General features: G+C 68.2%; 61 protein-coding genes and 1 tRNA gene. 16 read left to right on the plus strand and 46 right to left on the minus strand.

Features of this window, described 5'->3' with window-relative positions:
* The 20 genes from QM597_RS07505 to QM597_RS07600 form a co-directional block, all read right to left on the minus strand.
* Positions 1-327 (minus strand): site-specific integrase (locus QM597_RS07505; RefSeq protein WP_415004250.1); only part of this gene is annotated, 327 nt, incomplete at its 3' end.
* A gap of 95 nt (positions 328-422) precedes the next feature.
* A complete protein-coding gene (dprA, locus tag QM597_RS07510; RefSeq protein WP_415004251.1) occupies positions 423-1,508 on the minus strand; it encodes a DNA-processing protein DprA in 1,086 nt (361 codons plus the stop codon).
* Positions 1,505-3,082, minus strand: a complete 1,578-nt coding sequence (locus QM597_RS07515; protein ID WP_415004252.1) for a YifB family Mg chelatase-like AAA ATPase — start codon at positions 3,080-3,082, stop codon at positions 1,505-1,507. Before QM597_RS07515 ends, dprA begins: the two co-directional genes overlap by 4 nt.
* A complete protein-coding gene (locus QM597_RS07520) occupies positions 3,082-3,444 on the minus strand; it encodes a YraN family protein (protein ID WP_415004253.1) in 363 nt (120 codons plus the stop codon). Before QM597_RS07520 ends, QM597_RS07515 begins: the two co-directional genes overlap by 1 nt.
* Positions 3,445-3,534: 90 nt before the next feature.
* Entirely contained in the window at positions 3,535-3,849 is a 315-nt protein-coding gene (locus tag QM597_RS07525; RefSeq protein ID WP_415004254.1) for a DUF2469 domain-containing protein, read from the minus strand.
* The gene (locus QM597_RS07530; protein WP_415004255.1) at positions 3,846-4,523 is read right to left on the minus strand and encodes a ribonuclease HII; all 678 of its coding nucleotides are present in this window, start codon (positions 4,521-4,523) and stop codon (positions 3,846-3,848) included. The genes QM597_RS07525 and QM597_RS07530 overlap by 4 nt, the downstream gene beginning before the upstream one ends.
* A 10-nt stretch (positions 4,524-4,533) precedes the next feature.
* Positions 4,534-5,217 carry a signal peptidase I gene (gene lepB / locus QM597_RS07535; RefSeq protein ID WP_415004256.1) on the minus strand — a complete coding sequence of 228 codons (684 nt, stop codon included), beginning with the start codon at positions 5,215-5,217 and terminating at the stop codon, positions 4,534-4,536.
* Between the two features lie 67 nt (positions 5,218-5,284).
* Complete coding sequence (gene rplS, locus QM597_RS07540) at positions 5,285-5,635, minus strand: 50S ribosomal protein L19 (protein ID WP_415004257.1); 351 nt, start codon at positions 5,633-5,635, stop codon at positions 5,285-5,287.
* A 247-nt stretch (positions 5,636-5,882) separates the two neighbouring features.
* Positions 5,883-7,133: an ammonium transporter gene (locus QM597_RS07545; RefSeq protein ID WP_415004258.1), complete on the minus strand. Its 1,251-nt coding sequence runs from the start codon at positions 7,131-7,133 to the stop codon at positions 5,883-5,885.
* Positions 7,134-7,312: 179 nt separating this feature from the next.
* Positions 7,313-7,996, minus strand: a complete 684-nt coding sequence (trmD, locus tag QM597_RS07550; RefSeq protein ID WP_415004259.1) for a tRNA (guanosine(37)-N1)-methyltransferase TrmD — start codon at positions 7,994-7,996, stop codon at positions 7,313-7,315.
* Positions 7,993-8,535, minus strand: coding sequence for a ribosome maturation factor RimM (rimM, locus tag QM597_RS07555; RefSeq protein WP_415004260.1), 543 nt, complete (start codon positions 8,533-8,535; stop codon positions 7,993-7,995). The genes trmD and rimM overlap by 4 nt, the downstream gene beginning before the upstream one ends.
* Before the next feature lie 12 nt (positions 8,536-8,547).
* The gene (locus tag QM597_RS07560) at positions 8,548-8,796 is read right to left on the minus strand and encodes an RNA-binding protein (protein WP_415004261.1); all 249 of its coding nucleotides are present in this window, start codon (positions 8,794-8,796) and stop codon (positions 8,548-8,550) included.
* Between the two features lie 2 nt (positions 8,797-8,798).
* Complete coding sequence (rpsP, locus tag QM597_RS07565; RefSeq protein WP_415004262.1) at positions 8,799-9,251, minus strand: 30S ribosomal protein S16; 453 nt, start codon at positions 9,249-9,251, stop codon at positions 8,799-8,801.
* A 145-nt stretch (positions 9,252-9,396) separates the two neighbouring features.
* The gene (locus tag QM597_RS07570) at positions 9,397-9,756 is read right to left on the minus strand and encodes an ArsC/Spx/MgsR family protein (RefSeq protein WP_415004263.1); all 360 of its coding nucleotides are present in this window, start codon (positions 9,754-9,756) and stop codon (positions 9,397-9,399) included.
* Between the two features lie 236 nt (positions 9,757-9,992).
* Positions 9,993-11,369: a GntP family permease gene (locus QM597_RS07575; RefSeq protein ID WP_415004264.1), complete on the minus strand. Its 1,377-nt coding sequence runs from the start codon at positions 11,367-11,369 to the stop codon at positions 9,993-9,995.
* On the minus strand, positions 11,366-11,884 hold the full coding sequence (locus tag QM597_RS07580) for a gluconokinase (RefSeq protein ID WP_415004265.1): 519 nt from the start codon (positions 11,882-11,884) through the stop codon (positions 11,366-11,368). The genes QM597_RS07575 and QM597_RS07580 overlap by 4 nt, the downstream gene beginning before the upstream one ends.
* 44 nt (positions 11,885-11,928) lie before the next feature.
* The gene (gene ffh, locus QM597_RS07585) at positions 11,929-13,479 is read right to left on the minus strand and encodes a signal recognition particle protein (protein WP_415004266.1); all 1,551 of its coding nucleotides are present in this window, start codon (positions 13,477-13,479) and stop codon (positions 11,929-11,931) included.
* A 44-nt stretch (positions 13,480-13,523) separates the two neighbouring features.
* The gene (locus QM597_RS07590) at positions 13,524-15,722 is read right to left on the minus strand and encodes a [protein-PII] uridylyltransferase (RefSeq protein WP_415004267.1); all 2,199 of its coding nucleotides are present in this window, start codon (positions 15,720-15,722) and stop codon (positions 13,524-13,526) included.
* A gap of 65 nt (positions 15,723-15,787) precedes the next feature.
* Positions 15,788-16,126, minus strand: a complete 339-nt coding sequence (locus QM597_RS07595) for a P-II family nitrogen regulator (RefSeq protein WP_415004268.1) — start codon at positions 16,124-16,126, stop codon at positions 15,788-15,790.
* 13 nt (positions 16,127-16,139) lie between these two features.
* Entirely contained in the window at positions 16,140-17,402 is a 1,263-nt protein-coding gene (locus QM597_RS07600; RefSeq protein ID WP_415004269.1) for an ammonium transporter, read from the minus strand.
* Between the two features lie 198 nt (positions 17,403-17,600).
* On the opposite strand from QM597_RS07600, the gene QM597_RS07605 reads away from it, so the two are divergent.
* A complete protein-coding gene (locus QM597_RS07605) occupies positions 17,601-18,503 on the plus strand; it encodes an AAA family ATPase (RefSeq protein WP_415004270.1) in 903 nt (300 codons plus the stop codon).
* Between the two features lie 4 nt (positions 18,504-18,507).
* Positions 18,508-19,929 (plus strand): VWA domain-containing protein, encoded by a 1,422-nt coding sequence (locus QM597_RS07610; RefSeq protein WP_415004271.1) that lies wholly within the window; start codon positions 18,508-18,510, stop codon positions 19,927-19,929.
* A gap of 92 nt (positions 19,930-20,021) precedes the next feature.
* Here QM597_RS07610 and QM597_RS07615 read toward each other — a convergent pair whose 3' ends face one another.
* From QM597_RS07615 to pdxS, 18 genes are all read right to left on the minus strand, one after another.
* Positions 20,022-22,343, minus strand: coding sequence for a RelA/SpoT family protein (locus QM597_RS07615; protein ID WP_415004272.1), 2,322 nt, complete (start codon positions 22,341-22,343; stop codon positions 20,022-20,024).
* Positions 22,344-22,478: 135 nt separating this feature from the next.
* Positions 22,479-23,057: an adenine phosphoribosyltransferase gene (locus QM597_RS07620; protein WP_415004273.1), complete on the minus strand. Its 579-nt coding sequence runs from the start codon at positions 23,055-23,057 to the stop codon at positions 22,479-22,481.
* On the minus strand, positions 23,036-23,524 hold the full coding sequence (locus QM597_RS07625) for a lipoprotein (protein WP_415004274.1): 489 nt from the start codon (positions 23,522-23,524) through the stop codon (positions 23,036-23,038). Before QM597_RS07625 ends, QM597_RS07620 begins: the two co-directional genes overlap by 22 nt.
* Before the next feature lie 54 nt (positions 23,525-23,578).
* On the minus strand, positions 23,579-24,139 hold the full coding sequence (locus QM597_RS07630) for a hypothetical protein (RefSeq protein ID WP_415004275.1): 561 nt from the start codon (positions 24,137-24,139) through the stop codon (positions 23,579-23,581).
* 69 nt (positions 24,140-24,208) lie between these two features.
* Positions 24,209-25,297 (minus strand): protein translocase subunit SecF, encoded by a 1,089-nt coding sequence (gene secF / locus QM597_RS07635; protein WP_415004276.1) that lies wholly within the window; start codon positions 25,295-25,297, stop codon positions 24,209-24,211.
* Positions 25,297-26,922 (minus strand): protein translocase subunit SecD, encoded by a 1,626-nt coding sequence (secD, locus tag QM597_RS07640; protein ID WP_415004277.1) that lies wholly within the window; start codon positions 26,920-26,922, stop codon positions 25,297-25,299. Before secD ends, secF begins: the two co-directional genes overlap by 1 nt.
* Positions 26,922-27,236, minus strand: coding sequence for a preprotein translocase subunit YajC (yajC, locus tag QM597_RS07645; protein ID WP_415004278.1), 315 nt, complete (start codon positions 27,234-27,236; stop codon positions 26,922-26,924). Before yajC ends, secD begins: the two co-directional genes overlap by 1 nt.
* A 322-nt stretch (positions 27,237-27,558) precedes the next feature.
* A complete protein-coding gene (ruvB, locus tag QM597_RS07650; protein ID WP_415004279.1) occupies positions 27,559-28,599 on the minus strand; it encodes a Holliday junction branch migration DNA helicase RuvB in 1,041 nt (346 codons plus the stop codon).
* Positions 28,596-29,189 (minus strand): Holliday junction branch migration protein RuvA, encoded by a 594-nt coding sequence (gene ruvA / locus QM597_RS07655; protein WP_415004280.1) that lies wholly within the window; start codon positions 29,187-29,189, stop codon positions 28,596-28,598. Before ruvA ends, ruvB begins: the two co-directional genes overlap by 4 nt.
* Positions 29,186-29,716, minus strand: a complete 531-nt coding sequence (ruvC, locus tag QM597_RS07660) for a crossover junction endodeoxyribonuclease RuvC (RefSeq protein ID WP_415004281.1) — start codon at positions 29,714-29,716, stop codon at positions 29,186-29,188. The genes ruvA and ruvC overlap by 4 nt, the downstream gene beginning before the upstream one ends.
* Before the next feature lie 63 nt (positions 29,717-29,779).
* Positions 29,780-30,544: a YebC/PmpR family DNA-binding transcriptional regulator gene (locus QM597_RS07665; RefSeq protein WP_415004282.1), complete on the minus strand. Its 765-nt coding sequence runs from the start codon at positions 30,542-30,544 to the stop codon at positions 29,780-29,782.
* 18 nt (positions 30,545-30,562) lie between these two features.
* On the minus strand, positions 30,563-31,156 hold the full coding sequence (gene pdxT / locus QM597_RS07670) for a pyridoxal 5'-phosphate synthase glutaminase subunit PdxT (protein WP_415004283.1): 594 nt from the start codon (positions 31,154-31,156) through the stop codon (positions 30,563-30,565).
* A gap of 33 nt (positions 31,157-31,189) precedes the next feature.
* On the minus strand, positions 31,190-32,179 hold the full coding sequence (locus tag QM597_RS07675; protein WP_415004284.1) for a signal peptidase I: 990 nt from the start codon (positions 32,177-32,179) through the stop codon (positions 31,190-31,192).
* Positions 32,176-32,805: a SipW-dependent-type signal peptide-containing protein gene (locus QM597_RS07680; RefSeq protein WP_415004285.1), complete on the minus strand. Its 630-nt coding sequence runs from the start codon at positions 32,803-32,805 to the stop codon at positions 32,176-32,178. The genes QM597_RS07675 and QM597_RS07680 overlap by 4 nt, the downstream gene beginning before the upstream one ends.
* Positions 32,798-33,445: an LPXTG cell wall anchor domain-containing protein gene (locus tag QM597_RS07685; RefSeq protein WP_415004286.1), complete on the minus strand. Its 648-nt coding sequence runs from the start codon at positions 33,443-33,445 to the stop codon at positions 32,798-32,800. The genes QM597_RS07680 and QM597_RS07685 overlap by 8 nt, the downstream gene beginning before the upstream one ends.
* Before the next feature lie 4 nt (positions 33,446-33,449).
* Positions 33,450-33,998 (minus strand): signal peptidase I, encoded by a 549-nt coding sequence (locus tag QM597_RS07690; protein ID WP_415004287.1) that lies wholly within the window; start codon positions 33,996-33,998, stop codon positions 33,450-33,452.
* Positions 33,999-34,012: 14 nt separating this feature from the next.
* Positions 34,013-34,555 carry an alternate-type signal peptide domain-containing protein gene (locus QM597_RS07695; RefSeq protein WP_415004288.1) on the minus strand — a complete coding sequence of 181 codons (543 nt, stop codon included), beginning with the start codon at positions 34,553-34,555 and terminating at the stop codon, positions 34,013-34,015.
* Positions 34,556-34,698: 143 nt separating this feature from the next.
* Positions 34,699-35,610, minus strand: a complete 912-nt coding sequence (gene pdxS / locus QM597_RS07700; RefSeq protein ID WP_415004289.1) for a pyridoxal 5'-phosphate synthase lyase subunit PdxS — start codon at positions 35,608-35,610, stop codon at positions 34,699-34,701.
* A gap of 270 nt (positions 35,611-35,880) precedes the next feature.
* On the opposite strand from pdxS, the gene QM597_RS07705 reads away from it, so the two are divergent.
* Positions 35,881-36,258: a YchJ family protein gene (locus tag QM597_RS07705; RefSeq protein WP_415004290.1), complete on the plus strand. Its 378-nt coding sequence runs from the start codon at positions 35,881-35,883 to the stop codon at positions 36,256-36,258.
* Here the strand turns inward: QM597_RS07705 and QM597_RS07710 are convergent.
* Positions 36,231-37,154, minus strand: a complete 924-nt coding sequence (locus tag QM597_RS07710; RefSeq protein WP_415004291.1) for a YihY/virulence factor BrkB family protein — start codon at positions 37,152-37,154, stop codon at positions 36,231-36,233. The genes QM597_RS07705 and QM597_RS07710 overlap by 28 nt on opposite strands.
* Positions 37,155-37,171: 17 nt before the next feature.
* On the opposite strand from QM597_RS07710, the gene QM597_RS07715 reads away from it, so the two are divergent.
* The 5 genes from QM597_RS07715 (at position 37,172) to msrB (ending at position 42,993) form a co-directional block, all read left to right on the plus strand.
* The gene (locus QM597_RS07715) at positions 37,172-38,830 is read left to right on the plus strand and encodes an acyl-CoA dehydrogenase family protein (RefSeq protein ID WP_415004292.1); all 1,659 of its coding nucleotides are present in this window, start codon (positions 37,172-37,174) and stop codon (positions 38,828-38,830) included.
* Position 38,831: 1 nt separating this feature from the next.
* Positions 38,832-39,467, plus strand: coding sequence for a hypothetical protein (locus QM597_RS07720; protein ID WP_415004293.1), 636 nt, complete (start codon positions 38,832-38,834; stop codon positions 39,465-39,467).
* 338 nt (positions 39,468-39,805) lie between these two features.
* Positions 39,806-41,485 carry a nitrite/sulfite reductase gene (locus QM597_RS07725; RefSeq protein ID WP_415004294.1) on the plus strand — a complete coding sequence of 560 codons (1,680 nt, stop codon included), beginning with the start codon at positions 39,806-39,808 and terminating at the stop codon, positions 41,483-41,485.
* 187 nt (positions 41,486-41,672) lie between these two features.
* A complete protein-coding gene (locus QM597_RS07730; protein ID WP_415004295.1) occupies positions 41,673-42,437 on the plus strand; it encodes a sirohydrochlorin chelatase in 765 nt (254 codons plus the stop codon).
* A 145-nt stretch (positions 42,438-42,582) separates the two neighbouring features.
* Positions 42,583-42,993: a peptide-methionine (R)-S-oxide reductase MsrB gene (msrB, locus tag QM597_RS07735; protein WP_415004296.1), complete on the plus strand. Its 411-nt coding sequence runs from the start codon at positions 42,583-42,585 to the stop codon at positions 42,991-42,993.
* Between the two features lie 55 nt (positions 42,994-43,048).
* On the opposite strand, the gene QM597_RS07740 is transcribed toward msrB, so the two are convergent.
* Positions 43,049-43,483, minus strand: a complete 435-nt coding sequence (locus QM597_RS07740; protein WP_415004297.1) for an HAD family acid phosphatase — start codon at positions 43,481-43,483, stop codon at positions 43,049-43,051.
* Positions 43,484-43,620: 137 nt separating this feature from the next.
* A tRNA-Met gene (locus QM597_RS07745) sits at positions 43,621-43,694 on the minus strand.
* A gap of 474 nt (positions 43,695-44,168) precedes the next feature.
* On the opposite strand from QM597_RS07745, the gene QM597_RS07750 reads away from it, so the two are divergent.
* From QM597_RS07750 to QM597_RS07770, 5 genes are all read left to right on the plus strand, one after another.
* Entirely contained in the window at positions 44,169-44,429 is a 261-nt protein-coding gene (locus QM597_RS07750) for a type II toxin-antitoxin system RelE family toxin (RefSeq protein ID WP_415004298.1), read from the plus strand.
* Between the two features lie 2 nt (positions 44,430-44,431).
* On the plus strand, positions 44,432-44,671 hold the full coding sequence (locus QM597_RS07755; RefSeq protein ID WP_415004299.1) for a type II toxin-antitoxin system Phd/YefM family antitoxin: 240 nt from the start codon (positions 44,432-44,434) through the stop codon (positions 44,669-44,671).
* A gap of 361 nt (positions 44,672-45,032) precedes the next feature.
* The gene (locus QM597_RS07760) at positions 45,033-45,839 is read left to right on the plus strand and encodes a tyrosine-type recombinase/integrase (protein WP_415004300.1); all 807 of its coding nucleotides are present in this window, start codon (positions 45,033-45,035) and stop codon (positions 45,837-45,839) included.
* A 61-nt stretch (positions 45,840-45,900) separates the two neighbouring features.
* Positions 45,901-46,266 (plus strand): type II toxin-antitoxin system RelE/ParE family toxin, encoded by a 366-nt coding sequence (locus tag QM597_RS07765; RefSeq protein WP_415004301.1) that lies wholly within the window; start codon positions 45,901-45,903, stop codon positions 46,264-46,266.
* Position 46,267: 1 nt separating this feature from the next.
* Positions 46,268-46,588 (plus strand): helix-turn-helix domain-containing protein, encoded by a 321-nt coding sequence (locus tag QM597_RS07770; RefSeq protein WP_415004302.1) that lies wholly within the window; start codon positions 46,268-46,270, stop codon positions 46,586-46,588.
* A 160-nt stretch (positions 46,589-46,748) separates the two neighbouring features.
* Here QM597_RS07770 and QM597_RS07775 read toward each other — a convergent pair whose 3' ends face one another.
* On the minus strand, positions 46,749-46,970 hold the full coding sequence (locus QM597_RS07775; RefSeq protein ID WP_415004303.1) for a hypothetical protein: 222 nt from the start codon (positions 46,968-46,970) through the stop codon (positions 46,749-46,751).
* 10 nt (positions 46,971-46,980) lie between these two features.
* Here QM597_RS07775 and QM597_RS07780 point away from each other — a divergent pair, with 10 nt between their 5' ends.
* From QM597_RS07780 to QM597_RS07790, 3 genes are all read left to right on the plus strand, one after another.
* Positions 46,981-47,250, plus strand: coding sequence for a hypothetical protein (locus tag QM597_RS07780; protein ID WP_415004304.1), 270 nt, complete (start codon positions 46,981-46,983; stop codon positions 47,248-47,250).
* Positions 47,247-47,618: a hypothetical protein gene (locus QM597_RS07785; protein ID WP_415004305.1), complete on the plus strand. Its 372-nt coding sequence runs from the start codon at positions 47,247-47,249 to the stop codon at positions 47,616-47,618. Before QM597_RS07780 ends, QM597_RS07785 begins: the two co-directional genes overlap by 4 nt.
* Before the next feature lie 163 nt (positions 47,619-47,781).
* Positions 47,782-48,081, plus strand: a complete 300-nt coding sequence (locus QM597_RS07790) for a helix-turn-helix domain-containing protein (protein ID WP_415004306.1) — start codon at positions 47,782-47,784, stop codon at positions 48,079-48,081.
* A 99-nt stretch (positions 48,082-48,180) separates the two neighbouring features.
* Here the strand turns inward: QM597_RS07790 and QM597_RS07795 are convergent, their stop codons facing one another.
* The 4 genes from QM597_RS07795 to QM597_RS07810 form a co-directional block, all read right to left on the minus strand.
* Entirely contained in the window at positions 48,181-49,002 is an 822-nt protein-coding gene (locus tag QM597_RS07795; RefSeq protein ID WP_415004307.1) for a hypothetical protein, read from the minus strand.
* Between the two features lie 96 nt (positions 49,003-49,098).
* Complete coding sequence (locus QM597_RS07800) at positions 49,099-49,467, minus strand: hypothetical protein (protein ID WP_415004308.1); 369 nt, start codon at positions 49,465-49,467, stop codon at positions 49,099-49,101.
* A gap of 90 nt (positions 49,468-49,557) precedes the next feature.
* Entirely contained in the window at positions 49,558-51,402 is a 1,845-nt protein-coding gene (locus QM597_RS07805) for an LPXTG cell wall anchor domain-containing protein (RefSeq protein ID WP_415004309.1), read from the minus strand.
* 121 nt (positions 51,403-51,523) lie between these two features.
* The gene (locus QM597_RS07810; protein ID WP_415004310.1) at positions 51,524-52,327 is read right to left on the minus strand and encodes a DUF2637 domain-containing protein; all 804 of its coding nucleotides are present in this window, start codon (positions 52,325-52,327) and stop codon (positions 51,524-51,526) included.
* Positions 52,328-52,692 lie beyond the last annotated feature (365 nt).

The following is a 52,692-nucleotide window of genomic DNA, read 5'->3' on the forward strand; positions in this document are numbered from 1 at the left end:
CGGCGAGGCCAGGAGCGCGGCGGCATCGGCGTCGGCCCGGCCGCTGCGCCGCAGCCAGGCGGTGAAGGCCCGCAGCGATGTGGCGCGCCGGGCCAGCGTCGAGCGCGCCCGTCCGAGGGTCTTCTGCTGAGCCAGGTGGCTGCGGACGACGCGGATCGTCAGGTCGGCCGGATCGAGCACGCCGAGACGCCGCGCGTGCTCGGCGAGGCCCCGGACGTCGGCCAGGTAGCCGCGCACCGTGTTGCCCGTGAGGTCGCGCTCCAGTCGCAGGTGGCGCTCGTAAGCGTCGACGGCCTCGTCCCACGCCGTCGCCTCGCCGCCCGCCATGCCCCCACTGTGGCCCATCGCCCGCGCCCGGCGCATCCCGACCCCGCGAGGCGATACAGGGGAACGGCAACGACCGTCGGCCACCGCCCGATGTCCTACCGCGTGAGCCAGCCGTCGCCGACACGGCCAGCCCGGCCGCGTCGCTCCAGCAGGATCAGGGCGCTGCGTGCGGTGCGCTGCGATGCCCCGAGCAGGTCGGCCATCGCACCCGCGCTGACGCCAGTACCGGACTGCGGCAACAGCGCGTAGGCGCGCCGCGCGGCCTCGGTCAGGACGTCGCTCGGGTCACAGTCGGCCCAGCCGACCCCGTTCAGCTCCTCGGCGACATCTTTGGCGGAGGTCACCAGCACCGCCTCGCCGGAGCGGACCGCCTGGTGGGTGCCGCCCGATTGCGCCGAGGCCACCGGTCCGGGTACCGCCATCGACAGCCGTCCGAGCCGGTCGGACCAGCGCAGCGTGTTGAGCGAACCGCTGCGCAGGGCCGCCTCGACCACAACCGTCCCGGCACCGAGCGCGGCGATGATCCGGTTGCGGGTCAAGAAACGGTGCCGGAACGGCGTGGAACCCGGCGGGTGTTCGCTGAGAATCCATCCGCCTTCCTCGGCGATGCGCTCCAACAGCGCGGCGTGCGCACGCGGATACGGGACATCGACGCCGCACGCCAGCACCGCGACCGTGCGCCCGGCGACCGCCAGCGCACCCCGATGCGCGCAGGCGTCGATGCCGAAGGCCGCACCGCTGACCACGGTCCACCCCCGGTCGGCCAAGTCGGCACCGAGGTCGCCGGCGACCTGAGCGCCGTAGGTCGTACAGTCGCGAGCACCGACGACCGACACCGCACGGCCGGCCTCCAACGCCCCGCAGCCGCGCACCCACAGGCCCCACGGCCGCTGGCCCGGCTCCGCCACCCCATCCAGGTCGTCGAGCGCGCCCGGCCAGTCGTCGTCACCGGGCACCGTCCACCGTGCACCCGCTGCGTCACCGGCCCGCACGACGTCCTCGACCGGCAGGTCGGCGGCACGGCGCACCCATTCTGCGGGCACCTGCGGCGCACCCGCTTCGCCGCGACAGGCCGCCGCCGTGGCCGACACTCCGTGCGACGCCACGCACTCGCGCAGGCGCGGATCGAGCGGTTCGGCCACCAGGCTGAGCGTCAGCCGATCCCGTGACTCGGCGCTCATGCCGCACTCACCAGCGCCCGCATCGCGGCATCCAGCGGCAGATCGGCCCGCAGACACAGCGCCGTCCGCACGTCCTCGGCACTCGGCTGCCCGTGGCCGTGCAGGTCAGCAATGCTCCACGCCAGCCGCAGCACCCGATCGGCGGTCCGGGGATTCAGCTTGTCGGCCTGCATGTGCCGGTCGAGCAGCAGCCGCGCGTCGTCGCGCACCGGCCATCGCTTGCGCAGCTCCGTCCCCGGCACGTCGGCGTTGAGCCGCCAGGCGGTCCCCGCATACCTCGCATGCTGGCGCTCGCGCGCGAGACGGACCTGCTCGGCCAGTTCGCGCGTCGTGCGCGCTGGTGAAATGGCGGCGGCCAGCTCGGGGCGCGACGGAGACACGAGCGTGCGCCGGATGTCGATGCGGTCGCGGATCGGGCCGGACAGCCGCTCGGCGTACCGGCGTCGCATCGCAGGCGTGCAGCGGCACGACCCGTCCTCGCCGGCTTGACCACACGGACAGGGATTGGCCGCCAACACGAGTTGGAACCGCGCCGGATACACGACGGTCTGCGCCGCCCGCGCCACCACCACCTGCCCCGCTTCCAGCGGCTGACGCAGCGCCTCGAGGACATTGCCGGCGAACTCCGGTGCCTCGTCGAGGAACAGCACGCCCCGATGGGCCAGGCTCATCGCTCCCGGACGCACCTGCCGGCTTCCGCCGCCGACGATGGCCGCCGCGCTCGCGGTGTGATGCGGGTCCAGGAACGGCGGGCGCACCAGCAGCGGCACCTCGGCGGGCAGCACCCCGGCAATCGAATGCACCGCGCTGACCTCGATGGCATCGCGCCGGTCGAGGTCCGGCAGCAGCCCGGGCAACCGCTGGGCCAGCATGGTCTTGCCGACACCGGGCGGCCCGACCATCGACAGATGGTGCCCCCCGACCGCAGCCACCAGCACCGCGAGCCGGACGTCCTCGTGACCGGCCACATCGGCCAGGTCCAGGCCCGCGATCCGCTCGGACGACCCCCACGGCTGCGTCGACGGCGGTCCGAGCGGCGGAACCGGCGGGTCGTCGGGCAGCTCCTGGCCCGTCATCATCGCGACGAGCTGGCGCAGCGAGCGGACCCCGGTGACCGCGATGCCGTCGACCAACTCGGCCTCGGGCACGTTGACCTCCGGCACGACCACGTGCGTACAGCCGGCTTCCGCCGCCGCGATGGTGGCCGGCAGCACGCCCGGCACGGCCCGCAGCCGCCCGTCGAGCGCGAGTTCGCCCACGAAGGCCCCGCCGGCCAGCGCCTCGGCCGGCACCGACTTCTGCGCCGACAGGACCGCCATAGCGATGGCGAGGTCGTAGTGCGATCCAGTCTTCGGCAGGGTCGAGGGGGCCAGATTGATCGTGATGCGCTGATCGGGCCACGGCACCCCGGAGTTGATGACCGCCGACTTGCACCGGTCACGGGCCTCGTTGACGGTCGCGTCGGGCAGCCCGACGATCACCGTGCCCGGCAGCCCGCCCACCACGTCGGCCTCGACCTCGATGGGCCGGCCGGTCAGCCCGTCCAGGGTCACCGACACCACGCGCCCGGACATCAGGCCACTCCGCGGATCGCCGCGACCTCGGCCCTGCCGCGGCACGGCACCACCACCCCGACCACGTCGATGCGCACCGCCGGCGGCTCCACCGCGTGCGCCTCCATCCACGCAGTCGCCAGCCGCCGCAGCCGGATCGCCTTCTGGGTGGTGATCGCCTCGAACGGCCGGCCGTACCTCACGCTGGTGCGCGTTTTGACCTCGCACACCACGAGAGTCGAGCCGTCGCGGGCCACGATGTCGATCTCACCGAAACGGCATGACCAGTTGCGGTCGAGGATCACCATGCCGGTCGCGGCAAGATAGTCCGCAGCGAGCCTTTCTCCGTAGGCGCCGAGCGCCCGATTGCGTGCGTAGGTCATGCCTTCGAGACTCGCGGCGGAGCCTGCCGTAGGCGAGAGCCGATTTCGGCCCTGTGGACAACGCGCGCGACGCCCTGTGGATGACGCCGCTCAGGCGGTCGGCGGGACCTTGAGGTCGGTGTCCTGCTGCAACTCCTCGACGTTGACATCCTTGAAGGTCAGCACCTTGACCTGCTTGGCGAAACGGGCGGGGCGGTAGATGTCCCACACCCATGCGTCGGACAGGGTCACCTCGAAATAGGCGTCGCCGGTCTCCGAACGCACCTTCACGTCGACGGCGTTGCACAGGTAGAAGCGCCGGTCGGTCTCCACGACGTATTTGAAGATCTTCACCACGTCGCGGTACTCGCGGTACAGCGCCAACTCCGCGTCGGCCTCGAAACGCTCCAGGTCTTCGGAACTCATATCGCCTTCTCCTCCTGCAGGACCGACCCTGCCTGGCCACGCAGTGCAGCCTGCACGTTCGCGTAGGACATCCGATGTTCCGAGCACGGCCCGTGCGCCCGCAGCGCGGCGTCGTGGACCGCCGTCGCGTACCCCTTGTGCGTCCGGAAATCGTACTGGGGGTACTGCTCGTGCAGATCGACCATGATCCGGTCGCGCGTCACCTTCGCCACCACCGAGGCCGCCGCGATGGACGCGCTGACCCGGTCGCCCTTCCACATCGCCAGGGCCGGTGCCGCCAACCCGTCGACCCCGAAGCCGTCACTCAAGACGTAGCCGGGACGCACGTCGAGCTGGGCCACCGCCCGGCGCAGGGCCTCGACGTTGGCCCGGTGCAACCCCAACCGGTCGCAGTCGGCCGGGCCGATCACCACGACCGCCACGTCGACTGCGCGCTCCAGCACCAGGTCGAAGCAGCGCTCGCGACGCGCCGGCGTCAGCAGTTTGGAGTCGGCCAGGCCGTCGATGCGGCGATCCAGCACCACAGCAGCCGCCACCAGCGGGCCGGCACAGGCCCCCCGGCCGGCCTCATCGACCCCGGCGACCGGCGTGAGTCCGTGCCGCGCCAGAGCGCGCTCGTAGCCGTACAGGCCGGCATCTCGCCGGATCGCGCGGCCGCGCAGTCGGGTGGTCATCGCGCCGGTTCTACTGCGGATCGTCCGGAACGTCGTCGAAGGCGTCGTTGTCGCCGAGGCCGCCGATGCGGTTCAACGGCCACACGCGCACCCAGGCGATGCCGACGACCTCCTCCAGGCGCACCTGGCCACCACCGGGATCGCCGAGGTGGGCGACGGAGTCGGCGGAGTTGTCCCGGTTGTCGCCCATGACCCACAGGTAACCCTCCTTGACCTCCACGTCGAACTCGCGGTGGCGGATCACGGACTGGTCGAGCACGTACGGCTCGTCGATGGGTTCGCCGTTGACGAGAATGTGCCCGCTGGCGTCGCAGCACTGCACGTGGTCGCCGCCGACGCCGATCACCCGCTTGATGAGGTGCCCGCCGGTCGGCAGCAGCCCGACGGACTCCAAGGTCTTGGAGAAGACGTTGGTGGCCCGCTTCTGCTCGCTCGGACCGAGCCATCCCCCCGGGTCGTCGAAGACGACGATGTCGCCGCGATGCGGCTCCCCGGTCCACAGCGACACCTTCTGCACGAGCAGCTTGTCATCGACGAGCAGGGTCGGCTCCATCGATTCGGAGGGGATATAGAACGCCTGCAGGAAGAACATCTTGACGATGATCGCCATGACCGTCGCCACGACGACCAGAAGAAGGGACTCCTGCCAGATCGGCAGGCTGCGCTTATGCCGATGTTGTCTGCTCGTGGCCACCGGAGAAGGGTAACGGGGCGACCCCACCCATCGGTGGAGCCGCCCCGTCAGAGCCGGTGAGGCGCGTTCAGTCCTCGCGCTTCTCCTTGATCTTGGCCGCCTTGCCGCGCAGATTGCGCAGGTAGTACAGCTTGGCGCGGCGCACGTCGCCGCGCGTGGCGACCTCGATTTTCTCGATGATCGGGGTGTGCAGCGGGAAGGTGCGCTCGACACCGACGCCGAAACTCACCTTGCGGACGGTGAACGTGCGGCCGATGCCCGAACCCTGCACCTTGATGCAGACGCCCTGGAAGACCTGGATGCGGGAGCGGTTGCCCTCGACGACCTTGACGTGAACCTTGAGGGTGTCACCGGCCCGGAACTCCGGGAGGTCGTCGCGGCGCTGCGCGTCGGCGATCTGATCGACGATATTGGTCATGTTCGCTCCTCGCTGGTGCCACAGGTCACCGACGGTGTCAGGGATGGGCCGCACGCCGGAGGTCTGGCGGGGCGATCAGCGTTCCCGGTCGCTTCTCCCCTATGGCAGAGACGACGACCACGCCAGCGAATATTGTGCCACACCGCAGGCCGGTCAACGTCATCGCACCGACGCCCGCCGACGGCGGGACGCCCGCCGGAGCGTATCCGGCGGGCGTCCCTGATCCAGATGGGCGAAGGCGTATCGCTCAGTCGAGCGCGTAACCCTCACCGTGGAGCACCGAGTCGATGCCGGCGATCTCGTCTTCCTCCTTCACGCGGAAGCCGATCGTCTTCTCGATCGCGAGGGCGATGACGAAGCTCGCCACGAAGGAGAACACGATCACCGTCAGCGACGACAGCACCTGCGCACCGAGCAGGCTGAACTTACCGTCGGACAGCACGCTCTCCACGCCGACCGTGCCGAACAGGCCGATGTAGACGCAGCCGATGAAGCCGGCGACGAGGTGGATACCCACGACGTCGAGCGAATCGTCGAAGCCGAACTTGAACTTCAACTCGATGGCCAGCGCCGAGATGGCGCCCGAGACCAGGCCGAGGATGATGGCCCACAGCGGGGTCAGCGCGGCACAGGCCGGGGTGATGGCCACGAGGCCGGCGACGATACCCGAAGCGGCACCCACGGCAGTGGACTTACCGTCCTTGAACTTCTCCACCACGATCCAGCCGAACGCGGCAGCGGCCGGAGCGATCAGGGTGTTGAAGAAGATCAGGCCCGTGGAGTCGACGTCACCGCCGTGAACGCCGGTGTTGAAGCCGAACCAGCCGAACCACAGGATCGCGGCACCGATGAGGACGAGCGGGACGTTGTGGCTGACAGCCTCTTCCTTCGAGAAGCCGATCTTGCGCTTACCGAGGACCAGCGCGAGCGCCAGCGCCGCAGCACCGGCCGACTGGTGGATGACCGTGCCACCGGCCCAGTCGAACGCTGCACCCAAGCCGTAGACGTCGTTCGCGAGCCAGCCATCGAAGCCGGCCTCGGCGTCGAGGCCCCAGAGCCAGCGGAACGTCGGGAACACCACGACGATGGAGAACAGGGCCGCGAAGAGCATCCACGGCCAGAACTTCGCGCGATCGGCGACCGCACCCGAGACGAGGGCGACGGTGATGATGCAGAAGGCCACCAGGAAGGCGTGTCCGGCGAACAGGCCGTACGACTCGGGATCGCTGCTGGCGAGGGCTGTAGCCGTGTCACGCAGGGCGAAGTCCGAGAACGGGTTGCCGAAGAACGGGTTCGAGTCCGAACCGTTCTGCGATGCGATGCCAGCACCGATCAGCGTGTAGAGCAGCGCGACGACGATGATCGAACCGAAGCTCAGCATCATCATGGCGACCACCGACTTGGCCTTGACCAAGCCGCCGTAGAAGAACGCCAAGCCTGGCGTCATGAAGATCACGAGAGCTGCACAGATGAGCAGCCACGCAAGTTCGAGAGACATATCAACCTCGTTGTACTGGTTGTGGTGTTTACTTCGGCATCCCACAGCCACTCTGCTGTCGTTGGAGGAGCCGAGAACATCTTTGGCGACCAACGTTTCGGGCAGGTCAACGAATATGTTTCGGCAAGATTACGCACTTCCTATACCGGTAAAATCCAGTGACACTCAGGTGAACCGGGTCACTCCGGAAGTAGATCGGGGCGCCGCGCGCGGGTGCGCTCCAGCGACTGCTCGCGGCGCCAGGCGGCGATCTTCGCGTGGTGCCCCGACAGCAGGATCTCGGGCACCTCGCGGCCGCGCCAGAGCGCGGGCTTGGTGTAGACGGGATACTCCAGCAGGCCGTCGGCCCCGTGGGACTCCTCCACGATGGACTCCGGGTTGCCCATGAACCCCGGCAGGAGACGCACGACGGCCTCGATGATCGCCAGCGCGGCGACCTCTCCCCCGTTGAGCACGAAGTCGCCCAGCGAGATCTCCTCGACCCTCCAGCGCTCGGCGGCCTCGTCGATGACCCGCTGGTCGATGCCCTCGTAGCGTCCGCAGGCGAACACGAGGTGCGACTCGCCGCTGAGCCGTTCGGCATGCCCCTGGCGAAACGGCAGGCCCGAGGGGGTCGGCACGATCACGACGCTGTCGGGGCTGGTGACGGCGTCGAGCGCCCGGCCCCACGGCTCGGGCTTCATCACCATGCCGGCGCCGCCGCCGTAGGGGGTGTCGTCGACGGTGTGGTGGCGGTCGGTGGTCCACTGGCGCAGGTCGTGGACGGCCAGGTCGATCAAGCCCCCCTGGCGTGCCTTGCCGGGCAGCGACAGGTCCAGCGGAGCGAGGTAGTCGGGGAAGATCGAGACGATGTCGATCCTCACGAGCCGCTCTCCCCGTCGGCGCGCACGGCGAGGGCCGCGTCCGGATCGAGAAGGCCGGGCAGGTCGACGACGGTCAGGGTGCCGACATCGAGGTCGATCTCGGGGACGAGCGCTTCCACGAAGGGCACGAGCACGTCGCGGCCACTGACGTCGATCACGAGAAGGTCCTGGCTCGGCAGGTGGTCGACGCGGCGCACAGTGCCGACGGTGCGGCCTCCGGCGCAAACTTTCAGGCCGATCAGTTGCCGGTCGTAGAAGGCATCGTCTCCGGGGGTTTCGGCGTCGTCGACCTCGGCCTCGACGATCTGCCCGTGCAGAGTCTCGGCCTCGGTGCGGTCGGCGATCTCGGCGAAACGCACGACCAGCCGGGCACCGTGACGGCGGGCCGAAGCGACCGTCAGCGTGCGCCCGGCACAGACGACGGACGAACCCGGCGCGAATCTGCGCTCGGGTTCGTCCGTGCGGATCTCGACGGCCAGTTCACCGCGAATGCCGTGGGCGCGGCCCACACGTCCGACGACGACCTGTGCTGCGGTCATCGAATCGGCTGCCTACCGGTGCCGGTCGACGTCGACGAAGTCGATGCGCGTGGCATCACCGGCAACCGCAGCCGTCACCGTGCGGATCGCCGAGGCCGTGCGGCCTTGGCGGCCGATGACCTTACCCAGGTCCTCGGGGTTGACGCGGACCTCGAACAACTCGCCGCGGCGCGTCTGCTTGGCGCGCACGTCGACCTCGTCGGGGTGGGCGACGATGCCCGAGACGAGGTGTTCGATGATCTCCGCCGTCGGTGCGCCCATGCTCAGGCCTCGGCGGGCGTCTCGTCGGCAGCCGGGGTCTCCTCGGCGGCGGTCTCCTCGGCCGGAGCATCGGCGGCCTTGGCCTTCTTACTGCTCTTCTTGGCCTCGGTGGTGGCGTCGACCTTCGGCTCGGCGTGCAGCTCCTTGAGCGCGGCGTCGAACAGGGCGGCCTTGTCAGCCTTCGGCGCGGGCTGCTTGAGCGAGGCCTCGCCGCCGATGTCACCGGTCAGCTTGAGGATCGCGGCGACCGACTCGGTCGGCTGCGCGCCGACGCCGAGCCAGTACTGCGCACGCTCGGAGTTGACGTTGATCGTCGACGGATCGGTCTTGGGGTTGTAGGTGCCGATCTCCTCGATCACACGACCGTCGCGCTTGGTGCGCGAGTCGGCGACGACGATGCGGTAGAACGGCGCGCGGATCTTGCCCATCCGCTTGAGGCGAATCTTGACGGCCACGGGTGTGGTGTCTCCTTGTAGGTGGATGCTGATGACGTCCGCAGCGCGTGGGGACACGCTCCGGGTGGGTCGGGGGCCGGCGCCGGTGAACTGGATAGAGGGTCCTCACCGCCGGTCGGACACGAAGACCCATTGTGCCAGATGCTCAACCTTCGGCGAGAAACGCCTCCGCGCGCTCCTTGGGACGGCCGATAATCGCCCGGTCACCCCGCACCAACACGGGACGCTGCATGAGGCGGGGATGCTCAACCAGGAGGTCGGCGACCTGCTCGGGTGTGGTGTAGCCGGCGGCGTCCAAGCCCTGTTCGGTGAAGAACGTGTCCTTGCGGACGAGGTCGGCCGGGTCATCCTCAAGCTTGGCGATGAGGTCCAGCAGCGCGGCGCGGTCCAGGGGCTTCTTGAGGTACTGCACCACCTCGATGCCGACCCCGGCGACCGCCGCCACGTCGACGGCGTACCGCGAGGTCGAGCAGGCGGTGTTGTGCAGGACCGTCGTCTCGCTCATGGCGTCACTGTACGTGGAGAGCCGATCAGAACGTGCGCGCATAGATAGGTCCGCCGGCTGAGGTGCGCCCTTCGAGGCCGCTCCTTCCTCGCGGCACCTCAGAACCCGTGAGGAACGAGCGAGCCGAGTCCTGAGGTGTGAGGCCGCCCGCGGCCGAGCCTCGAAGGGCGAAGCCTGCGGTGGTAGGTCCCTTCGAGGCTCGCTTCGCTCGCACCTCAGGGACCGGTGCGGCGGCGTCAGACGGCCAGGCCGAGCAGCAGGACCACGGCGAGTCCGGTGACCGACAGCAGCGTCTCCATGAGCGACCACGACGTGATCGTCTGCCCGACCGTCAAACCGAAGTACTCCTTGACCAGCCAGAAGCCCGCGTCGTTGACGTGCGAGAAGAACACCGAACCCGCACCGATGGCCAACACCAGCAGCGACACCTCCGGCGTCGACAGCTGCTCGGCGAGCGGTGCCATGATGCCCGCCGCCGTCACCGTCGCCACGGTCGCCGAACCGGTCGCCAGGCGGATCAGCACCGCCACGAGCCAGGCCAGTAGCAGCACCGAGAAGCCGCTGTCCTGCACCCAGTCGGCGACCACCTGAGCAATGCCGGTATCGACCAGCGTCTCCTTGAAACCGCCGCCGGCACCGACGATGAACACGATCCCGGCAATCGGCCCCAGGGACGACTCCAGCGTCGCCATCACCTCGTCGCGGCTCATGCCCGCGCCCCGGCCGAGGGTGAACATCGCGACGATCACCGCCAGGAGGAGCGCCACCAGCGGCGTGCCGACGAAGTCCAGCACCCGGCGCAGCGCCGGCTCCTCGTCGCCGTACAGCACGTCGCCGAGAGTCTTAGCGAGCATGAGGACCACCGGCAGCAGCACCGTCGTCATCGTCAGCGCGAACGACGGACGCTGCGGGCGCGCCCGGCGCTCCTGCCCGCCGAACAACTCCGGCGTCGGCACGTCAACCCACCGCGCCGCGACCTTGGCGAACAGCGGCCCGGCCACGATGGCGGTCGGCACCGCCGCCAGGACACCGAGGCCCAGCGTCAGGCCGAGGTCGGCCTTGAGCGCGTCGACGGCGGCGAGTGGTCCGGGATGCGGCGGCACGAAACCGTGCATGACCGACAGCCCCGCGAGCGCCGGGATGCCCAAGGCGATGAGCGACTGGCCCGAACGGCGCGCCACCAGGAAGATCACCGGCATCAGCAGGACCAGGCCGATCTCGAAGAACATCGGCAGGCCGATGATCGCGCCGATGCCCGCCATCGCCCAGGGCAGCGCCACCGGGGAGGCCTTGCCGACGATGGTGTCGACGATCTGGTCGGCACCGCCGGAATCGGCCAGGAGCTTGCCGAACATGGCACCGAGGGCGATGAGCATGCCCACGCCGGCAACGGTCTTGCCGACGCCGTTGGAGAAGCTCGTCACCACGTCGGCCAGCTCACGGTCGGCCACGACGCCGACCACGAGCGAACCCAGCGTGAGGCTCAAGAAGGGGTGCAGCTTGACCACCGTGATGAGCACGACGATCACGGCGATACCGACCAGCGCGGCGGTCACGAGCTGACCGTCACCGGCGGCGGGGACGATGGTGTCAGTGGCACTCAACAGACTCATGCGGGCTGTCCCTTCGGGTCGAGTCCTACGGCGGTGAGGAAGTCGTCGACGATCTGCTCGGGGTCCGCCGCAATGTCGAAGACCCAGCCGCGCTCATCGGGCTGCAGAGGTTCGAGCGTCTGCTCCTGCGAGACCAGCAGCGACGGCGGCATGAAGTGCTCACGGCGGCGCATCCGGTCGAGGATCAGCGCGTGGTCGCCGTGCAGGTGGCAGAACGCCGTGCGCGGTGCCGCCTCGACCAGCAGGTCGCGGTAGACCCGGCGCAGGGCCGAACAACTGATGACCCCGCCGGAGCCGTCGTGGTCGGCCAGCCAGGCCCCGATCAGGGACAGCCAGGGCCACCGGTCCTCGTCACTCAGCGGCGTGCCGGAGGCCATCTTGTCGATGTTGGCCTGGGGATGGAAGTCGTCGCCGTCGGCGTAGTCCAAGCCGAATCGGTCGGCGATCCCGTGCCCGATCAACGACTTGCCGACACCGGAGATGCCCATCACGACCACGAGCGGAGACTGCGTCACACAGCCGACCCTAGACCGTAACGAGGGTCACGGCTAGGGCCTGCTCAGAGCAGGTCCTTGAGCTCCTTCGGCAGCTCGAAGTCGGCCGGCGACTGGGCGGCGTCGCCGAAGCCGAAGGCACCGGCACCACCGGCCGAGGGGGACGCCGACTTCTTCTGCGCCTCCTGCGCCGCGCGCTTGGCCGGATTGCCCGAGCCGCGCTTGGCCTTCTTCTTCTGCGGCTTCTGCCGCGCCGCCGCACGCTTGCCGGGCATGCCCGGCATCCCACCCATACCGGGCATCCCGGGGGCTCCCCCGCCGCGGGCCATCTGCTGCATCATCTTGGCGGCCTCGCTGAAGCGCTGCACCAACTGGTTGACGTCGCTGACCTGACGGCCCGAACCGGCCGCGATGCGCGCGCGGCGCGAGCCGTCGATGATCTTCGGATTGGCCCGCTCGGCGGGGGTCATCGAGCGGATGATCGCCTTGACCTTGTCGAGTTCGCGGTCGTCCAGGCTGGCGAGCTGGTCCTTGAACTGACCCATGCCGGGAAGCATCCCGAGCATCTTGGTCATCGACCCCATCTTCTGCAGGGCTTCGAGCTGGGCCAGGAAGTCGTCGAGGGTGAACGCGCCGCCGGCGAGTTTCTCGGCAGCCTTGGCGGCCTCATCGGCGTCGAAGGCCTTCTCGGCCTGCTCGATCAGCGTGAGCACGTCGCCCATGTCGAGGATGCGCGAGGCCATCCGGTCGGGATGGAAGACCTCGAAGTCGGTCAGCTTCTCGCCGGTAGAGGCGAACATGATCGGCCGGCCGGTGACCTGGCGCACCGACAGGGCCGCGCCGCCACGGGCGTCGCCGTCGAGCTTGGTCAGCACGACGCCGGTGAAGTCCACGCCGTCGGCGAACGCCTGCGCGGTCTGCACGGCGTCCTGGCCGGTCATCGCGTCGATGACGAACAGCACCTCGTCGGGATCGACCGCGTCACGGATGTCGGCGGCCTGCTGCATCAGCTCGGCGTCGATGCCGAGGCGGCCGGCGGTGTCGACGATCACGACGTCATGCAGCGTGCGGCGGGCCTCGGCGATGGACGCCTTCGCCACCTCGACCGGGTTGCCGACGCCGTTGCCCGGCTCCGGGGCGAACACCGTGACACCGGCCTGCTCGCCGACAACCGTCAACTGGGTGACGGCGTTGGGGCGCTGCAAGTCGCAGGCCACGAGCATGGGGCTGTGGCCGTTGTCCTTGAGCCAGCGGCCGAGCTTGCCGGCCAGCGTCGTCTTGCCCGCGCCCTGCAGACCCGCGAGCATGATGACCGTCGGGGCGGTCTTGGCCAGCCGGATGCGCCGGGTCTCGCCGCCGAGGATCGTCACGAGCTCCTCGTTGACGATCTTGATGACCTGCTGCGCCGGGTTGAGCGCCTTGCTGACCTCGACGCCCTGCGCCCGCTCGGCCACGGCGGTCGTGAAGCCGCGCACCACCGGCACGGCGACATCGGCGTCGAGCAGCGCCAGCCGGATCTCGCGGACCGTCGCCTCGATGTCGGCCGCGCTGAGCTTGCCCTTGCCGCGCAGGGACGAGAACGCGGACTGGAGGCGGTCTTGCAGGGAGTCGAACACGAGAGCAGTCTCCGGACGTGGGTCGGGTATCGGCGCGAGCCAGCCTAGCCGAGCGCCTCCGACACCGCCTGCCGCACGACCTCGGCCGCCGCCACGTCGAGCGCGTCGCCGCCCTTGTCGACGACATAGAACACATCGCGCGCCTCCGGGCCGAAGGTGCTGACGTGCGCCGAACGGATCGAGAAACCGCAGCGGCGCACCGCGCGCGCAACGAGGTAAACCAACCCGCGCCGGTCCAGCGCCCGCACCTCGATCATGGTCGCCGAGACATGCGCCCGTGCGAGGATGCGGACCTGGGGATCGTCGTCCCCCTTCGCCGGCCGGTCCAGGCGTACGTCCAGGTCGAGATCCCCGGCCAGCGCACGGCGCACCCGCTCGGTCACCGCCGCAGTATCGAGGTCGGCCCGCGGCGTCTCCCACAGCGACACCGCATATCCGTCGCGTGTCACGGTGCGCAGCGAGTGCAGGTCGACCCCGGCGAGCGCCAGCGCCCCGGCGATATTCGCCAGCACACCGGGGCGGTCCGGCGTCACGATGGTCAGCAGCGATCCGCCCAGGTGCGCCTCGACCTCCAGCCGCAGCGCTCCCACCCCGCGTGTGGACGGGAACGGCACATGCTCGGGCCAGCCCTCGTAGCGGTCTGGATCGTGCTCTCCGGCCAGACCGAGCCGGACCTTCGTCACCAGCGCCTCGATCAGCCTGCGGCGCCACCGCGAACCGGCCTGGCTACTCGTCGCCGCACCGTCAGCGAAGGTCAGCGCGGCGAGCAGGTCGAGGAAGGCCTCGGTCCGCACCAGATGCGCCACGTTCGCGGCCGTTCCCGGGTCCTCGATGTCGCGGCCGGTGGCCACCGTCGGCAACAGCAGATGCCAGCGCACGAGTTCGGCGATGACGTCCGCATCTCCACTGGAAAAGCCCCACCGCATCGCCACGGCGTGCGCCATCGGGGCACCGACCTCGCTGTGGTCGCCGTCGCGGCTCTTGCCGATGTCGTGCAGTAGCGCGGCCACCATGAGCAGGTCGGGACGTTCGACTCGGCGAATGTGGGCGCGGGCCTGGACGCAGGTCTCGATACTGTGCCGGTCGATGGTGAAGCGGTGGACCGGCGAGGACGAACCGCGCAGCCGGATACCGGCCCATTCGGGCAACCAGCGATCCACCAGGCCGGCCACGTCGAGCTGATGCCAGACGTCAACCAGCCCCGGTCCGGAACTCAGCAGGTCGACCATGGCGCGCCGGGCGCGGTCGTCCCATCGGGGACCGAGGCCCACATCGGCTGCGGCCAGAGCCGCGACGGTCGCCGGACTCAGGAGCAGCCGCGACCGAGCTGCCACCGCTGCGGCACGCAAGCCGAGCACCGGATCACGGGTCCGATCGGCCCGCGCCGCCAAGACGATCTCCCCGGTGACGCCGTCGCCGTCACGGGCGATACCGGGTGCCATCGGCACCCGCCCGACCGCCTGCCGCCGCGAGCGCGATGCCGACAGAGCAAGGGCCTGGTCGAGCCGGCGCCAGGTCAGCCGCGCCAGGTGATCGAGCCGGCGGCCGGCATCGCGAACGGCCACCTGAAGCTCACCCGGAGCCATGTCGAACTGGGCAGCGACCTCCGGCACGAACTGCGGGTCGAGTCGCTCCATCGGCCGCCCTGCCACCGTGTGCAACACATCGCGGACGTCCAGCAGGAAGGCGCGCAGCGGCTCGACCTGTGCCATCGGCGCATCCACGAGCCAGGTAGCCATCAGGCCCCGCAGCACCACCGCGTCCCGCATACCTCCGGCGGACGCCTTCAGATCGGGCATCGCCTCGTAGGCCAGCCATCCGGAGCGTTCGTGCCGCCGGTCCCGGTCGCGCCGCAACGACTCGATGGCGCGGCGCGATCCGCCTCGCCAGTCGGCCAGGACGCCCGATCGCAGGCCGAGCACCAGGCCGGTATCCCCCGCGACCGTACGCGCGTCGAGCCAGCCCATCGCCGTCTTGACGTCGGCACGAGCCGCCTCGCGCATCGCCGGGGCCGAGCGCACCGCGTGGTCCAGGCGCAGTCCGGCATCCCAGAGGGGGTACCAGAGAGCCGAGGCGATACGGGCGATCTCGGCCTCCGCGATCCGGTCCTCATGCACCAGCACGACATCGATATCGCCGTACGGTGCCAACTCACGGCGCCCATAACCCCCGACGGCGACGACCGCGATCCCGCTGCCGACCCGCGCGTCCTCACCCGTAGCCGTCGCGTCCCCGTAGGCCACCCGGATGCGCCGGTCAATATCGAGCGTCCGCTGCTCCCGATCGGCGCGCAGCGCCTCGCCCGCGCTCAGACCGCCGCTTCGTCGGTCTCGCCCGTGCGCACCCGCACGACCGATTCGACACCGACAACCCACACCTTGCCGTCACCGATCTTGCCGGTCTGCGCGGCCGAGGCAATAGTGCTCACCACCGTCTCGACGTCGGCGTCGTCCACGACGACCTCCAAGCGGATCTTCGGCACGAGGGACACGTCGTACTCCGCGCCTCGGTAGACCTCCGTGTGACCCTTCTGCTGGCCGTAGCCGCTGGCTTCGGTCACCGTCATGCCGGCGACCCCCGCCGAGGCCAGGGCCTCGCGGACTTCTTCCCATTTGTGCGGCTTGATGACTGCGGTCACGAGTTTCATCCCTGCTCCGTTCTCAGAAGTGTGAACTGCCCGTAGGGGCGGCCATGTCGTAGGCGGACTCTCCATGCTCGGCGAAGTCGATCCCCTCGATCTCTTCGTCCTCGGTAAGGCGCCAGCCCACCGTCACCTTGATCGCCAGCGCCACGACCGTCGTCAGGACGCCGGTCCACACCAACGCGAAGGCTGCCACAGCCGCCTGATTGCCCAGCGACTCCAGACCTCCCCCGTAGAACAGCCCGTCGATGCCGCCGGGGGCGTCGGCGGTGGAGAACAACCCGATGAGGATCGTGCCGACGAGTCCGCCGACCAGGTGGACACCGACAACGTCGAGGGAGTCGTCAAGGCCGAACTTGTACTTCAGGCCGACCGCCCACGAGCAGGCGGCACCGGCGATGGCACCGATAGCGATAGCACCGTCCAGGCTCACCGCACCGCAGGCCGGGGTGATGGCCACGAGACCCGCGACGATGCCCGAGGCGGCACCGAGGGAGGACGCCTTGCCGTGCTGCACCTTTTCGACAGCCAGCCAGGTCAGCAGCGCCGCCATCGTGGCGATGGTCGTGTTGAGGAAGGTCACGCCGGTCTCGGACATGAACTGCGCCGTGTCGGCGTCACCACCGTCACCCGCAGCGAAGACGATCGAGCCGACGTTGAAGCCGTACCAGCCGAACCACAACAGGCCCGCGCCGATCATCGTCAGCGGCAGGCTGTGCGGCTTCATCGGCTCGCGGCCGAAGCCGAGGCGCTTGCCGACGATCAACGCGAGCACACCGCCGGCGACGCCGGCGTTGATGTGGACGACCGTGCCGCCGGCGTAATCCTGCGCCGGAAAGTGCTCGGCGAGAAAGCCGCCGCCCCACACCATGTGCGCCAGCGGGAAGTAGCAGAGCGTGACCCAGATCGGCAGGAACAACACCCAGGCCGACAGCTTGACCCGGTCGGCGACGGCACCGGAAATCAGCGCGGCGGTGATGATGGCGAAGGTCATCTGGAAGCAGACGCCCACGTACGACCCCCACTCGACCCCGTCGAGGCCGAAGAGCGTGAACGGATTGGCGAACAGGCCGCCGGCCAGTTCATCGTCGCTGAAGGACATCGACCAGCCCCACAGCACATACACCAGCCCCACGACCGCCGCAGCGACGTAGGACATCATCATCATGTTCAGCACGGACTTCGAGCGCGTCATCCCGCCGTAGAACAGCGCCAGTCCAGGCACCGTCATCAACAGAACGAACGCGGTCGCTACGAGCATGAAGGCGTAATAGCCGTCCATCGTTCCTCCATCGCATGTGCGTCTGAACGAGACGCCCGCAGACCTCTCGTCCTCGGTGCCGCGACTCTAGGGGCATCAGGTTTCACCAATCGGCGCGAACTGTTACAGCCATGTGACGACCGCTGCGAGATCATCGAGACCGGCCGGTCGGCACGACCCGTCAGCCGCGCCCACCGAAGGCCACGGCACGATGGAGCCATGAGCGAGTCCGTGCCCCCGTCCCCCGCCTTCACGAGTGTCGACGATGTCGTCACGCGGCTCGCCGAGGCCGGCTACCTCGCCTCGGACGCCGTCGCCACGACGGTCTTCCTGGCCGACCGGCTCGGCAAGCCCCTGCTCGTCGAGGGACCCGCCGGCGTCGGCAAGACCGAACTGTCGCGGGCGGTGGCCGCGGCGACCGGGGCCGAGCTGGTCCGCCTGCAGTGCTACGAGGGCGTCGACGAGGCCCGCGCCCTATACGAGTGGAATCACGCCAAGCAGCTGCTGCGCATCACCGCCGGACACGAGGAAACCTGGGACGAGGCCCGCTCGGACATCTTCAGCGAGGAGTTCCTCCTCCCCCGTCCGCTGCTCACCGCGATCCGCCGTGACGAGCCGACCGTACTGCTGATCGACGAGACCGACAAGGCCGACGTCGAGATCGAAGGCCTGCTGTTGGAGGTCCTCGGCGACTTCCAGGTCACGGTGCCCGAGCTGGGTACGATCACCGCGGCGCGACGCCCGTTCGTCGTCCTGACCTCCAACGCCACCCGTGAACTGTCCGAGGCGCTGCGCCGCCGATGCCTGTTCCTGCACGTCGACTTCCCCGACGCCGAGCTGGAGCAGCGCATCGTCCGGCTCAAGGTCCCCGATCTCGATGAAGCCCTGGCCGCCTCGCTGGTGCGCGTGGTCGACGCGCTGCGGCACCTCGGGCTGCGCAAGTCGCCGTCCATCGCCGAGAGCATCGACTGGGCGCGCACCCTGGTCGCCCTGGGCGCGTCGACGCTGGATCCGGAGGTCGTCAACGACAGCCTCGGCGTCATCCTCAAGCACACCGACGACATCGCCAAGGCCCGCGCCAAACTCGATCTGCCGTCGATCCTGACCCCGTCGGCCAACTGAGGCCATGAGCGAGGATCAGGCCGCCCGGCTGGTCGAGTTCGTCGACGCCCTGCGCAGCAAGGGCATCCCGGCCGGGCCGAGCGAGACCGTCGACGCCGCCGAGGTGATGCGCGTCCTCGGCTACGACGACCGGCTCCGGCTGCGCGACGGCCTTGCCAGCGCCCTGGTGCGCCGTGGCGGCCAGCGCGAGGTCTTCGACATGACCTTCGACCTGTTCTTCCCGGCCGGTGTCGGCTTGGGAGCGACCGTCTCTCAGGTCGATGCCGAGTCCGTCGAGGACCTGCGCGATCTGCTTCTGCTGGCCCTCGCCGAGGGCGACCAGCGCACCATGCGTCACGTGGCCGAACTGGCCGTCGACACCCTCGGCAACGTCGCCGCAGCGGGCAGCAGCGAAGGCGGCTGGTCGGCCTACCAGACCCTCGACCGGCTCAACCCGCGCACGCTGACCGCCGCAGCCGAGGCCATGCGGGCCGAGCAGCGCCGCGAGGGGGCCGGCCAGGGGCCGGGGGCCGGAGCGGGCACCGGCGTCGGCGGATCGGGAATCGACCGGCCCGCCGACGTCTCCGATTCGCTCGTGCGCGACGAGGTCCGCCGTATGATCGACCTGTTCCGCACCATGGTCGAGGCCGAGGCGAGGCGGCGCACCGCCGAGGTCCGCGGCCGCGACCTCGTGACGCGCCACGCCGTCCGCCAGGGTTCGGGCCAGATCGACTTCCTTTCGGCCAACGCCCAGCAACTCGAGGAACTGCGCCGCTCGGTCCAGCCGCTGGCCCGCAAGTTGGCGACCCGGCTGTCGGCGCGCCGACGGCGCGCCCAGCGCGGACGCATCGACGTCCGGCGCACCATGCGTCGCGCCATGTCCACCGGCGGTGTGCCGATGCGCCCGGTCTACGCCCCGCCACACCGCACCCGTCCGGAACTGGTCCTGCTGTGCGATGTGTCCGGTTCGGTCGCGGGATTCTCCGGCTTCACGATGATGTTGGTCCAGGCGCTGCGGGAGCAGTTCAGCAAGGTGCGGGTCTTCGCCTTCGTCAACACCGTCGACGAGGTCACCGAGATCGTGCGTGACGGCGACGACCTGCGCCGGCGCATCGCCGAGGAGGCCCGCATCACCAAGTGGCATACCAGCAGCGACTACGGGGAGTCCTTCGCCGACTTCGCCGGCCAGTACCTCGATGCCGTCGGGCCGCGGACGTCGGTACTGATCCTCGGGGACGCCCGCAACAACAATCAGGCGCTGCGGCTCGATGCCCTGCACGAGATCGCCCAGCGTGCCAAACGGTGCTTCTGGCTCAATCCCGAGCACCCCGGCTCCTGGGGGCTGGGCGATTCGGTCGCGCCGGAGTACGCCGAGGTCGTCCAGATGCACGAATGCCGCACGATGACCCAGCTCGAACGCTTCATCGCCCGCCTCCTCCCGGTCTAGGAACGAGCGAACCGAGTCCTGAGGTGTGAGGCCGCCTGCGGCCGAGCCTCGAAGGGTGCATCTCAGGGACCGGCTCCGCCTATCTGCGGCGGCTACTGGGTCAGACGGTAGGCGTCGTAGACGCCCTCGACGGTGTGCACGGCCTTGAGCACGTGACCCAGGTGCTTGGCATCGCCCATCTCAAAGGTGAAACGGCTCCGCGCGACCCGGTCGGCACCGGTCGTCATCACGGCCGACAGGATGTTGACGTGCTGCTCGGACATGACCCGGGTGATGTCGCTCAGCAGCCCGGGGCGGTCTAGCGCCTCCACCTGCACCGCCACCAAGAAGGTGCTCGTCGCACTCGGTGCCCACCGGACCTCGACCAGGCGCGCAGGCTCCTCCTCGCGCAACTGCTCGAGGTTGACACAACTGGAGCGGTGGACCGAAACACCCGAGGTGCGCGTCACGAACCCCTCGATGGCATCGCCGGGAACCGGGGTGCAGCAGCGCGCCAGCTTGACCAGCACACTCCCGTCGAGTCCTTCGACCACCACGCCGGCATCGCCGCCCTCGCGAGTGCGCGAGGAGCGCCGGGCGGTGGGGACAGTCGCCTCGGCGAGGTCCTCCTCGGCCCCCGCACGACCACCGGAGAGCGCCAGCACCCGCTCCACGACGTTCTGGGCGCTGACATTGCCTTCCCCCACAGCCGCGTACAGGGCCGCGATGTCGGTGAGATTGAGGTCGGCCGCGACAGCGTCCAGGGTGCGCTGGCGAAACAGTCGCACCAGCGGCAGGCTCTCCTTGCGCATCTGGCGCGCTATGAGGTCCTTACCGTGCTCGATAGCTTCCTCACGGCGCTCCTTGGTGAACCAATGGCGGATCTTGTTACGCGCCCGCGGACTAGCCACGAACTCCAGCCAGTCGCGACTCGGACCGGCATCGGGCGACTTGGAGGTGAAGATCTCCACGACATCGCCGGTTTCCAACTTTGACTCCAACGATACGAGCCGGCCGTTGACTCGCGCGCCGATGCAGGCGTGCCCCACCTCGGTGTGCACCGCGTAGGCGAAGTCCACCGGTGTCGAACCGTCAGGCAACTGAATGAGATCGCCGCGCGGCGTGTAGGCATAAACTCCGCTCTGCCCCATCTCGTAGCGCAACTGATCGAGGAAAGCGATGGAGTCCTCGGTTTCGGACTGCCAGTCGAGTAGTTCGCGCAGCCACGCCATCTCCGAGGCGATGGAGGATGCCGCCTCCTTCTTGACGGCCCGCTTCGCGGTCGGATCCTCCTTGTACTTCCAATGCGCCGCGACACCGTATTCGGCCCGGCGGTGCATCGCGTGCGTGCGGATCTGCAACTCGACGGCCTTGCCCTGCGGGCCGATCACTGTCGTGTGCAGTGACTGGTACATGTTGAATTTCGGGACACTGATGTAGTCCTTGAAGCGTCCCGGGATCGGATTCCAGCGCGCGTGCAGAACGCCGAGCACCGCATAGCAGTCGGCGACGCTGTCGACGAGGATGCGCACGCCGACCAGGTCGAAGATGTCGGAGAACTCACGCCCACGCACGAGCATCTTCTGGTAGATCGAGTAGTAATGCTTGGGGCGCCCGGTGACCGTCGCCTTGATCTTGGCCAATTTCAGGTCCGATTCGACATCACCGATCACCCGCTCTAGAAAGGTCGAGCGTGACGGTGCCCGGTCGGCGACGAGCCGTACGATCTCGTCGTAGACCTTGGGGTGCAACACCCCGAAGGCGAGGTCCTCCAACTCCCACTTGATCGTGTTCATGCCGAGCCGGTGGGCCAGCGGCGCGAAGATCTCCAGCGTGTCGGTGGCGATGCGCTCCTGCTTGTCCTGACGCAGGTAGCGCAGCGTGCGCATATTGTGTAGCCGGTCGGCGAGTTTGATGACGAGCACCCGGATGTCACGGCTCATCGCGATGACCATCTTGCGGATGGTCTCGGACTGCGCGGTGGCCCCGTAGGTGACTTTGTCGAGTTTGGTGACGCCGTCGACCAGGTGCACGACCTCGTCGCCGAAGTCTGCCCGCAACTCCTCGAGCGTGTACGGGGTGTCTTCGACGGTGTCGTGCAGCAGTGCCGCGCACAGCGTGGGAGGGGTCATGCCCAGCTCGGCCAGGATCGTCGCCACGGCCAGCGGGTGCGTGATGTAGGGGTCCCCGCTCTTGCGGGTCTGCCCCTCGTGCATCCGCTCCGCCACGGCGTAGGCCCGCTGGATCAAGGCGACGTCGCCCTTGGGATGAGTCGTGCGATAAATCTTGAGCAACGGCTCCAGCACAGCCTGATCGTCGGGGGTCCTGCTACCGATCCGCGACAACCTCGAACGCACGCGAGCTGCGGCGGGGGCAGTGTCGACCTCGGTGGGCGCGTGGCCGGCCGGCGGGGCGACCTCACCACGTTCGGCCACGGCGACCTCTTTCCTCGACTCCGGGACGCCCAGTCTACGGACAGGGTCAGGACAGTCCGGACAGCAGGGAGGCTGCGACGCCCATCACCAGCAGTACAACGAGCACCAGGGCCACGACGCGCATCTGCGAGGAGTTCATATCGGTCTCGTCTCTCCATAGGTGCGTAGGGCCAGACAGGGCACGTCGAGCACGCCGCGACCACCCAGGTCCGACAACTCCATGAGCACTGCCACCGCGACCGGATCGGCACCGCAGCGCCGCACGAGGTCACAGGTCGCGCTCATAGTGCCACCGGTGGCGAGAACATCGTCGACGATCACCGCCGTTGTGCCGGGTGCCAGCGCGTCGGTGTGGATCTCCAGCGTCGCCGTGGCGTACTCCAAGTCGTAGGTGACCTCGTGCGTCCGAGCCGGCAACTTACCCTTCTTGCGCACGGGGACGAAGCCGACGCCCAGCCGCAGGGCGAGCGGGGCACCGACGATGAAGCCCCGTGCCTCGACACCGACCACGGCACCAGGCACCGGACCCGCCTCGGTGACCCGCGCCGCGAGGGCGTCGATCACCGAGGCGAAGGCCGACGGATCGCCGAGCAGCGGTGTGATGTCACGAAACGTCACACCGGGACTCGGCCAATCTTCGATGGTGCGCGTCGCCTCGTCGATGAGCGAGGCGACATCAGCGGCGTTCAGGACTAGCTCAACTCCACGCCGCACTCATCAGAGGCGTGCTCCTCGATCGCGTCGCCGGCATCCTCGTACTTGGCGTCGTTGAGTTCTTCGAGATCAGCCATGACCTCGGCGAACTCCGATGCATCGACACCCTCGGGCAGATCACTCTCGCTGGACATGCTCGCGAACTCCTCGACGGTCATACCGAGGTCATCGACGGCGTCCACGAAGATGTCCATGCCCTCCATGACGGTCTCCCAATCGCTCTCGATCTCCGACGGCGCCGCGTCGGCTAGCGACTCGAAGGTGTCGAGGATGTCGGAAAAGTCGGAGAAGTCGCCTTCGTCGAACTCCTCGAACTGCGCCTCGGCGTCCTCAAGGAGATCGCAGTAGGACGGCGCGGCGTCCTTCTTGCTCTCGGAGTCCTTCGAGTCATCCGAATCAGAATCGCCGCACGCCGACAGGATCAGGGCGGTGGCCAGCGCTGCGCTGGTGAAAAGAATCTTCTTCATAAGATCACATCCTGGCATGGAAGCTCGACCAAGACCCGAGCGACCCGGACCAACTCAAGGCGTGGCGGTCGGGGAGAGCTGGAAATCGGCGATCCCACAGTTCTCCTCGGCGTCCTTGGTGATCGCGTCGATGGCTTTGGTCGACTCGTCATCGGCCAGCTTCTCCTGCACTGCGGCAGCCTCGGCCTGCAGGGCCGGGTCGATGTTGTTCAGCGCGCCGGACTGCACATCAGTCGCGAACTTCTCGATGGAAGCCGAGTCGGTGAGGTCATAACCGACCTTCTTGAACACCTCGACAACGTCGACCAGACGCTGGTGGAACAACTTCCAGTCGGCTCGTAGGTCGTCCGGACCCTCCTTGGAGAATTTCTTGGCCCCGTCGATGCGGCGGTCAATGCCTTCGGCGAGTGCCTTGGCCGACGTTGCCAGATCGGCGTCGGGAGCGATGGTCTCCTTGCTCTTGTTGACCCACGACTTGAGGTCGTCGCAGTAGGCGCTGCGCCCGTCGCGCAGGACGAAGAACCACGTGCCGGCAAGCAGCGCGATGACGACGATCCCGGTGATCGCGAGTACCTGAGGGCGGCGCCACGCGGGCGCGGACGAAGCGGACGACATATCTCTCCTTGAATGGGTCACCGACACGGTACTGGGTCGCGGACAAGGCTGCGGCCCCAGCGCCGGTTCCTAGCGACGCTGGCGTTGCTGGCGGGTGGTGCGTTTGGGCTGACGGCGGCCCGCCGCGCCTGAGACGGCGACCGGGCGATGGACGACCGGGGCCGGTTCCTCCGTGGCGGGCTTCTTGGTCCGGCGCTCCAGCACCTTGGCGGTGTGGGCCTTGACCGCAGGGTCGAGGTCCTTGAGCTGGGCGGCCAGCGGCGTGGCGATGAAGATCGACGAGTAGGTGCCGACCGCCATACCGACGAACAGGGCCAAGGCGAGGTCCTTGAGCGGGCCGCTGCCGAGCACGCCGACACCGACGATGAGCAGCGCCGCGACCGGCAGCAACGCCGTGACCGAGGTGTTGATCGATCGGACCAGCGTCTGGTTGACCGCGAGGTTCGCCTGCTCGGAGTAGATGCGCGACGTGGACGACAAGATGCCACGGGTGTTCTCGCGGACCTTGTCGAAGACGACCACAGTGTCGTAGAGCGAGTAGCCGAGGATCGTCAGGAGGCCCGTCACCGTGGCCGGCGTGACCTCGAAGCCCGACCAGGCATAGACGCCGACGGTGATGACGATGTCGTGGGCCAGGGCGACCATCGCGGCCACCGACATGCGCCACTCGCGGAAGTACGCCCAGATGAACAGCACGACGATGACGAGGAAGACCGCCAGGCCGGTCGCGGCCTTCTTGGCGACCTCCTTGCCCCACGACGGGCCGACGAGATTCTGGCTCACCTCCGAGGAACCGGCCGCGACCAGGGCCTCCTTGACCTGGGTGGTCTCGTCCTGCGACAGCGGTCCGGTCTGGATGCGGATCGTGCTGTCGCCGGAGGTGTTGGCGATGGGGGCGGCCGCCGCGTGCAGGCCGGTGTCCACGACGGCCTGGCTCAACTTGTCGACCGAGGAGGCGTTGGCCTTGTCGACGCTGGCGGTGAACTCCACGCCGCCCTTGAACTCTACGCCGCGCTCCAGGCCGTGAACGGCCAGGCCGGCCGCCGAGCCGACCAGCAGCACGAGGCTGATGACGTACCAGATCATGCGGCGACCGACGAAGTCGAAGGAGACCCGCCCGGTGTACAGGTGCTGGCCGAAGGTGCTCAGTCGTCCCATCAGGCTCGACCTCCCGGAGTCGAGGCGATCTCGGTGACTCTTCGATGTCCCTCGATGCCGAGGTGGGCGGCGTCCATGCCGGAGAGTTTGTGCCCCTGCCCGAAGAACTTCGTGCGGGCCAGCATCGACATGAGCGGCTTGGTGAAGAAGAAGACGACCGCGATGTCGACGAGGGTCGTCAGGCCGAGGGCGAACGCGAAGCCGCGCACGACGCCGATGGCGAAGATGAACAGGATCAGGGCGGCCAGGAAGGAAACCGCGTCGGCGGCGAGGATGGTCGACTTCGCGCGCGCCCAGCCGGCCTCGACGGCGAGTCTCAGCGACTTGCCGTCGCGTACCTCGTCACGGATGCGCTCGAACATCACGATGAACGAGTCCGCCGTGATGCCGATGGCCACGATGAGGCCGGCGATACCCGGCAGCGTCAGCGTGAAGCCCATCGACGTGCCGAGCAGCAGGACCAGGACGTAGGTGATCGCTCCGGCCATGCCCAGCGAGGCGAAGACCACCAGCCCGAGGCCGCGGTAGTAGAGCAAGCAGTACAGCAGCACCAACGCCAGGCCGATGCCGCCGGCGATCAGGCCGGCCTCCAACTGCGTCCCGGCAAGCGTCGGCCCCTCGACCGAGACGCCGTTGACCGTGAAGGTCAGCGGCAGGGCACCGTATTTGAGCTGGTTAGCCAGATCGACGGCGCTCTCCTGGGTGAAGCTGCCGCTGATCTGCGCCTGGCCGTTGGTGATGTGCGCATTGGAGCGCGGGGCGGTCAGCACCTCGCCGTCGAGAACCACGGCGAAACGGCTCTGCGCGGGCGTCAGCGCTTCGGTCACCGTGTCGAAGAGTTTCGCACCGTCGTCGGCGAGTTTGATGTCCACGACCCACTGGGCGGTGTTCTGCGGCATGCCCGCACTGGCGTCCTTGACCTGCGACCCCTCGATGACCGCAGGGCTGAGCACCATGACCTCGCCGGTCTTCGGGTCACAGGTGACGATGGGCGCGTCCTTGGGATCTTCGACCGCCAAACCGTCGCTCGTGCAGGCGAAGGCCTGCGCCTGCTGCGTCAGCGCCGCCACGGCGGCCTGAAACTCCTGCGGCAGGCTCGTGGTGCCCTGGGTCTCGGCGGCGATCATCTGCTGCAGCGTCAGCGACGACCACGGCACTGCGTCGATGCTCGCCTGCACCTGCTGAGCCGTGGCCTCGTCGAGCGCCTGCCCGGTCGAGGTCACCTGCTGCTGCCAGACGAGGCGGAACTGCATCTGCGCGGTACGGCCCACCTGGTCGACGATGTCGCCGCGTTCCTTGCCGGGGATCTCGATGACGATCTGGTTACCGCCCTGCGTAGTGACCTCGGCCTCCGAGACACCGGTCGCGTTGACACGCTGGTCGATGATGTCTCGCGCCTGGGCGAGGTTGGCCGACGAGACCTTGCCGTCGCTCGACTCGGCCTGGAGCGTGATGCGGGTGCCACCCTGCAGGTCGAGGCCGAGCCGCGGCTTCCAGGCACCGTGGCCCCCGCCGTCGGTGACGTCGATGACACCCACGAGCACGAATAGCGCGGCCACCCCGGCCAGGAACAGCACCAGGGCACGGCCCGGTCGATGGATATTGCGTCCGCGCGGTGCGGCCATCAGGCTTCGTCCTTCGTCTCGGCGGTGTCGACCTGCGGTTCCTCGCCGGTCTCGACCGGCACGACGCGGGCAATGGCCTGGCGCAGGACGCGGATCTCCACGCCGTCGGCGATCTGCAGGCGGGCCTCGGTGTCCTCCAGCGCGACGACCTCGGCGAAGACGCCGCTGACCGTGACGACCTGGACTCCCGGTTCGAGGTCTTCTTGCAGTTCTCGGTACTGCTGCTGGCTCTTGCGGGCCGGACGGACGATGAACAGCCAGAAGGCCAGCACCATCGCCAGCAGCATCAGCAGAAGGCCGGTTGATTCAGGCACGCGAGAACTCCACGAAGACAGACGACCGCCTCGGCGCGCAGCGCCGAATACGGATTGGCCGGAGGGCCAACGGGAAGTGTAGACGGTACGACCAGCGACGTGACTCACCGCACGGTCGCATCGCGAAATGATTCTGCAGAGAGGTCCCGCCGGCTGAGGTGCGAGCGAGTCCCGAAGCCAGCGATGGCCGGGTCATTTCGCCCTTCGAGGCCACTCGTTCCTCGCGGCACCTCAGGACCCGGCTCCGCTCGTTCCTCGCTACGCACCTCAATGAGCGGCCCCGACCTACAACCAGCGGATCCCTATCTCCCGGCACGGGGTTCTATTCCTCGCCGAGGCGCAACTGTTCCTCGGCGACCGCCGGAGCGCTCAGGCCGAGGTGCCGCCAGGCGGCGGGCGTGGCCACCCGGCCGCGAGGGGTGCGCGCCAGGAATCCGAGCCGCACGAGGTACGGCTCGGCGATCTCCTCGACCGTCTCGCGCTCCTCCCCCACGGCCACCGCGAGGGTCGCCACACCGACCGGACCGCCGCCGAAACTCGAGCAGAGCGCCCGCAGGACCGCGATGTCGAGCCGGTCCAGACCGAGGTCATCGACCTCGTACAACGCGAGCGCCGTGCGGGCGGCTTCGAGATCGAGCACGCCCGCCGTACGAACCTCGGCGTAATCACGCACCCGCCGCAATAGGCGGTTGGCGATCCGGGGCGTCCCACGGGAGCGGCCCGCGATCTCGGCAGCGCCACGGGCGGTCAGTTCGAGGCCGAGCAGGCTCGCCGACCGTGTCACGATGCGCTGGAGTTCGGCCGGGGCGTAGTAGTCCAGTTGCGCGGTGAAGCCGAATCGGTCGCGCAGCGGGCCGGGCAGCAGGCCGGCCCGGGTGGTGGCCCCGACCACCGTGAACGGGGGGATCTCCAGCGGAATCGCGGTCGCCCCCGGCCCCTTGCCCACGACGACGTCGACCCGGAAGTCCTCCATCGCCATATAGAGGAGTTCCTCGGCCGGACGCGACATGCGGTGGATCTCGTCGATGAAGAGGACATCTCCTTCACTGACACCGGACAGGATCGCCGCGAGGTCGCCCGCATGCTGGATCGCCGGTCCGCTGGTCAGCCGCAGCGGCGCCGACAGGTGGTGCGCGACGATCATGGCGAGCGTGGTCTTACCGAGGCCGGGAGGCCCGGACAGCAGCACGTGATCGGGCGTCGATCCGCGGGCGACGGCCGCTTCCAGCACCAGGGCGAGCTGTTCGCGCACCCGCTCCTGACCAACGACCTCATCGAGGGTCTTTGGCCGCAGAGCCGCCTCGTAGGCGCGGTCCTCGGCTCCGGCAGCCGGTGCCACGATCCCGGCGTCCTCCTCGCTCATCGCTTCCTCGCCAGGGTGCGCAGCGCATCGCGCAGCAGCGTGGACACTTCGGCCATCTCCCCCTCGGGCAGGTCGGCGGCCACGGCATCGACGGCCGATTCGGCGTCCCGTGCGCTCCAGCCCAGGCCGAGCAGCGCCTCGTGAACCTGCTCGCGCCAGGCGGGCGCTCCCGTAGCGGCGGTTGCGGTGGCCAGCCCGACACGATCCTTGAGTTCGACCACGATGCGTTCGGCACCCTTGCGACCGATGCCGGGAACCGACGTCAGTGCGGCGTAGTTGGCCTGGGCGATGGCCGAGCGCAGCCGGTCGGGATCGAGCACCGACAGCATCGCCAGCGCGACCTTCGGACCGATGCCGCTGGCGGTCTGCACCAGCTCGAACATCTCACGTTCCTCGACGCTGGCGAAGCCGTAGAGGGTCATCGAGTCCTCGCGCACGACGAGGGTGGTGGCGACCGCACACTCCTGCCCGAGCCGTAGCCCGGCCAGCGTGCCCGGTGTGGTGCGTACGAAGTAGCCGACGCCGCCGACGTCGAGGACGGCCCCGTCGAGGGTCAGCGCGGTGACGGTGCCGCGCAGTGAGGCGATCACCGGCTCACCTTGGCCAGAGCCTCGGCAATGCGCTGCTGGGCACCACCGCGCCAGACGTGGCAGATCGCGATGGCCAGCGCATCAGCGGCATCGGCGGGCTTGGGGGCCTGCGGCAACCGCAGGATGCGGGTCACCATCTGGCCGACCTGGGCCTTGTCGGCGCGACCGCTGCCGGTGACCGCAGCCTTGACCTCGCTGGGCGTGTGCAGATGGACACCGATACCGCAGCGCGCCGCCACCGCCATCGCCACGCCACTGGCCTGCGCCGTGCCCATCACGGTGCGGACGTTGTGCTGACTGAAGACCCGCTCGATGGCGACGGCCTCGGGCCGGTGGCGGGCGATGGCCTCCTCCATGCCCTCGGCCAGCAGCCCGAGGCGCCGGGCCACGTCGAGGTCGGCCGGCGTGCGCAGGACGTCGACATGCACCATCGACAGCGGCCGCCCCACCGCCCCTTCGACGACGCCGACGCCGCAGCGCGTCAGACCGGGGTCGATGCCCATGACTCGCAACTGTCCCGAACTCATGTTCGATACCTTACGCGGACCGGCAGCCACCGCCACCCCGACACGCCCGCCGAGGTCCCTACCTCAGGCGTGGACCTGCTCCATGACCTCGTCGCTGGCGTCGTAGTTGGCGAAGACGTTCTGCACGTCGTCGCAGTCCTCCAGCGCGTCGATGAGCTTGACGACCTTGGTCGCACCCTCGAGATCGACCTCGACGTTGACCGACGGCACGAAGGAGGCATCAGCGGACTCGTAATCCAGGCCGGCCTCCTGTAGGGCCGTACGCACCGCGACCAGGTCGCCGGCCTCGCACAGCACCTCGAAGGAACCGTCGAGATCATTGACCTCCTCGGCTCCCGCGTCCAGCACGGCCATGAGGATGTCGTCCTCGGTCGTCGGGCCGGACTCCTGCGCGGCCGAGACGATGATGACACCCTTACGGCTGAACATGTACGACACCGAACCCGGATCGGCCATCGTGCCGCCGTTGCGGGTCATCGCGGTGCGAACCTCCATCGCGGCGCGGTTCTTGTTGTCGGTCAGGCACTCAATGAGCAGTGCCACACCGTTCGGCCCGTAGCCCTCGTACATGATCGTCGTGTAGTCGACGCCGCCGCCTTCGAGGCCGCCGCCGCGCTTGACCGCCGAATCGATGTTCTTGTTCGGGACCGACTGCTTCTTGGCCTTCTGGATCGCGTCATAGAGCGTGGGATTGCCGTCGGGGTCCGCCCCGCCGACGCGCGCGGCGACCTCGATGTTCTTGATGAGCTTGGCGAACAGCTTGCCGCGCTTGGCGTCGATGACAGCCTTCTTGTGCTTCGTGGTCGCCCACTTGGAGTGCCCGGACATGGGTGGTCCCCTCTCTACTCACCTGACGAGGTCGACGAACAGGCCGTGGACCCGATCGTCGTCGCCGACCTCGGGATGGAAGGCGGTCGCCATCACGCGGCCCTGTCGAACCGCGACGATCCTATCTGCGCCCGCTACCTCGACCGACGCCAACACCTCCACGGCCGGCCCGGCGCGTTCGATCCAGGGTGCCCGGATGAACACCGCGTGGACCGGATCGGCCAGCCCGGCGACGTCGAGGTCGCCCTCGAAGGAGTCGACCTGGCGGCCGAAGGCATTGCGCCGGACGGTGACGTCGAGGCCGCCGAAGGTCTCCTGACCGCGTATGCCCCCTTCGATCCGGTCGGCGAGCAGGATCAGTCCCGCGCAGGTGCCGAAGGCCGGCATGCCGGCTGCGATCCGCTCGCGGATCGGCTCGAACAGCTCGAAGGTGCGGGCGAGCTTGGCCATCGTCGTCGACTCCCCGCCGGGGAGCACCAGCGCGTCACAGCGGTCGAGTTCGACGCCCCGGCGCACCGCAACAGCGCTGGCACCACACCGTTCCAGGGCGGCGAGATGCTCGCGGACGTCCCCTTGCACGGCAAAGACACCAATGATCGGGCGGGAAGTCACCGGCCCACCTTACGAGATTCCAGCGGCGGCAAGTCAGGACCAGGCACCGCAGGTGAAGTTCGGCAGGAGCGCGCCAACGGTGAGGGTCCGGGTCGAGGTCGCCGTCCAGTTGGTGTTGGGCAGCGTCGCCGTAACGTCAATGTGCAGTGTGGTGCCGAGAAGATTGCTGAGATCCAGCAGGCCGTTGGTGACCGTGGCCGAACGGGTGGTGCCGCTGGACGTCACCGTCAACGAGGTCCCCGTCTCGCGGACGACCGCCGTGTAGGTCAACGTCGTGGGCGTCGTGGCGGCGGTCCAATAGGTCGTGAGCGTCTTGGTCACCAGGCCGTTGCTCACCGCACACTTGGGAGACGTCTCGGCCGGCTTGGTCACCGAGCCGGCCGTGAGGCTCCCGGAGGTGAGGACAGACGTGTCGGTGAATCCGGCCATGGTGGGTGTCACGCTGTGCACGGCCGCGAACGAGGCCGCGACGGCCAGCGCCGCCACTGCGTGCGCTCCGGGATGCCTCCCCGCACGCCGGCGGCCCCGGCCGTCGCGCCGTCGACGCCCTCGCAGCATCAGCGGACTGACGATGAGTGCAGCAAGGAAAGCCACCAGCGTCAGGCTCACCAGCGGACTCTTCAACTCAGTGGCGACCCGCCCGAGCCAGGGCACGTCGAAGAAGACCCGGTGCGCGCCAGTCACGACATACGTCTCAGCATCGGGGGTACGGTTCGCGTCGCCCTTGAGGGTCAGCCGGACCGCCGAGCCGTCCGGCTCGATATCGATGACGCGGTGCGTGACCTGCTGCCCGTCGCTACGGGTGACATTCACCACATCCCCGACAGCAATGTCCGAGGCATTCACCGGCCGCGAGAATCCCAGGGAACCGGTCGGGATCCCCGGGGACATCGACCCGGAAGTGAAGACCAGAGGCCGGACCGCGCCGCTCAGCGCGAGCAGCGCCGCCAGAAGGCTCAGGATCCCGAGGACCGCACCGATCCACAGCGCAGCCTCCGCGATCCAGTAACCTGCACGCCTCACGATGCCGCCTGGGTGGCCGTGAAGGAGAACGACAGCGACCCGGTCTTGCTCTGGTTGTCATTCGTGGCAGAGGAAGCGATACCGACGACCATGCACATCTGATGCGACCCGCCTGCGGCGACGGTGGGGGCACTGGTGATGAGCGACTTATTCGTGGTGTCGACAGTCTGCGCCGTACCGAGGGCTGTACCCGAGCAGGTGTCCTGCTGCGGATAGACGGTGTCCGCCTGGGCCGTGCCGTTGAAGAACTGGACGGTGACGGGCGTGTCGACGTAGGTCCAGGTGGGGCTGGACCCCTGGGTGACGGTGGCGGTGTACGTGAACGGCGGGTCGCCGACATTGTTGACGGTCAGGTCGAAGGCCTTGCTCTCCCCTGGTACCAGACCCGTCCAGGTGATCGCGCTCTTGGTGTATCCCGTGCTCAGGCCGATGGCCCCGGTGGTGTCGAAGCGCATATCCATCGAACCCGACGTGATGGTGCCGCCGGTGATGGACGCCTGATCGGTCCAATAAGCGGTCGTGCCGATGGCACCGAAACCAGCCAGCAGGCCGAGCGACAGCAGCGCCCGCGCCGTCACCGCGCGGTGACGGCGCACGGTAGCGCGACGATGACGTGCCTCAACCATGGCACGCCTGCCCACGTCGACGCCGCATGATCCAGGACCCTGCCGCGAGCAGAGCCGCGCCGGCCGCTGCCGTCCATACCGAAATCGCCGCGCCGGTGGTCGGCAGCAGGCCACCGGAGTTACCGGCTGTGCCGGAGCCGTCACCTGCATCGGAGGCCTCGGTCAAGGTGACGTCGAAGTCGACCGCGAGCCGCTTGGTCTGCGACTGATTCGCCGAGGCCGCATCGAAGGTCGCATTGACCTCCACTTCGACGACCGCGCTGCGGGCGAGCGGCTGATCGACGAGGCGCTGGCTCGGCACGCCGTTGTCGAGGACCACCCAATCCTCACCCCCGGCGATCCGCGCCCGCAGGTCGATGTCACCTGAGGCCAGCAGCGCGTCGGCGTCGGTGCTGCGCGCCTCGATCGTCAGATATGCCGCGCTCGGCCCCTGGTTACGCACGAAGAAGGAGCCAGTCTCCGAATCGCCCGGGATCCAGGTCATCTCCGGATCGAACACCGGATGGGCCAGAGCAGAGGTCCACGTGACGCCGTCTGCGCTCACGCCAACCGCACCGTCGGCCGCGTGAGCGGCCGAAACGGTCAGCAATGGGGTCGCCACGGTCATCACACCGATGAGACGACCCAGATGCGCCAGCATGACGTCACTTCACTCCCTTCGTTTCTTCGTCTCGGCCTGGACTCCCGGCGAGGCGTTCCCTCAACGCCCCGCCGAACATCCAGGCCGCGTAGCCCAGCAACAGCCCCGCAACCGCGTAGACCGCTATTTGGCGCTGTGAACCGGTCAGCGCGTTGTTGACATACCCGAGATAGGGCACCGAGTACCACGCCCTACCACGAATCTGCACCGGCATCACCGGGGCAGCGTCGGCCACATCGTTGGCATCCCCCTGGGTGACGAACAGCGGCTCACCCTTGAGCGAGGTGCCCATCCCGGTGATCCGGTGGGTGACGACAGGCGACTTGCCCGATTCCAACTGATAGGTGATGACGTCGCCAATGCTCAACTCTTGAGCCTTGACCGGCTTGACGACGACCAGCGTCCCCGGCGGCATACCAGGACGCATCGACCCGGTCAGCACCGTATACGGCGTGGCTCCGGTGACCCTCGGGATCAGCACGGCGATCACGAGGACCACCACGACCCCGAGGATCACCAGCCAGGCGGCTACCCGCCCCAACCAGCCGACCATCGGTCAGGCTCCGGTCAGTTGGCGTCGTCCTGGTGGTCCTGGACTGCGGTGACCGTAATACTGCTCAGCGTGGTCGACAGGTCGCCGTTGAGATCGTTGTCGGCAGCACTGCCGTACGGCCAGGTGACCGTGATGACGACGGGGATGTTGTTGGTCCCCTGGTTGACGGCGATGTCGTCACCGCCGGTGGCCGAGCCGTTGACCGTCGCACCGACCGTCAATTCGTCCCACGGGGCAGCCAAGGTGCCGGTGGGAGTCGTGGCCTCGATGTCGACCTGAGTAAAGTGAGTGCCTTCGACGTCCACAACGATGTTGCAACTCTTGGTCAGCGTGTCACCGGGGATCAGCGTATCCGTGGAGGTGTCGAAGGTATCGCCCTCGAGACTCCAACCGGACGTGCCCTCACACGCCGAAGCGTCGAGCGTCAAGTGGCCGCTGGTGATCTCCGCACCGGTGATGCTGCCGTCGGCAGTCCAGTACGCGAGCGTACCGGCACCGCCGAGCAGCAGGACGGCGGCAGCAGCAGCTGCCAACGCACCTTTAGTGGACTTGTTCATGGACTTCTCCCTCATTCGTGAGCGCCGATATGCGCCTCTGCCAGTATGACGGCAATGTCGCCGGACCATGACGCCGAACCGGCGCAGCGGCGATAAATAGTTCTTTCGGGCTAGTCCTCGCCTCCGAACAGAGCCAGAACGGGCTACCAGCCGCGGGTCTCCAAGCGGTGCGGCTCGGGAATCTCATCGACGTTGATGCCGACCATCGCGTCACCGAGGCCGCGCGAGGCTTGCGCCACGACATCAGGATCGTCGTAGAAGGTGGTGGCCTTGACGATGGCCGCAGCACGCTGCGCGGGATTTCCGGACTTGAAGATGCCCGAGCCGACGAAGACGCCCTCGGAACCCAGCTGCATGACCAGGGCGGCGTCGGCGGGGGTGGCAATGCCGCCGGCGGTGAAGAGCACCACGGGCAGTTTGCCGGCCTCGGCGACCTCCTTGACCAGCTCGAACGGTGCCTGCAACTCCTTGGCTGCGACGTACAACTCGTCGTCACGGAGCGTCTGCAGGCGGCGGATCTCGCCGGTGATCTTGCGGATGTGGGTCACGGCGTTGGAGACATCACCGGTACCGGCCTCACCCTTGGAGCGAATGAAGGCGGCACCCTCGGTGATGCGGCGCAGCGCCTCGCCCAGGTTCGTCGCACCGCAGACGAAGGGCACGTCAAAGGCCCACTTGTCGATGTGGTTGGCGTAGTCGGCCGGCGTCAGCACCTCGGACTCATCGATGTAGTCGACGCCGAGACTCTGCAGGATCTGCGCCTCGGCGAAGTGGCCGATGCGTGCCTTGGCCATAACCGGGATCGAGACGGCCTCGATGATGGCGTCGATCAGGTCCGGGTCACTCGCCCGTGCCACACCCCCCTGCGCCCGAATATCAGCCGGAACGCGCTCCAGTGCCATGACAGCCACGGCACCGGCGTCCTCGGCGATCTTCGCCTGCTCGGCGGTGACGACATCCATGATGACGCCGCCCTTGAGCATTTCGGCCATACCGCGCTTGACGCGCGCAGTGCCAGTCTGGGTCTGGGCGGGGGAAGGCTGTTCAGTGCTCACCTCGGAAGCTTATCGAGCGGCCTTCGCGGCCTTCGCCGTGTCCATCATCTGGCGGCGATCAGCAAGCTCGCGGCGCGGTTTCCCCTCGGCTCGCCTGCACCTGCAAGCCACGGCAGGAGTTCACCCTGGAACGCCTGACTGAGCACTTCGGCATCGACGGCGAGGGCGAGTAGCCGGCATCGGGAACGTCGGCCTCGCCTGAGAGGCGCTGCCGAGTTCGCCGACGGCATCCTCGGCGAACTGGCGTCGCGGGCCGGGACAATGGGTGCCATGAACGCTTCTCCTGCCCCGTCGCGGTGTCCGTGTACGAGCGGGCTGCCGTTCGGGGCCTGCTGCGGGCCGGTGCTGGCCGAGCACCCGGCAGCGACGAGTGCGGAGGCGCTCATGCGATCCCGCTTCACGGCCTTCGCTCTCGGCGACGCCGCCCACCTGCTGCGCACCTGGCATGCGTCGACCCGGCCCGACGAGCTGAGTCTGGACGCATCGCTGCGCTGGACCCGTCTCGATGTCGAGCGCACCGCACCCAGCGTGGTCGAGTTCACCGCGTTCTTCTGCGGCCCCGACGGCCCCGGACGCCTGCACGAGACGAGCCGCTTCGTGTACGAACGCGGCCTGTGGTTCTACGTCGACGGCGTCACCGGCGGCTGATCGCCAGCCTCGGCCGGGACGTCCGGGCGGTCCTCGGGATGGCGCAACTCGTCATAGGCGGCGTTGATCGAGGCGCCGATCAGCACCGAGATCGACAGGACATACAGCAGCAGGAGCACCGCGATGGGAGCGGCCAGCGGCCCGTAGATCGACGTCCCGCCAGTGCTGAACCCGAGCACCGCCCGCACCAGGTAGGCCCCGAAGATCCACATGCCGACGGTGAAGAACGCCCCCGGCAGCCCCGAACGCCAGGTCTTCTTGACCGGAACCGCAAGGTGGTAGAGCGTGCACAGGAAACCGACCGACAGCAGCAGCACCGTCGGCCAGTACAACTGCGTGAGGAAATCGACCCGATCGGGCGTGATCGCCTGCACGACGTCCGGACCGGCCAGCACCAGCGGCACCAACACGATCCCGATGACCAGCGCCACGACGTAGAGGCTGAACGACAGCGCCCGCGTCTTGACGATCCCGCGCACCCCGCCGAGGCCGTACATGATCGTGATGGTGTCGATGAAGACGTTCAGCGCCCGCGACCCCGACCACAGCGCCAGCAGGAACCCGATGGAGACCACGTCGAAGCGCCCGCCCTTCAGCACCTCGTCGAGCGTCGGCACGATCACGGCGTCCACGGTGCTGTCGGTCAGCGCGTGCGCCGCCAGGTCCATGACCCGGTCCTTGAGCACGTCGACCTGCGAGACCCGGAACCGCTCGGCGACGAAGCCGATGGCACCGGCCAGGCCGAAGATCAGCGGCGGCAGCGACAAGATGGCGAAGAAGGCCGCCTCCGCCGCCAGGCCCGTGACCCGGTTGCGGAAGCAATTGCCGAAGGCGTGAACCGTGACCTTCGGCACCTGTCTGACGAAGTCAGGCCAGCGGGTTCGGACGGCCGACATGGGCCTACCGTAGCCGTATGGACCCGCGTCAACGACGACCGCAGAACCAAGCCGTCCCGCTCGTCGGCTACGACGTCGTGCGGGAGGACGCCGCCCTGGTCGATGCCGTGCAGGCGTTCTCCGGTGACGGTGGTGACGCCGTGCTGGCTTCCCTGAGCGATCTGGGACGCCTCGCGGGGTCGCCGGAGGCCCGCGAACACGGCATGGCGGCCAATGCCCACGAGCCCGTCCTGCGCACGGTCGACCGGTACGGCAACCGCATCGACGAGGTCGACTTCCACCCTTCGTGGCACTGGCTCATGGAACACGGCATCGGCTTCGGGCTGACCGCAGCCCCGTGGACCTCCGGCGAACCGCACGCCCACCTGCGCCGCGCGGCCGGATTCGTCGCCTGGAGCCAGACCGAGCCGGGCCACATGTGCCCCATCACGATGACCTATGCCGTCGTCCCGGCCCTGCGTGCCGATCAGGCCACGGCCCAGGTGTGGACCCCCGGCCTCGCCTCCACGACCTACGACTTCGGACTCCGCGCTCCCGGCGAGAAGGCGGGCCTGCTCGCCGGCATGGGCATGACCGAGAAGCAGGGCGGATCGGACCTGCGCACCAACGTCACCGTGGCCCGTGCCACCGGCGCCGCGACGCCGTGGGGGCACGAGTACCTGCTGCGCGGCCACAAATGGTTCACCTCGGCCCCGATGAACGACATCTTCCTCGTGCTCGCCCAGACCGACGCGGGAGTGACCTGCTTCGTCGTACCGCGCGTGCTGGCCGACGGCACCCGCAACCCGTTCTCCATCGTCAGGCTCAAGGACAAGCTCGGCAACCGCTCCAACGCCTCTAGCGAGCTGGAGTTCGACGACACGGTCGGTTACCGGCTCGGCGAGGAGGGGCGCGGCATCCGCACGATCATCGAGATGGTCTCGGCGACCCGCATGGACTGCGTGCTCGGCTCGGCCGCGCTGATGCGCAAGGCGGTCAGCGAGGCGGCCTGGCACGCCTCACACCGCGCCGCGTTCGGTGCCACGCTGGCCGACCAGCCGGCGATGGTCAACGTGCTGGCCGACCTAGCCGTCGAGAGCGAGGCGGCGACGCTGCTGGGCCTGCGCCTGGCCGCAGCCCTCGACTGCGGCGACGACCCGCACGAGCAGGCACTGCGCCGCATCGCGTCGGCGCTGGCGAAGTTCTGGGTCTGCAAGCGCACGCCCTTCCTCGCGGCAGAAGCCCTCGAATGCCTCGGCGGCAACGGCTACGTCGAGGACTCCGGGATGCCGCTGCTGTTCCGCGAGTCGCCGCTGAACTCGATCTGGGAGGGCAGCGGCAATGTCAACGCCCTCGACGTGCTGCGTGCGCTGCAGCGCGAACCGGAGACCCTGGACGCCTGGCTGACCGAGGTCGGGGCCGTGCGGGGCCTCGACGCCCGCCTCGATGCCGCGGTCACCGAGGTACTCGACGACCTCGCGGACCTGTCCGACATTCAGACCCGTGCGCGGCGGATCGCCAGCCGCATGGCGGTCGTGCTGCAGGCGACCCTGCTGGTGCGTCACGGGCATCCGGCCGTCGCGGACGCCTTCTGCGCCTCGCGCCTCGGCGGCGATTGGGCGGGGGTCTTCGGTACGCTCCCGCGGGGCCTCGATCTGACGACCATCGCCAAGCGGGCCACGCCGACAGGAGCCTGACATGCGCACGCTGACCTCCGCCGCCTTGCAGGGCGGCTTCCTGACCCTCACCGTCATCGCGGCGCTGCGCGCCTGCGATCCCGTCCTCTCCGTCGCGGTGGTCTCGGCCGTCACTGTCACCCTGGCCTGGTTCGCGGCGCTGTCGCGTGACGACACCGCCAGCGGGCTTGATGTCACGGGAACGCTGCCGGGGGTCGCGCTGGCCCTCGTCGGCCGGGCCTCCTGGGGCAATCTGCTGCCGACGCTGGCGATGCAGGCAGTCATCGCGGTCGCCCTGGGTGCGGGCGCGAAGGCCCTCGACGACCGGCTCGGCCCCACTCTCCTGATCGCCACCGGTGCCCCGACCCTGGCCCTGGCCGGGATCGCCGGCGGCCTGGCCGGGATCGCGACGGCCTGGGTGAACCTGGCCATCGACGGCGACGGACCCATCGCGCTCGCGGCCGTGCCACCGCTCCTCGCCGGTGCCACCGGGCCGCTCGCACTGCTGGCAATCTTCCATCCGGCCGCCGCGCTCGGACTATCCACCGCCGGTGTGCTCCCGTGGGACGTCACTGCCGTCGGGCTCAGTGCCGCGCTCCTCGGCACCGTCCTCGGCACCTACGCCATCGGAGCGCTCCTGCCTTCCGAGAACGAGTGAGACGGCCCGGCGGACGGAGCATCGCCCCGAAAGTCTTGTGACGCAGAGCACAGAGCATCCTGGGATTGCAGGGACTCCTCACCCCGCCGTCCGAAATACGGATGGGTATTCCACTATGCGAGATATCCGTTTGGCGAACCACAGGGCGCGCCGACACACTCGTCCCATGCTGACCGCACACCCCGTCTGGCTCGTGGAGCGTCTCCACGTCGACCTGGGTCGTGCTCGCTCCATGATGTGTCGCTGATCTCGCGCCCCTTCGTCTCTTCCACCACACGGGCGCGCGACGGCCCTCACCCGGCCAGATCGTGCGCTCTTCCGCCCCGAGGATCCTCCACATGGCCCCCACCGAAACCGCTCGCCCCCGACGACCGCGCCAGAAGCGCGGCGAGGGTCAGTGGGCGCTGGGCTACCGAGAACCGCTGACCCCCAACGAGCAAATCAAGAAGGACGACAACCCGCTCAACGTCCGGGCCCGCATCGAAAACGTCTACGCGCACCGTGGCTTCGACTTCATCGACAAGGCCGACCTGCGCGGGCGCTTCCGCTGGTGGGGCCTGTACACCCAGCGCAAGCCCGGCATCGACGGCGGCAAGACCGCCACGCTGGAACCCGAGGATCTCGAGGACTCCTACTTCATGCTGCGGGTGCGCATCGACGGCGGCCAGCTCAACGTCGAGCAGTTGCGCACGATCGCCGGCATCTCGACGGAGTTCGGACGCGACACTGCCGACATGACCGACCGCCAGAACGTCCAGTTGCACTGGATCCGGGTGGAAGACATGCCAGAGATCTGGCGTCGCCTGGAGGCAGTCGGCCTGCACACCCAGGAGGCCTGCGGCGACTGCCCCCGCATCATCTTGGGTTCCCCCGTCGCCGGTATCGCGGCCAACGAGATCATCGACGGCACCGACGTCATCCGGGAGATCGAGTCGACCTACATCGGCGATCCGGAGTTGTCGAACCTGCCCCGCAAGTTCAAGACCGCGATCAGCGGCAATCCCGATCACGACACCGTGCCACAGATCAATGACATCGCCCTCGTGGGCGTCGAACACCCCGAACACGGCCCCGGCTGGGACCTGTGGGTGGGCGGCGGACTCGCGACGAACCCGATGCTGGCGCAGCGGCTCGGCGTCTGGCTGTCCTCGGCCGAGGCTCCCGAGGTCTGGGCCGGTGTCTGCAAGGTGTTCCGCGACTACGGCTACCGCCGCCTGCGCACCCGCGCCCGGATCAAGTTCCTCATCGCCGACTGGGGAGTGGAGAAGTTCCGTCAGGTGCTCGAGGACGAATACCTGGGCCGCAAGCTGACCGACGGCCCCGCACCGGCTCTCCCCCAGCGCCCCGGCGACCACATCGGCGTCCATCCCCAAAAGGACGGCAAGTTCTACCTGGGACTCGCGCCGGCCGTCGGTCGCGTCTCGGGGACGATCCTGGGCCGACTCGCCGACATCGCCGAGAAGTACGGCAGCGACCGCATCCGAACCACCGCCCATCAGAAACTCGTCCTGCTCGACATCGCCGAAACAGACGTCGAGTCTGCCGTAGCCGACCTGGACGCGATCGGACTCAAGGCGCGGCCCTCGGCATGGCGACGCAACACCATGGCATGCACGGGCATCGAGTACTGCAAGCTCGCGATCATCGAGACCAAGCAGCGCGGTCTGGACCTCATTAGCGAGATGGAACAGCGAGTTCCAGAACTCGACGCGCCCATCACGGTCAATATCAACGGCTGCCCCAACTCCTGCGCCCGTATCCAGGTGGCCGACATCGGCCTCAAGGGCCAGCTCGTGCTCAACGACCAGGGCGAACAGGTCGAGGGCTTCCAGGTCCACCTCGGGGGCGCGCTCGGCCTGGAGGCCGGCTTCGGCCGCAAGTTACGCGCCCACAAAGTCACGGGCGAGCAGTTGGCCGATTACGTCGAACGGCTGACCCGCAGTTATCTGGACCAGCGTGAAAACGACGAGACCTTCGCCCAGTGGGTCGCCCGCGCCGACGAGGAGGCTCTGCGATGAGCCTGCGCGCGGTGCCGTTCCACTGCCCGTACTGCTCCGACGAGGACCTGCGACCACACGGCGAGACGCACGGAGCCTGGGAGTGTCGCGCTTGTCTGCGCGCCTTCAAGCTCGGTTTCATCGGACAACTTCACCCCACCCACATCGCGCCCCAACCGGGGGCCGAGGATCACGAAAGGAGGACACCATGAGCGCACCCGCACTCATTGCCCTGGCGCATGGCAGCCGCGACCCGCGGTCGGCCCGCACCATCACAGCCCTGACGGAGATGGTCGCGTGCATGCGTCCCGACCTCCGCGTGGCCCCGGCCTTCCTCGACCACTGCGATCCGAGCCTGGAGGCCGTCGTCGACCGGCTGGTGGCCGAGGGACATTCGGAGATCGTCGTCGTGCCGCTGCTGCTGACCGAGGCGTATCACGCCAAGTACGACGTGCCGGCTGTCGTGGCGGCGGCCGAGGCACGCCATCAGGGGCTGCGCATCCAGACGACCGACGTGCTCGGCATCGAGGGTGCCCTGTTCAAGGTGCTCGACACACGACTGCGTGAGGCGCTCAAGGCGCGCCGGGTGCGCGAACTGGACGCGCTGGTGCTCGCCGGTGCCGGATCGACCGATCCGGTGGCGAATGCGGCCATCGCACGGGCCGCACGGGCGTGGGGCAACCATCACAAGCTGCCGACCATCGCGGCGTTCGCGTCGAGCGTTCCGCCGGCGGCCGGCGAGGCAGTGCGGGCACATCGCTCGGACGGACGGCGGCACATCGCGGTCGGGACGCTGTTCCTCGCCCCGGGCCAGTTGCCCGACCGGGTCAAGGAACTCGCCCTGGAGGCCGGGGCCGTGGCCGTGGCCGAGCCGCTGGGCGTGGACGCCGAGATCGCCTCGATCATCCTGGCCCGCTACGCGGTCGGCGCGGTCGCGCTGGTCTCCTTCGAGAGCCTCTTCGCAGGAATCTGAGACCTCCTACGCCCGGCCGGGCGGGTTTCGCGTCGAAGCCCGTCCCCGGCCGGTCGTAGGCTGGTGTCATGTATCCCGCAGCCGATCTCGCCGAGCGCACCGTCGGCCCCATCGAGCACGTCCCGTTCAACGGGCAGGAACTCTGATGGGGTACGAGGTCGAGAAGTCCGACGACCAGTGGCGCGCGCAGTTGAGCGCGGCGGAATATCACGTGCTGCGTCGTGGCGGCACCGAGCAGCCGTTCAGCCATCCCTACGAGACCGACACGACCGTCGGCGTTTACGCCTGCCGGGCCTGCGGAGCCGAACTGTTCGCCAGCGAGACGAAATTCGATGCGCAGTGCGGATGGCCGGCCTTCTACAGCCCGCTGGCCGGGGACCGGGTCGAGTACATCGAGGACCGCTCGCTGGGCCGGGTGCGCACCGAGGTCCGGTGCGCGTCCTGCGGCTCGCATCTGGGTCACGTCTTCGAGGGCGAGGGGTTCGACACTCCGACCGATCAGCGCTACTGCATTAACGGGATCGCGCTGAAGTTTTCGCAGGCCGATGACGCCTGAAGGGCTGCGCCAGTAGGCCCGCTGGCTTGAGGCTTCCGAGTTCCGACCGGGACCGTCAGCAGCCGATGTGGTGGGCCTCGATGCCCTGCTCACGCCACATGGTGACGACGCGCTCCTTGTCGTCCCAGGCCTCCACCACGCGGTAGCCGTCGGCCTCGATGTCGTCGAGGATGTCGCGCTTGACCTCCACGTCACGCCGGTAGTCGCCGACGATCCGCAGGTACACCTCGTCGCGCGGCACCTCGTGGCGCACGAGCCAGTCGAGCGTCGGGTCGAGCCATACGAACTCCCGCGACGACACGATCAGGACCGCCCGGCCCGCAGCCGCCTGCTCGCGGGCGATCTCGACCATCGCCGGACTCGGCGGGCAGGCCACGGCCGCCGCCTGGAAGGCCGGGAAGTCGGCGTTCTCACCCCGGATCAGGTGCTCGACGCCGGAGGTGTCGACGAGCGTCCCGTCCAGATCGAAGATCACGGCGTCACGGGTCATGCCCCCATCGTGCCGCACGGCGGATCCATGCGATGGATCATCGGACTGCTCCTGACCTGCATGTGTCGCGCGGCGGGCCAACGGACCGTTGTGTACCACCTTCCATTGCCCACCGCACTCCACAACTTGGCCTCACGTAGGGAGGGCGGGGCTCGAACCCGCGACCCAGGGATTATGAGTCCCCTGCTCTGACCGGCTGAGCTACCTCCCCGCATCCGCACGGGGCCGCGAGGCGGCGGCCGGAACGGAAACGGCTCGGCTCCCCAGGGAACCGAGCCGGTCGCTCCCCCACTTGGACTCGAACCAAGAACCCTTCGTTTCCGGCGGTGGAGCATGTGGAAATGTCACATGGCTGACAGACTACCGCGCACGGCTGGCCGCATCGTGATGCGGATCGACCATCAGGAATGCCAGGAATGCGAGACCGGCTTCCACGGGACTCGCGCGCAGGCCCGCCGCAGCGGTTGGGAACCAGTGAGGCACCGGACCCAGCGCGACATCGACACCGGCCCGATGGCATGTCCCACCTGCATCGGTCATCTCCTCGACAACACACTGGCCGCAATGCGTAGGTGAACCGCCCTCCAGAAGCAGCGTCCCCGGAGACTTTCCCTGCCTGACGCCGCCGGAAACACACTCAACTACTGTATTGACTTTTGTACAATACTTAGGCATACTTCTTGGTATGGCTTACGGCATCGTGATCGCCCGTAAGGCGGCGAAGGCTCTCCGGCTGATCGACGCCCGACAGCGCGCCAAGATCGAGGAGAAGATCGACGCGCTCGCGGTCGAGCCGCGACCGGTCGGGGTCAAGAAGTTGACCGGGCTTGACGCCTACCGCCTGCGTGTCGGCAACTACCGTGTCGTCTATGCAATTGACGACACGGTGCGTATTGTCGAAGTGACCCACGTCGGCACCCGTCAATCCATCTACAAGGAGGTCTGAGCATGGACCGGTTAGTGCCCATCAGCGAAGCCCGCGCGACGCTCGGTGACCTCGTGGACGAAGCCGCCGAGCACGAGGTCTACCTGTTGCGCCACGGACGCCCCGTGGCCGTGATGATTTCCATCGCGGCCCACGAGGCGATCCTTGAACGCCTCGAAGACCTTGAGGACCGCCTCAGCGTCCACGAAGCCCACGACTTCGTACCGTGGGCCGAGGCCCGCGAAACCGCAGCGACCGCCTGACCACAACAAAGCAGCCCCACCCGTTCGGCGGATTCAAGGGCTTCTCACATACCCCCGCAAAGGCGGGGAATATTACTACACTGCGAGCCACAAGGGCCATCCCCGCTGACGCGGGGAAGCGTGCGCCTCAACCCTTCGTTTCCGGCGGCGGAGCATGTGGAAATGTCACATGGCTGACAGACTACCGCGCACGGCTGGCCGCAATGCGTAGGTGGGCCGATCACCAGGAATGCCGACTGCGAGGCACCGGACCCAGCGCGACATCGACACCGGCCCGATGGCATGTCCCACCTGCATCGGTCATCTCCTCGACAACACACTGGCCGCAATGCGTAGGTGGGCCGCGCAGTAGGTTTCCAAGGTGCATTCCTGGCAATCCCTCGTCGACGCCTACACCACACAGCTAGCGACAATCAACCGCTCCGCCGGGACCATCCGCCAACACCGCAACTACCTCGCCGCACTCGCCCGAGCACACCCGAACCCACTCGACGTCACACGAGCCGACCTACTCGCCGAACTCGGCTCCCACGGCTGGGGACCCTGCGGCAAGAAATCCGCCCGCACCGTATGGCGCGGCTTCTACAAATACCTCCACGGCGAAGGCCTCATGGAGACCTGGATCGGCGAGACCCTGCCCGCCATCACCATGCCCAACGGCATCCCACGACCCGCAGACGCCGCCAGCATCAACCGCGTCTGCACAGACCCAGACGACCGCATCCGACTCATGTCCCTCCTCGCCGCCAAAGACGCACTCCGCGCCGGCGAGATCGCACGAGTCCACTCCGACGACTACGACCCACACCAGCGGGCACTGCTCGTCCACGGCAAAGGCCGCAAACAACGCCTCATCCCCGTAGCGTCCGACCAACTCCACGACATGCTCTCCGCGCTCGACGGGTGGGCCTTCCCATCCCCGCACCCCAGATGCGACCACCTCACCCCCGGCACCATCACCAAACTCCTGTCCGACGCCCTCGGACCCAAATGGACAGCCCACAACCTCCGACACGCCGCCGCCACCGCCATCGTCGACGACACCGGCGACCTCATGGCCGCCCGCGACTTCCTCGGCCACGCCACCGTCGCCACCACCCAGATCTACTCCAAAACCTCACTCAAACGCCTCTGGGCCGCCGCCGAAGCCGCCGCACACCCGAGATGAAAACCCGCGTCATACGCGACACCATGATCTCGGAGTCGTCCACCTTGCATGAATATAAGTCTTGAGTTATTATCTGGGGGTGTGGTCGGTGGTGGTGCTCAGCGAGGTGGAGCAGTGGTTCCTCGCCCTCGCGGCCGAGGACAGCGACCTCGCCGACACTATCGAGGCCGCCATCGATGTGCTGGAAAGCGAGGGGCCGACCCTCGGGAGGCCGCTCGTGGACCGGATCAAAGGCGCGGCGCTCCACAACATGAAGGAGCTACGACCCTCCGGAAGCAGCGTCCGCATCCTGTTCGTGTTCGACCCCGAACGCCACGCCGTGCTCCTCGTCGGAGGGGACAAGGCCGGGAACTGGTCAGGCTGGTACGAGAAGAACATCCCAGTCGCAGAAAAGCGGTACGAACGGTGGATCGAGAAAGGTGAGTGAGATGGCAGCGAAGAGTTGGCGTGAGGTCCGTGCGGCCGGGCACGCCGTCCGAGAGGTCGACGAGGCCAAGATCGCAGGCCTGCGCGATGACATGCTGGCCGAGGTCCGTGCGCATCGGCTAGCCGAGGTTCGCAAGGCGCAGCGTGTCTCCCAGGCCGAGGTCGCCACGGCCATGGGAGTGTCACAGCCACGGGTGTCGCAGATCGAGCGCGGCGTGATGGACGCGGCCGAACTGGGCACCCTGCGGGCGTACGTCGAGGCGTTGGGCGGAAGGCTACGGGTCGTCGCGGACTTCGGCGACCAAAGCCTGACCGTCGGATGACCCCGCATCCGAACTCAGCACAGGCGGGATTGAGCAACAAATGCCGCTTCACCCCTGGGCCAAATGCCGTCTAGCGTGATTGACACCGTAGTGCCTCATGTCAATATGCCCGCGAAAGGTTGACCGTGCCTCACGAAGTTTTGCCCGCGAACGAGGGGTGTCAGCCGGCAGCTTTGACTCGGATGCCTTTGCGGATGTCGGGTAGCAGGGTGGGGATGCTGGCGAGGTAGATCTGTTCGGTCTTGTCGGCGGCGGGCCGAGTGAGGATGGTTTGGAGTTCGGCGATGTCTCGGCCGATCTGGGCGGGATTCAGGCTGGCCCTGCAGGGGGTCATCTCGGTGGTCTGTGCCGGGGACAGGATGTCGGCGGCGATGAGCAGCAAGGAGCCAGATATGACAGCACAGACTTACTCCGTCGAAGTTCGCCGCGATGGCCGCTGGTGGGTGTTCGACATCCCCGAACTCGGCACGGGCGGGCAAGCCCGCAGCCTTGCCGAGCTCTCCCATGAAGCACAAGGCGTCGCGGCGATGTGGCTCAATGTTGCCCCTGAGACTGTCACGGTCGAGGTGACCATTCACGTCGGGGACATGTCATGGAAGGTCACCCGGTCAACAGAGGAAGCACTCGAACCGATCTTCGGGGAAGGATGGATGGACAAGTGAAGACCTACAAAGTCACAGTCACCCGCGAGGACGGCTACTGGGTCGCCGTCGTCGACGGACTACGCGGCGGCGCGACAGAGGCCCGCACCCTGGCCAAACTCGACGTCGAAGTCCGCGACCTCATCGTCGGCCTCACCGATACCACCGAAGACGACTTCACCGTGGACTACGCGCTGCCCACCGACATCGAGAACGCGGTGCGGGAATGGGAGGCTTCGGCGGCCGCTGCCGCATCGGCACGCGCCGCCTACGAGGCAACTCAGACCAAGGTCGCCCGACACCTCGCCGGACAGCACGTTTCAGTGCGAGACGCCGCCAGGCTCGTCGGAGTGTCCCACCAGCGCGTCGCACAACTCCTCGCGGGATAACTCACCTTCTTCGCCGTACACCACGAGACGTCGTCACGGTCCCGCGCGAGCATCCCAAACGCCCCGACGGCCACAAGCAAGTCCCCGCCGCAGTTCTCAATCAACTCAAGCGGGCCGGTGTCCCGATCCCCCGGCCGAGGCGATGAGCAGCAAGGAGCCAGATATGAACATCACCGCCACCGAGTACCACGAGAAGCGGCTCGCCGCGATGACCCCCGAGGAGCGAGCCGAGTTCGACCGCGCTTCCATCGAGTCCGACCTCGCCCTCGACCTCGCCCAAGCCATCTACGACGCTCGAACCGCCGCGGGCATGACCCAGGCACAGCTCGCCGAGGCGATGGGCGTCACCCAGTCCTACATCTCCGCCCTCGAAGGCGGCGGCAGCGTCCCCACGGTGCCCACGCTCGCGAAAGTCGCCCACGCGGTCGGCGGGAGCCTGCACGTCCAGATCGCAGCAGCCTGAACGCGCTATATCAGCCGCACCCGAACAAGGACGGCCAGCCATACGTGCGAGTGCCCCCAACCCGGTTCCGGGTTGGGGGCACTCGTAGGTTGCGGGCGGTCAGCAGTAGTGCATGTCCACGCGGACCAGGCTGCTGCTGACCTGGGTGAAGTGGTACTCGTTGACCGTGCCGTAGTAGCTGGTCAGCTTCTCCCATGCGTAGCCACCGTCCGCAGTGACGCTGCGACAGACAAAGTTGAAGTTCGTCTGCCCCACCCCGGCACGGGCCATTGCTTGCGCAACCGTGAATGGTGCGGGTTGCGGGTCTCCACCGCCAGACGATGATGACCCGCTGCCGGACGTACCTCCGCCGCCGGAGCCGCCACTGTTTCCTCCACCGCCGGTGGCGCTACCGCCACTGGTTCCGGTGGTGCTCTTAGTGCCGCCTGTGCTGCTGGTCTTCTTCTGCCCGCTCCCGGCCCCTGACGTCGCCTGGCCACCACTGCCGGTGGCTTGGGCGGCGGCCTGGGCGGTGTAAGTGTCGTGGCTGGCCTGGACCGCCGCAGTCTTACCTGCGAAGGCGTCGAGCGCGGCGCGGAGCGCGGACGTGACGTCATCGACGGCAGCCTGCCGGGTGGGGGCCGGGGTCTGAAGGAGCGTGTTCGCAGCGGCGAGGTGGGCTTCGAGGTCGGTCCAGGCTGCGGGGTCGGCCACTTGGTCGCGGGTGGAGTCCAGGAGTGCCTGGGCTTCGGAGACACGGGCGGTCAGGTCGGTCTTGGCCGTCTCGAACGCGGTCAGGTCGACGTCCTCGGCTATCGCCTCGGCCTGCCGTGTGGGCTGGTCCTCGCCGGTACGGGTGGCGGCATAGGCTCCGCCACCGCCGATCAGCACCACTGCGGCCACGACCGCGGTAGTGAGGGTTTGCTTCTTGGTCGGCTTCATCCTGTGCTCCTGCTGATGATCGGGTCAGTGTGTCGGATCGTAGGGGGCGGCACCGACAAGATTGAGCGGCACCTGTGCGGGCCGGGGCGAGGTCGCTCACCGCTCGGCTGCTTCGAGGAGGTCGGTCAGCGTTACGGTGGTGGCCCTGATGTCGTCGAGCAGCCCCGCACGTTCGGCGGCCGGCGCGCCAGCAGCGGTCGAGGCGAGTTCGGTCGCCGCGCGCAGCGCGGCCTCCAACTCACCCGTCTCGGTCGAGCTGGCCGCGGCGGCGACGGCAACGAGGTGGTCCGCGGCCTGGCCGATAGCCGTATCGAGATCGGCGAGCGCAGCATCGACGTCGGAAGCCGTCACAACCGTCGTGTCGCGCTGGGGCTGATCACCAGCCGACAAGGTGAGTGCTGCTGTGGTGATGCCTGCGGCGATGAGCAGCACGCCGCACACGAGCAGGAGTCGGAGACGAGTCATAGATCTTGCCTTTCAGGTGTCCAAGTGGGAGGGGAAAGGGGGGTGGACAGCCGACCGGCCGCCCACCCCCCTTGTTGGTACTGCGGTCGATCAGGCCGTCATGCCGTGACGGAAGCGCCGCAGCACGATCACACCGCCACCGGCGGCCACGCCCGCGGCGAGGACCGCGAGCAGGCTCACCGGCGCGCCGGTGCTGGGCAAACCCCCGCCCGACGCGGCGGCAGGCGACGTCACTGGCGTCAATACGCCACCGGAGACGCAGAACCGCTGCTTCACGTCAGCGAAGCTGCTGGTGCCGGCTTCCACGCGATCATCACCGTCGAAGGAGTAGACGCCGACGTAGCAGTGGCCCTCGGTGAATCCGGTGACCGGGTTCTCGTCGTCATAGCCGATCTCGTAGACACCGTTCTTCGCCGGGACGACCTGGGACCAGTGGACCGGAGTCCCGGCCGGGACCTCGGTCGGGATCTTCGTGCCCTTGTACTTGTCCTTCGGTCCCATGTCGTAGACCGTGATGAGCGCGTCATCACGGTCCGGACCGATGACGCTGCCCTCAAAATCGCCGCCTTCCCAGTCGCCGTGGTTCTCGGGGAACCCGCCGATGGTGTAGGTGTCCATATGACGGCCGTCCGCATCGACGTTCCACTCCCGCGCCATGCTGAAGTGCGTCCACTGATACTTCTTCACCACCGTCTCGCCGAGCGTGAACCACCCATCAGACGCATCATCACGGATGTACTGCGCGTAGTCGCCCTGGTTGGCCTTGACGACCTTCCAATGGATCGTGTAAATACCACCGACCAGATCGCCACAGTCATCGGACGTGATCCGCACGCCCTCCTCCGGCCCGTTCTCGGCCAAATACTCCATCCGGCACGCAACCTCATCATCGACCGGCACGTCCGCCTCAGGAGCGGACTCCTCAAGGTAGGGGCCGTAGACGTCCGCCTCAAACAACACCGGCACCGGCGTCAACACACCGTCAATGTCAACCTCGATCCATTCATCGCCTTCGGCGGCCGAGAACGACAAGCCGTCGACGAGCGCGGCGGCGCCGCTGTCAGCATCGAGCACAACCTGCTCGACCTGCGTACTGATGTCGATAGCGAAATCGTGCACTGCCATCTGCGGGTCGGTAGCACCGTTGAGCTGGTCGTTACCGGCGTGCACCGTGGTCACAATCTGGTAACCCGCACCCTCAGCGGCATGGCTATCGACATAGTTCGACGGCACTTCGGCGGCCGCCGACACCGTAAACAGGCCGTTGCCCGTCGAGGTGAGCGCGAAAGACTGCGCACTACTACCGGACGTGACCGTCATCGAGTTCGTCCCGGTCGCATCAAAGACCACCGGCCCATCGATCGTCAAGGTCATCGACCGGCCGGGCATCCAACCGCCCGCAGCCTGCACACCCACACCGTCCAGCGTCCACCGCAGCCCGCCGCCATTGGAAGCATCCGACACCGTCAACGGGATAGACCGGTCACCACCCCACGCAGCAGCCTCAGCAAGGATCTGCTGCACTCGCTCACCCACACCCACATCCGGGGTGCTGTTCTCGTGGTTGTTCGGGACCGCCGAATCGGTCTTCACGATGTACGCCACAGCCGCAGCCGTCACATTGTCCACGCCCGCCGTGGCGTAATTGTTCAACGCCCACGCACTATTCGGCGCGTAAACAGCGGTCGCCGGCGTCAAGTACGTCGGCACCGCGTGACCATTGCCCGAGCAGACGCCATACGACCCATGGAAATCCTCGATCCCCATATACGTGTTCGCGTGCGCGATGCCCGCGACCCGCGTCACCTCAGCCTGCGCCGCCGAGACCGACATCTGCACACTCAGCACGCTCGCCACGAAAGCCAGCACCACCAGCAGCCGCGACACCACAGGCCGCCGACCACCACGCCCCGCACGGGGGTCAGGATTCAACATCACAGGGTTCTCCCTTGATTCGGTCGGGCCACCGGACGCGGCCCGCTCTCACACCACTGGTGGACACCCGACGCCACAAAACGGCACCCTCGCACCCCCGATAGGCAAGATGTGGCGTAGATCACGCCGGCCGGTAGCTGGTGGTGAGGCCGCCGGGGAGGTCGCGGGCTTGCGTGATCCGGCGGCGACCGGTGGCGGCGCTGAGGCCGAAGCGGGCCGCGACCTCACCACCAGTGACCTGGTGACCAGCGTCGATCCGGTGGCGAATCCAGGCAATCTGCTCGGCGACCTCGCCGCCCGCCGGCGCGGGTGCGGGGGGTGCGGGGGGTGCGGGTCCCGTGCCTGGCGGCACGCTCACTGCGGGCGTGGCCGCCACAACCTCCGCTGCGGACGCAGACGGTGAGGAGGGTGGGGCCAGGCGGGGGGAATGGGGGGTGTCTGGCACAGGCGGAGTTGTGAGGGTGGTGGGGGTTCGCGTAACAGCGGAGGCCGACCGGGCCTCCATGACGATGACGAGCAGGTGCGAGGCGAGCAGCAGCGCCACCGCCGGCACCGCGCTCACGATGCAGGCGGTCGTCGTCGTGAGCACGGTGAGATCGGCGGTGGTTCGAGCGTGCAGCGCGTTACCGGCGATGCTCACCGTCGCGGCAGCGGCCAGAGCCAGCCAGGGGTACCACGATGCGCGACCACGACCCCGCAGGACCACAGCCGCGACCGTGGCCACGACGATGAATCCATCAACGATCACCGGCCACAGCCACGCCAACCGCTCACGCAAGCCCGCCGCGATAGCGAGCGTGCGCAGCGCGTCGAACGACAGCGTGAACGCTCCGGCCGCCAAGATCGTGACGCCCACCATGAGCGCCCACACCAGGGGGCCGCTCACACGCTCATGCGCACGGTGATCGTTCGTCGGGATGCTCATCGAGGTCGCCTTCCAGGTCGAGGGTGATCGCCCATGAGTGGACAGTGAGCACCACACCCACACCCCTTGAGCGCTCACCGCTCACCGCTCACCGCTCACCGCTCACCCCTTGAGCGCTCACGCTCACCGCTCACCCCTTGAGCGCTCACGCTCACCGCTCACCCCTTGAGCGCTCACGCTCACCACCCACCTGAGCGCTCACCCCTTGAGCGCTCACCGCTCACCGCTCACCCCTTGAGCGCTCACCGCTCACCGCTCACCCCTTGAGCGCTCACCGCTCACCGCTCACCGCTCACCGCTCACCCCTTGAGCGCTCACCGCTCACCGCCCACCTGAGCGCTCACCCCTTGAGCGCTCACCGCTCA

The organism is Aeromicrobium sp. (assembly GCF_047607065.1).
Classification (GTDB): Bacteria; Actinomycetota; Actinomycetes; order Propionibacteriales; family Nocardioidaceae; genus Aeromicrobium.

What these genes read in the sequence shown, in the direction of transcription:
- dprA (WP_415004251.1), bottom strand. Translation starts at nt 1,508, where the DNA reads ATGAGCGCCGAGTCACGGGATCGGCTGACGCTCAGCCTGGTGGCCGAA.
- QM597_RS07515 (WP_415004252.1), bottom strand. Translation starts at nt 3,082, where the DNA reads ATGTCCGGGCGCGTGGTGTCGGTGACCCTGGACGGGCTGACCGGCCGG.
- QM597_RS07520 (WP_415004253.1), bottom strand. Translation starts at nt 3,444, where the DNA reads ATGACCTACGCACGCAATCGGGCGCTCGGCGCCTACGGAGAAAGGCTC.
- QM597_RS07525 (WP_415004254.1), bottom strand. Translation starts at nt 3,849, where the DNA reads ATGAGTTCCGAAGACCTGGAGCGTTTCGAGGCCGACGCGGAGTTGGCG.
- QM597_RS07530 (WP_415004255.1), bottom strand. Translation starts at nt 4,523, where the DNA reads ATGACCACCCGACTGCGCGGCCGCGCGATCCGGCGAGATGCCGGCCTG.
- rplS (WP_415004257.1), bottom strand. Translation starts at nt 5,635, where the DNA reads ATGACCAATATCGTCGATCAGATCGCCGACGCGCAGCGCCGCGACGAC.
- QM597_RS07545 (WP_415004258.1), bottom strand. Translation starts at nt 7,133, where the DNA reads ATGTCTCTCGAACTTGCGTGGCTGCTCATCTGTGCAGCTCTCGTGATC.
- rimM (WP_415004260.1), bottom strand. Translation starts at nt 8,535, where the DNA reads ATGACCGCAGCACAGGTCGTCGTCGGACGTGTGGGCCGCGCCCACGGC.
- QM597_RS07560 (WP_415004261.1), bottom strand. Translation starts at nt 8,796, where the DNA reads ATGGGCGCACCGACGGCGGAGATCATCGAACACCTCGTCTCGGGCATC.
- QM597_RS07570 (WP_415004263.1), bottom strand. Translation starts at nt 9,756, where the DNA reads ATGAGCGAGACGACGGTCCTGCACAACACCGCCTGCTCGACCTCGCGG.
- QM597_RS07575 (WP_415004264.1), bottom strand. Translation starts at nt 11,369, where the DNA reads ATGAGTCTGTTGAGTGCCACTGACACCATCGTCCCCGCCGCCGGTGAC.
- QM597_RS07595 (WP_415004268.1), bottom strand. Translation starts at nt 16,126, where the DNA reads ATGAAACTCGTGACCGCAGTCATCAAGCCGCACAAATGGGAAGAAGTC.
- QM597_RS07600 (WP_415004269.1), bottom strand. Translation starts at nt 17,402, where the DNA reads ATGGACGGCTATTACGCCTTCATGCTCGTAGCGACCGCGTTCGTTCTG.
- QM597_RS07605 (WP_415004270.1), top strand. Translation starts at nt 17,601, where the DNA reads ATGAGCGAGTCCGTGCCCCCGTCCCCCGCCTTCACGAGTGTCGACGAT.
- QM597_RS07610 (WP_415004271.1), top strand. Translation starts at nt 18,508, where the DNA reads ATGAGCGAGGATCAGGCCGCCCGGCTGGTCGAGTTCGTCGACGCCCTG.
- QM597_RS07625 (WP_415004274.1), bottom strand. Translation starts at nt 23,524, where the DNA reads ATGAAGAAGATTCTTTTCACCAGCGCAGCGCTGGCCACCGCCCTGATC.
- QM597_RS07630 (WP_415004275.1), bottom strand. Translation starts at nt 24,139, where the DNA reads ATGTCGTCCGCTTCGTCCGCGCCCGCGTGGCGCCGCCCTCAGGTACTC.
- secF (WP_415004276.1), bottom strand. Translation starts at nt 25,297, where the DNA reads ATGGGACGACTGAGCACCTTCGGCCAGCACCTGTACACCGGGCGGGTC.
- secD (WP_415004277.1), bottom strand. Translation starts at nt 26,922, where the DNA reads ATGGCCGCACCGCGCGGACGCAATATCCATCGACCGGGCCGTGCCCTG.
- ruvB (WP_415004279.1), bottom strand. Translation starts at nt 28,599, where the DNA reads ATGAGCGAGGAGGACGCCGGGATCGTGGCACCGGCTGCCGGAGCCGAG.
- ruvC (WP_415004281.1), bottom strand. Translation starts at nt 29,716, where the DNA reads ATGAGTTCGGGACAGTTGCGAGTCATGGGCATCGACCCCGGTCTGACG.
- QM597_RS07665 (WP_415004282.1), bottom strand. Translation starts at nt 30,544, where the DNA reads ATGTCCGGGCACTCCAAGTGGGCGACCACGAAGCACAAGAAGGCTGTC.
- QM597_RS07680 (WP_415004285.1), bottom strand. Translation starts at nt 32,805, where the DNA reads ATGGTTGAGGCACGTCATCGTCGCGCTACCGTGCGCCGTCACCGCGCG.
- QM597_RS07685 (WP_415004286.1), bottom strand. Translation starts at nt 33,445, where the DNA reads ATGCTGGCGCATCTGGGTCGTCTCATCGGTGTGATGACCGTGGCGACC.
- QM597_RS07690 (WP_415004287.1), bottom strand. Translation starts at nt 33,998, where the DNA reads ATGGTCGGCTGGTTGGGGCGGGTAGCCGCCTGGCTGGTGATCCTCGGG.
- QM597_RS07695 (WP_415004288.1), bottom strand. Translation starts at nt 34,555, where the DNA reads ATGAACAAGTCCACTAAAGGTGCGTTGGCAGCTGCTGCTGCCGCCGTC.
- QM597_RS07705 (WP_415004290.1), top strand. Translation starts at nt 35,881, where the DNA reads ATGAACGCTTCTCCTGCCCCGTCGCGGTGTCCGTGTACGAGCGGGCTG.
- QM597_RS07710 (WP_415004291.1), bottom strand. Translation starts at nt 37,154, where the DNA reads ATGTCGGCCGTCCGAACCCGCTGGCCTGACTTCGTCAGACAGGTGCCG.
- QM597_RS07715 (WP_415004292.1), top strand. Translation starts at nt 37,172, where the DNA reads ATGGACCCGCGTCAACGACGACCGCAGAACCAAGCCGTCCCGCTCGTC.
- QM597_RS07720 (WP_415004293.1), top strand. Translation starts at nt 38,832, where the DNA reads ATGCGCACGCTGACCTCCGCCGCCTTGCAGGGCGGCTTCCTGACCCTC.
- QM597_RS07725 (WP_415004294.1), top strand. Translation starts at nt 39,806, where the DNA reads ATGGCCCCCACCGAAACCGCTCGCCCCCGACGACCGCGCCAGAAGCGC.
- QM597_RS07730 (WP_415004295.1), top strand. Translation starts at nt 41,673, where the DNA reads ATGAGCGCACCCGCACTCATTGCCCTGGCGCATGGCAGCCGCGACCCG.
- msrB (WP_415004296.1), top strand. Translation starts at nt 42,583, where the DNA reads ATGGGGTACGAGGTCGAGAAGTCCGACGACCAGTGGCGCGCGCAGTTG.
- QM597_RS07740 (WP_415004297.1), bottom strand. Translation starts at nt 43,483, where the DNA reads ATGACCCGTGACGCCGTGATCTTCGATCTGGACGGGACGCTCGTCGAC.
- QM597_RS07750 (WP_415004298.1), top strand. Translation starts at nt 44,169, where the DNA reads ATGGCTTACGGCATCGTGATCGCCCGTAAGGCGGCGAAGGCTCTCCGG.
- QM597_RS07755 (WP_415004299.1), top strand. Translation starts at nt 44,432, where the DNA reads ATGGACCGGTTAGTGCCCATCAGCGAAGCCCGCGCGACGCTCGGTGAC.
- QM597_RS07770 (WP_415004302.1), top strand. Translation starts at nt 46,268, where the DNA reads ATGGCAGCGAAGAGTTGGCGTGAGGTCCGTGCGGCCGGGCACGCCGTC.
- QM597_RS07780 (WP_415004304.1), top strand. Translation starts at nt 46,981, where the DNA reads ATGACAGCACAGACTTACTCCGTCGAAGTTCGCCGCGATGGCCGCTGG.
- QM597_RS07790 (WP_415004306.1), top strand. Translation starts at nt 47,782, where the DNA reads ATGAACATCACCGCCACCGAGTACCACGAGAAGCGGCTCGCCGCGATG.
- QM597_RS07795 (WP_415004307.1), bottom strand. Translation starts at nt 49,002, where the DNA reads ATGAAGCCGACCAAGAAGCAAACCCTCACTACCGCGGTCGTGGCCGCA.
- QM597_RS07800 (WP_415004308.1), bottom strand. Translation starts at nt 49,467, where the DNA reads ATGACTCGTCTCCGACTCCTGCTCGTGTGCGGCGTGCTGCTCATCGCC.
- QM597_RS07805 (WP_415004309.1), bottom strand. Translation starts at nt 51,402, where the DNA reads ATGTTGAATCCTGACCCCCGTGCGGGGCGTGGTGGTCGGCGGCCTGTG.
- QM597_RS07810 (WP_415004310.1), bottom strand. Translation starts at nt 52,327, where the DNA reads ATGAGCATCCCGACGAACGATCACCGTGCGCATGAGCGTGTGAGCGGC.